This is a genomic window from Streptomyces sp. NPDC043853, from assembly GCF_056436025.1.
In genome coordinates, this window is the sequence record NZ_JBWKDJ010000001.1 from 683,771 (window position 1) to 741,441 (window position 57,671).

Genomic DNA, 57,671 nt, shown 5'->3' on the forward strand with positions numbered 1-57,671 from the left:
GGAGCCGATCGCGCCGAGCGCCCCGTCGACGGTCTCGGTGCGGGTGCCGGCGGCCTCGTCGCCCGCCGCGAGGTCCGTACCGGGGTCCGCGTCGAGGGCGATCACCGTCGCCAGGGCGTCGGCGGAGGAGCCGGGGTTGCCGATGCGCTGCCAGTCGTCGAGGTCCGCCCACACCACCGGGGTGTGGCTGAAGGCGGCGGTGCCGGAGACCGCCCGGACGGTCAGCTCCAGCGGCCCCATCTTCACCCGTCCGCCGGCGCGCAGGCCGCCCAGCTCCTTCGCGGCCTTCTCGGAGAGGACCACCTGGCCCCGGTCGAGGCGGTCGGGGGCGAGTCCGGCGTCCGGTTCCACGCCGAAGACGGACACGGCGGCGGTGCGGGCACCGGAGACGGCGTTGGTGGTGCGGATGCCGACGGGGTGCGCCGACCGCACCCCGGGGCGCCCGCGCCAGTCCAGCCAGGCCTGCTCCGGCACCTGCGAGTCGGTGAACGACACCTTCCGGTCCCCGGCGGGCGCGGCGAAGGCCAGGTGCGTGGCGGGCAGGCCGGTGACGGCGGAGACGTTCTCCCGGGCGAGGCCGGCGGTCAGGCCCGACAGCAGGCCCACGAGCAGTGTGATCAGGGTGACGACGGCGCCCATGAGGGCGAAGCGGCCCTTGGCGAAGCGTAGATCTCTCCATGCGACGAACATGATCCCCACCCTGCTTCCGGGCGTGGCGGCGAGGCATCGCGCCACGGGAGCGATCCTCGTATCGAAGGGCTCATGCCGACATCAAACTTTTGGTTGACCGGGCCCGCCGGGGGCCGCTCTAGGCTGTTCGGGTCATGTCTGTGCTCTCCCCCGCGTCCCCCGCGTCCCCCACCTCCCCCGCCTCCCCCGCCTCCCCCGACCTCCCTCCTCCCGCCCGCGCGCTGACCCCGGTCACCCGGGTGCTGCGGCTGTGCCTGCACGCGCTGCTGCTCGGGCTGCTCGTCCTGGCCTGCGTACGGGCCCTGGCCGACCGGGCGCCCTGGGCGGGCTGGACGGTCGCGGCCGCCGCGCTGGTCGCCGCCGTCTACGCGGCCGGCGTACGGGTCCCGGCCGTGCACCGGTCCCCGCGGGCCGGCGCGGTCTGGCTGGCCGCCCTCGGCGCGGCCTGGCTCGCCCTGCTGTCGGTCTCCCCCGACGGGCTGTGGATCGCCTTCCCGCTGTACTTCCTACAGCTGCACCTGCTGCCGCTGCGCTGGGGCGTGGCCGCGGTCGGAATCACGGCCACCGCGGCCATCGGCGGGTTCCTCGCGCACAGCACGGCGGGTGCCCTCACCCCGGGCGCCTTCCTGGGACCGCTGCTGGGTGGGGCCGTGGCGATCGCGACGGTCCTCGGCTACCAGGCGCTGTACCGGGAGAGCGAGCGGCGGCGCGAGCTGATCGACGAGCTGATCACCACCCGGGCCGAGCTGGCCGCGGCGGAACGCGGCGCCGGGATCATGGCAGAGCGGGAGCGGCTGGCCCGGGAGATCCACGACACCCTCGCCCAGGGGCTGTCGTCCATCCAGCTGCTGCTGCGCGCCGCCGAACGGGCGCTCTCCGAGGGCGCCCCCGACCCCGCGCCCGACCCCGCCCCCACCGGGACGGGCACGGCCATCGCCGCCATCGCCTCAGTCCCCGCCGTCCCCGCCGTGCCCGCCGATCCGGCGGCCGGGCCAGCCGCGGCGCTCGCGCACATCGCGCGGGCCCGTGAGGCCGCCCAGGAGAACCTGGCCGAGGCCCGGCGGTTCGTACGCGCCCTCACCCCGCCCGACCTCGCGCACGGCTCGCTCGCGGCGGCCCTGGAGCGGCTGTGCTCGTCCGCGCCGGGGCTCCGGGCACGGTTCTCGGTGTGCGGCGGCCCCGTACCGCTGCCCACCCCCTACGAGGTGGCCATGCTGCGGATCGCCCAGTCGGCGCTGGCCAACGTGGTGCGGCACGCCGGTGCCGGACGCGCCGAAATCACCCTGACCTTCATGGACTCCTCCGTCACCCTGGACGTCGTCGACGACGGCGGGGGCTTCGAGCCGGACTCGGCGGCCGCTCGCGACGACGGGGGCTTCGGGCTGCCGGCCATGCGCTCCCGCGCCGAGTCGCTGGGCGGCACCTTCACCGTGGAGTCCGCCCCCGGCCAGGGCACCGCCGTGGCCGTCACCCTGCCGCTGCCCGTGGAGGCATCCCGATGACCAAGGGGCCCGACCGGCCGATCCGGCTGCTGCTCGCCGACGACCACCCGGTCGTACGGGCCGGGCTGCGCGCCGTCCTGGACACCGAGCCCGGCTTCGCCGTGGTGGCGGAGGCGGCGACCGCCGAGCGGGCGGTGGAACTGGCCGCGTCGGCGGAGGCGGCCGTGGACGTGGTGCTGATGGACCTGCAGTTCGGGACCGGGATGCACGGCTCGGAGGCGACGGCGGCGATCACCGCACGCCCGGGTGCGCCCCGGGTCCTCGTCCTGACCACGTACGACACCGACGCGGACATCCTGGCGGCGGTGGAGGCGGGCGCCTCGGGCTACCTGCTGAAGGACGCCCCGCCGGAGGAACTGGCGGCGGCCGTGCGGACCGCCGCCGCCGGACAGTCGGCGCTGGCCCCGGCGGTGGCCCTGCGGCTGATGGACCGGATGCGGACGCCCGCGGAGGCCCTCACCAAACGGGAGCTGGAGGTGCTCCAGCTGGTTGCGGACGGCCTGTCGAACCAGCAGATCTCCAAGCGGCTGTTCCTGAGCCAGGCCACGGTGAAGTCCCACCTGGTGCACATCTACGCGAAGCTGGGCGTGGACTCGCGCACGGCGGCGGTGGCCGCGGCCGGCTCCCGGCGCCTGATCCGCACGCCGTAGCGCCGCCCGCCCCGCCGAGGCACGGGCGCCGCTCCGCGGAGGCGTGGGCAGGCGTTCCGTACGGCGCACGCCTGTCCACACGGCGCGGCGTGGAGGCCGCCACACCCACCCGGCCGGGGCAACGGCCGCCGGTCAGGCCACCCAGTACGGGCGGTCCACGGACGGCGGGAGCGGGACCCCGTCGTGGAAGGCGGCGGCGAGGCGGCGGACCGCTTCGTCCAGGCGGTCGGCCGGCAGGGTGTACGGGATGCGCAGGCGGTGCTCGAAGGTGCCGGGGTCCACGCCGAAGCGGGCGCCGCGGCCGATGTGGACGCCCGCGGCGGCAGCGCGTTCGGCGAGGGCCGAGCTGACCGGTTCGCCGAGGTCCACCCAGAGGGACAGGCCGCCCGGCGGCAGGGTCCAGGACCATTCGGGGGTGTGGCGGGCCAAGGCCTCGGCGAGGGCCGCCCGCCGGTCGCGGAGCAGGTCGAGGCGGGCGGGGAGGCCCGCGTCCAGACCCGCCAGCAGCGGCAGGGCGACGAGCTGGTCCAGCACCGAGCCGGTCATGTCGGCGGCGACCCGGACCGAGGTCAGCTCGGCGATCAGCTTGGCCGGGGCGCGGACCCAGCCGACCCGGAGCCCGCCCCAGTGGGTCTTGCTCAGCGAGCCGAAGGTGATCACGTGGTCGGCGCCGCCGCGCGGGGCGAGCGAGGCCAGCGGCGGCGGCGCCGGCACGTCCAGGGCGATGTCGGCGATGGTCTCGTCGACCACCAGCCAGCTGCCGGCGCGGCGGGTCGCGGCGAGCAGCCGCAGCCGCTGCTCCTCGGGCATCAGCGCGCCGGTGGGGTTCTGGAAGTCGGGGATCACGTACGTGAGCCGGGGCGTGGTCTGGCGGAGCGTGGACTCGGCGATCTCCATGTCCCAGCCGGCGTCGGTGACCGCGATGGAGGCGGTGCGCAGCCGGGCGTGCCGGATGGCGTCGAGGGCATTGGCGTAGGTCGGGTTCTCGGTGACCACCCGGTCGCCTGCCCGGCAGAGCAGGGAGACGATCAGGGCGAGGGCCTGCTGCGCGCCCGCGGTGACCAGGATCTGGTCGGGGCGGGTGGACAGGCCGCGGGCGGTGAACCGGTCGGCGACGGCCGCGCGCAGGTCGGGGAGCCCGAACGGGTGGTAGCCGGGCAGTGCGGCGGCCGCCGGCAGCCGGGGCGCGGCCCAGGCCAGCGCCTCGGTGAGGCTGCCCTCGGGGGCGCCCATGGCGGCGATGGCCAGGTCGATGCCCTCTTCGGAGTCGCCGCCGGAGCCGAGCAGCACGTGCCCGCCGACGGGGCGGTGGCCTTCGGGGAGTTCGGTCCAGGTACCGGAGCCGCGCCGGCTGCGGACGTAGCCGCTCTCGCGCAGCAGGTCGTAGGCGGCGGTGATGGTGGCGCGGCTGGCGCCGACCGCCTCGGCGAGCTCGCGTTCCGCGGGCAGCCGGACGTGCAGGGCGATGCGGCCGTCGAGGATCAGGGTGCGGACGGCGTCCGCGAGGGTGCGGTAGCCCGGGCGGGCCCGGACCTCCGGGGGGAGCAGTGCGGCCAGCTGCCGACTGCCGATGGTTCTGTCCGCCGTATGGACCACTCGCCCGTTTGCCATGCCAACCTCCCCCGATTGGCTCTGCCTGCCAGGCCAATCGAGGTCCAGACTCGCTGTATTGGCCCCCGATCGGCAAGGAGTTTCCGGTATGTACGGGATCATCACGGATCGCAACGAACGCGCCCTTCTGCACGCCGCGGAGAACCGTATCGCCGAGCCGCTCCGGATCGGTGCCGCGTTGGCCGCCGTACGGGGCCTGTTCCGGCGGCGGCCACAGTCCGGCCCGGACGGGCGAGAATCGCTGCCATGTCAGCCGAATCAGCCGAATCAGCCGAGTCAGCCGAATCGATCGGTGCAGCCGGGCCGGCCGGCGCGGCCGGGGCCGGCCGCCCTCTGATCGCGGGCCTGCTGCTGGCCGCCGGGGGCGGCCGCCGGCTCGGCGGCCGCCCCAAGGCGCTGCTGCCCTACCGCGGGCGCCCGCTCGTCGAGAACGCCGTCCGGGTGCTGCGCGAGGCGGGCTGCGGCCCGCTGCACGTGGTCCTGGGCGCCTCCGCCGCCGAGGTGCGGGCACGCGCCGACCTCTCCGGCTGCGTGGTGCTGGAGAACCCGGACTGGGCGGAGGGCATGGGGTCCTCGCTGCGGGTCGGACTGGCCTCGCTGGCCGGGACGGGTGCCTCGGCGGCCCTGGTGTCACTGGTGGACCAGCCGGGCATCGGGCCGGCCGCGGTGGCCCGGGTGCGGGCCGCCTACCGGTCCCCCGCGAGCCTGGCCGCGGCGGCGTACGACGGCGAGCGCGGGCACCCGGTGCTGTTCGGCTCGGACCGCTGGCCGGACATCGTCGCGACGGCGACCGGGGACAAGGGTGCGCGTGTCCACCTGACAGCGCACGCCGCGGAGCTCACCCTGGTGGAGTGCGCGGATGTGGCGGAGCCCTACGACATCGACGTGCCGGCGGACCTGGCGCGGCTCGACCAGGTGTGAGCCGCAGCACGTTCCACGGGGCGGCCGCGGCCCCGTGGAACAGGCCGGACCGGTTCCGCCGCAGGTCCGGGGGTGCAGGGTGTGACCGATGTGGCACTGAGCGCCATAGCGGTCACAGTTTCTGTCGACTCAGAGAATCTCGACATCAACAAACCATTGAACTTCCACCATGAGGAAATTACTATCCACTGGTCAGAAGCGCCCTGAACCAAACAGACGGCGCCCGCGACCGTATTTGGAACTCTCCACACTCGACGGCACTCCGTGCCGTCCGCGCGCGAGCATTCCCCGCGGCCGCCAGGCACCGCCGCTGCAAGGAGTGACAGATATGTCCGCACCAGCGCCGTCATCGCTGGCCATCGTCGATGCCGAACCCCTGCCCCGACAGGACGAAGTCCTCACAGAAGCGGCCCTGGCATTCGTGGCCGAGCTCCACAGGCGGTTCGCCCCCCGCCGGGCCGAGCTCCTCGCCCGTCGCGCCGACCGGCGCGCCGAGATCGCCCGCACTTCCACGCTCGACTTCCTCCCGGAGACCGCACAGATCCGCGAGGGCGACTGGAAGGTGGCGCCGGCCCCCGCCGCGCTGAACGACCGCCGCGTGGAGATCACCGGTCCGACCGACCGCAAGATGACCATCAACGCCCTGAACTCGGGCGCCAAGGTCTGGCTCGCCGACTTCGAGGACGCCTCGGCGCCCACCTGGGAGAACGTGGTCCTCGGCCAGGTCAACCTGATCGACGCCTACGAGCGCCGCATCGACTTCACCGACGCGCGCACGGGCAAGGCCTACGCCCTCAAGCCCGCCGAGGAGCTCGCGACCGTCGTGATGCGGCCCCGCGGCTGGCACCTGGAGGAGCGCCACATCCAGTTCGAGGGCGCCCCGGCCTCCGGCTCGCTGGTGGACTTCGGCCTGTACTTCTTCCACAACGCGCAGCGCCTGATCGACCTCGGCAAGGGCCCGTACTTCTACCTCCCGAAGACGGAGTCGCACCTGGAGGCCCGCCTCTGGAACGACATCTTCGTCTTCGCCCAGGACTACGTCGGCATCCCGCAGGGCACCGTCCGCGCCACCGTCCTGATCGAGACCATCACGGCCGCGTACGAGATGGAGGAGATCCTCTACGAGCTGCGCGACCACGCCGCCGGCCTGAACGCGGGCCGCTGGGACTACCTCTTCTCCATCGTCAAGAACTTCCGCGACGGCGGCGAGAAGTTCGTCCTGCCGGACCGCAACGCGGTGACGATGACCGCCCCGTTCATGCGGGCGTACACCGAACTGCTGGTCCGCACCTGCCACAAGCGCGGCGCGCACGCCATCGGCGGCATGGCGGCCTTCATCCCGTCCCGCAAGGACGCCGAGGTGAACCGGATCGCCTTCGCGAAGGTCAAGGCCGACAAGGACCGCGAGGCCGGCGACGGCTTCGACGGCTCCTGGGTCGCCCACCCCGACCTGGTCCCGATCGCCATGGCCTCCTTCGACGCGGTGCTCGGCGAGAAGCCGAACCAGAAGGACCGCCTGCGCGAGGACGTCTCGGTCGCCCCGGGCGAGCTCATCGCCATCGACTCCCTCGACGCGAAGCCGACCTACGAGGGCCTGCGCAACGCGGTCCAGGTCGGTATCCGCTACATCGAGGCCTGGCTGCGCGGCCTCGGCGCCGTCGGCATCTTCGGCCTGATGGAGGACGCGGCCACCGCCGAGATCTCGCGCTCGCAGATCTGGCAGTGGATCAACGCCGGCGTCGTCTTCGAGAACGGCAAGACCGCCACGGCCGAACTGACCCGCGAACTGGCCGCCGAGGAACTGGCCGCCCTGCGCACCGAGGTCGGCGAGGAGGCCTTCGAGGCCGGCAAGTGGCAGCAGGCCCACGACCTCTTCCTCCAGGTCTCCCTGGACGCCGACTACGCCGACTTCCTGACCCTCCCGGCGTACGAACAGCTGGTCGCCCGGTAATCCGCTTCGACTGAATCGCACAGCAGTCGAATCCAAGCCCCCCGCCCCCGGTGCCCACGGCACCGGGGGCGGGGGGCTTTTGCATGCCCTTGTACGGCCTGATCCGCATCGGGCGGACAGCCGGCCCGAACGACCGGTCGGTCGTTACTCACTCGTAACCTGACGCTACCTAGCGGTAACAACTCGGCGCGTGCCACATTCTGGGCCACCACCGGCCGGAGGTACCCCCACTCACCAAGCCACGCAGCGGAGTTGTTCCTGTCTTCGGCGTGGCCGAACGCAGGAGTTCCGCAGTGACCGGATTCCGCAAGGCGAGCAAGGACCGGCCGACCGCCCGCCGGGTGCGACGACTGGCAGGCGCAGCATTGACCCTCCCGCTGGCACTGACCGGCCTGCTGACGGCGGGCGCCGGAACCGCGGTGGCCGGCCCCGGGCAGGGCCCCACCGCCGTGGTGGCCATGGGCGACAGCTACATATCCGGCGAGGCCGGCCGCTGGAAGGGCAACAGCCTCACCAACACCGGGAACCGCAGCGGCACCGACCGCGCCTGGCTCACCGGATCGTCGTACGACCCGGCGAAGGTCTACGGCAGCACCGCCGCCAACGGCTGCCACCGCTCGGACTCGGCCGAGGTGCGCAGCGCCGGGCCGATCGCCGAGGTCGCGGTGAACCTGGCCTGCTCGGGCGCCGTCACCGACAACGTGTTCCGGTCCGTCAGCGGCGGGCTGTCCTTCAAGGGCGAGGCCCCGCAGGCCGACCAGCTGGCCGCGGTGGCCGCGAGCCACGACGTCCGCGTCATCACCCTCTCCATCGGCGGCAACGACCTGGGCTTCGCCGAGATCATCGAGAACTGCGCCTACGACTTCGTCCTGTGGAACTCGTACTGCCACGACGACCAGCAGTACGCCGTCGACCAGAAGATCGACGGGGCGATGGCCAAGGTCGGCAAGTCCGTGGACGAGATCCGGGCGGTGATGCGGGCCGCCGGGTACGCGGACTCCGCCTACCGGATCGTGCTGCAGTCCTACCCCTCGCCGATCCCGCGCGGCGCGGAGAACCGCTATCCGCAGAGCGACTGGAGCCGCTACAACACCGGCGGCTGCCCCTTCTGGAACCGGGACTCCGACTGGGCCCGGGACTCCCTGGTGCCGCAGATGGCGAACCGGCTGAAGGCGGTCGCGACGGCCAAGGGGGTGCAGTTCCTGGACCTGCGGGACATGCTCCAGGGCCGTGAGGTGTGCGCCAAGACGAGCAAGCTGGTGAGCTCCACCGTGCCGGCCTCCGCCGCGACCAGTGAGTGGGCTCGCTGGATCGACAACAACGAGACCCAGGGGCCGGTCCAGGAGTCCATGCACCCCAACCACTACGGCCAGCTGGCCCTGGGCCGCTGCCTGGCCCTGGCCGTCGGGCAGCCCGCCGGGTCCGCCTCGTCCTGCAGGAACACGGCGGGCCAGGACCACACCGGGATGTACCTGACCCCGGCGCCGTAACCCGCGGACGTGCGGCGGCATCAGCACACGGACACAACGATCCGGCCGGGTCCGGTCCGGTTCGCGCCAGTTTCGGCATTCCGGACAACAGTCACCTGACAACCGACATGCGGCAGGGTGAAGATCACTGCGGTGGTCCTCGCCCTGCCGTCCCGGTCGGCGCCGCGTACGCACCGGGCCCACGCCCACGCCCCCGTCCACGTCCACGCCCCCGTCCACGCCCCCGGAGCCCATCCCGTGATCATCTGGAAGCGCCACGGTCTGGTCTTCGGCGCGGGCACCCTGTGCGTCCTGCTGAACAACGGCGGGGTGAGCCTGCTGTGGACCGTCGGAGTGGCCCTGCTCGCCGTGGGTGGCGCGATGCGCTGGTCGCTCACCCGGCGTCAGCGCCCGCGCGGGGAGCGCCCGCCGGTGGCGGTGCGGGTCCCGGTGGAGGGGCGCTGGGTGGCCCTCAACGGGCCGGCGACCAAAGTGCCCAGCCACACCCACAGCCATGCCCAGACGTACGCCATCGACCTCAAGTACGTGCCGGCGGCCGACGGTCCGGTCGCCGGCGGCGTACCGCCGGAACCCCCCTTCCGGAACCTCTGGCCGCTCGGCCGGCGCCCGCAGCGGCACCCCTCGTTCGGCCGTCCGGTCCTGGCCCCCGCGGACGGCGTGGTGGTGGCCACGGCCGGCCGGATGCGGGACCACCTGTCCCGCTGGTCACTGCCGGCCTTCGCGTTCATGTACCTGGAGGGCTTCGTCCGGGGCCTGGGCTGGCCGTGCCACCTGTGGGGCAACTACGTGCTGCTGGACCTGGGCGACGGCGTGGTGGCGGGCTTCGCCCACCTGCGCCGGGGCTCGCTGCGGGTGGGCGTGGGCGACCGCGTACGGGCCGGCCGCCACCTCGCCGACTGCGGCAACTCGGGGAACTCCTCCGAGCCGCACCTGCACTTCCAGCTGATGGACGGCCCCGACCCGGCCACCGCCCGGGGCATCCCGTTCAGCTGGACCTACCGGGACGACGACGGCACCGAACGCGACGGCGTCCCGGCCGACACCACGTACTTCACCCCCGTCCCCCGCTGATACCTCCGGCGGCGCCGCAGCAGCGAAATTCGCTGGGGTGCGGCGGCGCGGGCTGCCATGCTCACCGGCATGGCAGCCCGCAGGATCAAACCCAGCCTCTACATCTCCGTCGACATCGAGGCCGACGGCCCCATCCCCGGCCCCTACTCGATGATCAGCATCGGCGCGGCCGTCGCCGGCCTCCAGGACGCCGACGGCTACACCCCCGCGGACCCGGAGGAACTCACCTTCTACCGTGAACTCCGGCCGATCAGCGAGGACTTCGTTCCCGAGGCGCTCGCCGTCAGCGGCCTGGACCGCGACCGGCTGCGCACCGAGGGCACCGACCCCGAGACCGCCATGCGGGAGTTCACCGCCTGGGTCCGGCAGGTCTCGGACGGCACCGGCCAGCCCGTGATGTGCGGCTACCCGGCCTCGTACGACTGGACCTTCGTGTACTGGTACCTGGTCCGCTTCACCGGCGACAGCCCCTTCGGGCACTCCGGCTGCCTGGACATGAAGACCCTCTACGCCACCAAGGCCGGACTGCCGCTCCGCGCCGTCAACAAGGGCACCATGCCCCGCGACCTGCTCTCCCGCCGCCGCCACACGCACCACGCCCTGGACGACGCGGTCGAACAGGCCGACCTGCTGAACAACCTCATGGCCTGGACACGCCCGGACGCCTAGAAGCGGTCCGCGTGCTCCGTGACCCACTGCTCGAACGTGCGGGCGGGGCGGCCGGTGATCCGCTCCACGGTGTCGACGACGGTCCTCGCGTCCTCGGGGGAAGTGGCGTACCAGCCGACGACGTACTCCGCGTCCGCACGGGACACGCCGGTGGCGGTCAGCCTGTCGAGGGCCTGTTCGTGCGTGATCGGGACGAAGGCGATGTCACGGCCGGTCGCCCGGGAGAGGACCGCGATCCGTTCGCGCGGGGTCAGCGATTGGGGCCCGGTGAGGTTGTAGGCGCGTCCCGCATGGCCCTCGTCGAGCAGCGCGGCGGCCGCCACGGCCGCGATGTCCGCCTCGTGGACGAGCGCGCTGGGATGGTCGTACGGCTCACGCACGATGCCCTCGGCCCGGACCGATTCGGCCCAGGTCAGCGTGTTGGACATGAACTCCTGCGGTTCCAGGCGGGTCCACTCCACCCCCGAGTGCGCCACGGCCTGCTCGACCGGTCCCACGAAGCCGCCCCACAGCACGGTGATGCGGCGCACCCCGGCGTCGACGGCCCGTCGCACCAGTTCGGGCCCGACCTCGGCGAGCCCCGCCGTGACGGTGATGTGCATCCGCGTGACGCCGGCGAGAGCCGCGTCCAGTCCCTCCGGCACCGTGTGCGTGCCGGCCACGAGCTCCACCCCGGCCGGTAACCTCCCCGCCGCCGCGGCCGGATTCCGGGTCAGTGCCCGGACGTGCTCTCCCCGCCGGACCAGCTCCGCCACGACGTGCCGCCCGGTGTTCCCGGTGGCCCCCGTTACCAGTGTCGTCATCGTTGATCTCCTCTCATCCGTACCGACGCTAGAAGTTCAACCGGACTTGAGGTCAAGCACTGCTCTCTCTCCCCCGCGCCCCCCGCAGACGGATACGGCGGTGCGCACGCCACACCCGCAGTGGGTGACGTGCGCACCGCCGTATGGCCTCGATGCCCGGGGCTCCGTACGCCGTGCTCGCTACTCCCCGGTCAGCACTCCGCGCTCAGTGCACGGCGACCGCTTCGGGTGCGGCCGCGTTCTCCCGGCCCCGGTCGCCCAGGTGGTTGAAGGCCAGGTTGAGGAGGATGGCGACCACGCAGCCGGTGCTGATGCCGGAGTCCAGCACGACGAGGAGGTCCTCGGGGAAGGCGTGGTAGAAGTCGGGCGCGGCGATCGGGATCAGGCCGACCCCCACCGAGGCGGCCACGATCAGGGCGTTCTCGCCCTTCTCCAGCGCGGCCGCGGCCAGGGTCTGGATGCCGCTGGCCGCGACCGAGCCGAAGAGGACGATGCCCGCGCCGCCCAGCACCGGCAGCGGGACCAGGGCGATCACCGAGGCGGCCACCGGACACAGGCCGAGCAGGATCAGGATGCCCCCGCCGGCCGCGACCACGAACCGGCTGCGCACCTTGGTCATCGCCACCAGTCCGATGTTCTGGGCGAAGGCGCTGCACATGAAGCCGTTGAAGACGGGGCTGAGCGCGCTGCCGAGCGCGTCGGCGCGCAGGCCTCCCTCGATGGTCCTCTCGTCCGCGGGACGGCCCACGATCCGGCCGAGGGCGAGGATGTCGGCGGTGGACTCGGTCATGCAGACGAGCATCACGATGCACATGGAGATGATCGCCGCGACCTGGAACTGCGGGGCGCCGAAGTGGAAGGGCGTCGGGAAGCCGACCAGATCCGCGTCCCGGATCGCGTCGAAGTTCGTCATGCCCAGCGGGAGGGCGATGAGCGTGCCGGCGACGAGACCGAGCAGGATCGCTATCTGCTGCAGGAATCCGCGCAGGAACCTGCGCATCAGCAGCACGATCGCCAGGGTGAGCGCCGCCATCCCGATGTTCTTCATGGAGCCGTAATCGGCGGCGTGGGCGTTGCCGCCCTGGGACCAGTTGAAGGCCACCGGGAGCAGGGAGACGCCGATCAACAGGATGACCGTGCCGGTGACCACGGGCGGGAAGAAGCGGACGAGTCTGCCGAAGTAGGGGGCGGCGAAGAAGCCGAGGAGGCCGGCGACGATGATCGCGCCGAAGATGACGGGGATGGCGTTGTCGCCCTCGCCCTTCCCGATGGCGATCATCGGGGTCACGCCGGCGAAGGAGACGCCGTTGACGAAGGGGAGCCGCGCTCCGATCCGCCAGAAGCCGAGGGTCTGGAGGAGGGTGGCGAGTCCGGCGGTGAAGAGGGACGCGCCCATCAGGAAGGCCGTCTCCTTGGCGGAGAGCCCGACGGCCGGACCGACGATCATGGGGGGTGCGACGACGCCCGCGTACATGGCGGCGACGTGCTGGAGACCGCTGGTGAACATCTTCAGCGGGGGCAGGGTCTCGTCGACCGGATGCCTCTCCGCCGGTGTCACGGTGGGGACTTGTTTGCGGGACCTGGGTTGTGCGGCCACGGGTGGCTTTCCTCCGGTCGGTTAACACGTCGGCAGGTGACGTGGGTGTCAGGGAGGTGGTGCAGGTACGGCGTGGGGGGTGATTCGGTTGCTTCAGGTGCTTTCAGGCGCTTCGGGTGTTGCTCGGGGTGCTGCGTCGCTCGCTGTTCGGGGCATGCCAAAGGAGCCCTCGGAAGGGAAGGCGGCATGGTCCCCTGTCGGGTTCACCGCCCCCGGTTCATGCCGCATTGGAGAACTACGACATGAACCGGGAGCAGCCGGCCCGGACCCCGCTCGGGTCCGGGACCACCGGCCGGAGGCCGTCCCCCCCGGCCGGATTCTCGATGTCAGCCCTGCGCGGCGATCCGGGCGAGGCGCTGGGCCTCTTCCCGGGTGGACACGGCGATGGCGTCCTCATCCGCGGTGATCAGGCGGTTGTTCTCCACGATCTGCTTGCCGTTGACGAACGAGGCCGTCACCGGAGCCGCCGCGCCGAAGACCAGCGCGGTCACCGGGTCGGCGATCGAGGAGTGCAGGAAGGTGTTCAGGTTCCACAGCACCAGGTCGGCGCACTTGCCGGCCTCCAGCGAACCGATGTTGTCGGCTCGGCCGAGGACCTGCGCGCCGCCGTAGGTGCCCAGGCGCAGGGCCTGGCGGGCGTTGAGCGCGGCCTCGCGGTGCACCGGGTTCAGGCGGTTGATCAGCAGCGCGTTGCGCAGCTCGGTGTGCAGCTCACCGGACTCGTTGGAGGCGGTGCCGTCCACGCCGAGGCCGACCGGGACACCGGCGGCGAGCATGTCCGGGACGCGGGCGATGCCGGCGGCCAGACGGGCGTTGGAGGACGGGCAGTGCGCGACACCGGTCTTCGTACGGGCGAAGGCGGCGATGTCGGAGTCGTTCATGTGGACGCTGTGCGCCATCCACACGTCCTCGCCGAGCCAGCCGGTCGACTCGAAGTAGTCCGTCGGGCCCATGCCGAAGAGCTCGTGGCAGAACTTCTCTTCCTCGACGGTCTCGCTGCCGTGGGTGTGCATCCGCACACCCAGGCGGCGGGCCAGCTCGGCGCCCTGCTTCAGCAGCTCGGTGGAGACCGAGAAGGGGGAGCACGGGGCGACGGCGACCTGGGTCATCGAGTCGAAGGACGCGTCGTGGAACCTCTTGACCGTGGCCTCGGTGTCGGCGAGCGCGCCCTCCAGGGTCTCGACCGCGTGGTCCGGCGGCAGGCCGCCGTCCTTCACGCTGCGGTCCATGGAGCCGCGGGCGAGGGTGAAGCGGACGCCCATCTCGGAGGCGGCGCGGATGATCGCGCCGGAGAGGTCGCCGGCCCCCTTGGGGAAGACGTAGTGGTGGTCCATCGCGGTGGTGACACCGCCGCGGGCCATCGCGGCCAGCGAACCCTGTGCGGCCGAGTAGGCCATCTGCTCGTCGATGCGCGCCCAGGTCGGGTACAGGGCGACGAGCCAGTTGAAGAGGTTGTGGTCGGTGGCGAGGCCACGCGTGATCCACTGGTAGAAGTGGTGGTGCGTGTTGACCAGACCGGGGGTCACGAGGTGCCCGGTGCCGTCGATCCGACGTGCCACGTTCGTGAGGTTCTCGGGGGCGTTGCCCGCACCGATTGCCTCGATCTTGTTGCCGGCGATCACGATGTGACCCGAGGCGTACTCGGTGTCGTGGGCGTCGACGGTCGCGATCGCACAGTTCTCGATGACGATGCGCTCGACGGTGCTGTCAGAAGTTGCCGATGCAGCCATGGGGCTTCCTCGTGCTTTCAGTGGCGGTGCGGGCACGGCAGGGCCCAGGAATTTGAGTACCGGAGCCGGGGGCCTTGACAGCTGACAGTACTGTCGCCCCGTGTGATACGCCGGGTGCCGAATACAGGAAATAGGTGTCTGTGGGGGTACCCCGCCCCGGGGCCACTGCGGAGCCCCGGGACGCGGCGCGACCTATCCTCTTCGGATCCTCTGCGGATTAGAGGTTGGTCAGGTCCACCGGGATGCGCGCGTCGGCGCCGTCACGGAGGATGGTGGCCTCGATCAGACCGTACGGACGGTCGGCGGCGAAGTACACCTCGTTGTCGTTCTTGAGGCCGAACGGCTCAAGGTCGACGAGGAAGTGGTGCTTGTTCGGGAGCGAGAAGCGGACCTCGTCGATCTCCGAACGGTGGTTGATGATGCGCGAACCCATCTGGTACAGGGTCTGCTGCAGCGACAGGGAGTAGGTCTCCGCGAAGGCCTCGAGCATGTGCTTCTTGGTCGCCTCGTAGGACTTCTCCCAGTTCGGCATGCGCTGCTCGTCGTCGGTCCAGTTGAACCGCCAGCGGCCCGACACCTGGGTGGCCAGGATGCGGTCGTACGCCTCCTGCAGGGTCGTGTACTTGTCCTTGACGTAGCCCCAGAACTCCGAGTTGGTGGAGTTCATGACGACCAGGTCCTTGAGGCCGGAGATGACCTCCCAGTTCTGGCCGTCGTACGTCACCTGCGTGACGCGGGTCTCCTGGCCCTTGCGGACGAACGAGTGCTTGACCTCGTCGGCGCCGATGAACTTGGAGTTCGCGTCCGAGGTGGCGATCCGCTCCCAGGAGTACTCCTCGATGCGGATGCGCGCCCGGTGGATCGGCTCCTGGCTGTTGACGAACCAACGCGCCAGGTGGATGCCGAACTGCTCGGCGGACTCGATGCCGTACTCCTTGGCGAACGCGTACACCGTGTTCTTGGTGGTGTCGGTCGGCAGGCAGTTGGCGTTCGAGCCGGACAGGTGGACGTCGGACATGTCGCCGGAGAGGGCGACCGAGACGTTCAGGTCCTTGATGTGGTGGGTGTCGCCGTCCCGCGTGATCTTGACGACGCGGTTCTCAGCTTTGCCGTACTGGTTCTGCCCGAGAATCGTGGTCATGTCTGCTAGCTCCCTCGGTAAACGGAGTAGCCGAACGGGTTGAGCAGCAGCGGTACGTGATAGTGCTCGCCCGGGTTGACCGCAAACGTGATGGTCACCTCGGGGAAGAACGCACCGCTGTCCCTTACGCGGGGGGCGTCCTGCTGCGCCTCGGCTTGCTTCTTGGAAAAGTACGCCTCGGTCTCGAAGTCGAGGCGTACGTGGGTGGTGCCCTCCGGCAGTGCCGGCAGGTCCTTGCAGCGCCCGTCCGCATCGGTGGCGGAGCCGCCCAGGGCCGCCCACTCCGCGTCGAAGCCGCTACGGGCCGACAGGGTGATGGCGACGCCCTCGGCGGGGCGGCCGATGCTGGTGTCCAGGATGTGGGTGGACACCGAGGCAGTGGTCTCAGTGCTCATCTGCTGTTCACTCTCCTTCTGCGAGTCGGGTCAGACGGATCCGGTTGATCTTGACGAGTTCCCCGCGGGCGATCTCCCGCTCGGCCTCGGCAGTGTTCTCGATCCGGACCTTGACCGCGTCCCGCATCTGCTCACCGGTCGCACCGGTGGCGCAGATAAGGAAGACGTGGCCGAACTTCTCCTGGTAGGCGAGGTTCAGCTCGAGCAGTTCAGCCTTGAGCTCCTCGGAGGCCCCGGCCATACCGCGCTGCTCACGCGCGGAGGTCGGGTCGCCCGGCTTCGGCCGGCCGATCGGCGGGTGGCCCGCCATCGCCTCTCCCAGGTCCGCGGCGGTGAGCTCGGCCATGGCGGCGTCGCTCGCGGCGAACAGGGATTCGGTGTTGGCGTACGGGCGCTGGGCGAGCATCTTGCTGCCCCATGCCGAACTGGCGCACACCTCGTGCAGTTCGGCCGTGGCCGCTGCGTCGTCCAAGGTGTTGAACCGGGTGAGACCCGGGGTCGTGCTCGAAGTCACGGGAAGCCTCCGTGGCCGTGTCACTGGCCTTGTTGCATTGACGGGCTGGGAGTAATTAACGCCCTCCGACAACACGGCGTCAACACTTTGTTGAAACTTCCGGTACACAAAAGCCGCCGCCCGGTTGAATCGGGCGGCGGCTCGTCACTCTAGGTGAAAAACGGGTGACTTTCAGGTCATCCGCGGGTGCTCTTGTTGGGGTTTTCCCGGTTCAAGTAGTTGTAGACCGTGAACCGGCTCACACCGAGGGCTCCGGCCACGGTCTCCACCCCGTGCCGCACGGAGAAGGCGCCGCGCGCCTCCAGTATCCGCACGACGTCCTGCTTGGACTTCCGGTCCAGCTGCGCCAGCGGCATCCCGTGCCGGCGCTCCAGCGCCGCCAGGATGTGCTCCAGCGAGTCCGAGAGCTGCGGCAGCCGTACGGCCATCACCTCCTGCCCCTCCCAGGAGAGGACCACGTCGTCGGGCTGCGCCTGGGACGGGTCCATCAGCTCGCCGCCCATCGCGTCGACGAGCGGCTTGACTGCGGCGACGAAGGGGTGGTCGCGGGGCTCGGTCATGCGCCGTCCTCCGGGATCACGCTCACCTGCAGCGAGACCCGGGTGGCCCCGGCCCGCAGCGAGTCGCGCAGTAGTGCGGACACGGCGTCCAGCACCCCGTCCGCCGCACCCTCGGCGGTGTTGCCGAACGGGCCGACGTCGACCGCGTCCAGTTGGGCCTTCTGGATGACCTCACGGGCGGCCACCGCATGGGCGGGCGCCTCCTCCAGGTCGAAGGGCTCGGTCGTGAACTCCACTCTCAATCGCACCCCGTCAAGCTACCCCGACGTACGGAAATGAAGGGAGTCCCCACTTGACAAGTCGGGCGCTCGACTTGCAACCTTCCATCAAGCAGAAAATAACTTCCGCAATACGGAAGGAGCGCATACCCCTCATGGGATACACGGACCAGCGCTTCGATGTGAACCTGTCGATCCTCTACACGGAACTCCCGCTCCTGGAGCGCCCCGCGGCCGCCGCCGCGGCGGGCTTCACCGCGGTCGAGCTGTGGTGGCCCTGGATCGAAACCCCCACCCCGGCACAGGAGGAGCTCGACGCCCTCAAGAAGGCTCTTGAGGACGCCGGCACCCAGCTGGTGGGACTGAACTTCTACGCGGGCCAGCTGCCCGGCCCGGACCGCGGTGCGGTCTCGGTGCCCGGTGAGGAGTCGGACCGCTTCCGCGCCAACATCGACGTCGCGGCCGACTTCGCCGCGTCGGTGGGCTGCAAGGCGCTGAACGCCCTCTACGGCAACCGCGTCGAGGGTGTGGACCCGGCCGTCCAGGACGAGCTCGCCCTGGAGAACCTGGTCATCGCGGCCCGCGCCGCGGACCGCGTCGGCGCGATCCTGCTGATCGAGACGCTGAACAAGCCCGAGTCGCCGCTCTACCCGCTGGTGAGCGCACCCTCCGCGATCGAGATCGTGGACAAGGTGAACGAGGCGACCGGTCTGGGGAACGCCAAGTTCCTGCTCGACCTGTACCACCTGGCGATGAACGATGAGGACCTCTCCGAGGTCATCGAAAAGTACGCCGCCAAGACCGGCCACGTCCAGATCGCGGACAAGCCGGGCCGGGGTGCCCCGGGCACGGGTGAGCTGCCCCTCGAGGACCTCCTCGACCAGCTCAAGAAGGCCGGTTACCAGGGCTTTGTCGGCCTGGAGTACAAGGCCGCCGACGCCGCAGCGTCCTTCGACTGGCTGCCGGCCGAGGCCCGCGCCGCCAAGTAAGAGGACGAAGTCCGGGCGAAGGCCCAGGCACCCGTCGCACTTTTCGTACGAAGCATCAACACGAAGGACCTCATCATGAGCAACCTCCCCAAGATTGCGTGGATCGGCCTCGGCATCATGGGCTCCCCCATGTCCGAGAACCTCCTGAAGGCCGGCTACTCGGTCACCGGCTTCACCCTGGAGCAGGACAAGCTGGAGCGCCTGGCCGCCGCCGGCGGCACCGCGGCCGGCTCGATCGCCGAGGCCGTCAAGGACGCCGACGTGATCATCACGATGGTGCCCGCCTCCCCGCAGGTCGAGGCCATCAACTACGGCCCCGCCGGCATCCTGGAGAACGCCAAGTCCGGCGCGCTCATCATCGACATGTCGTCGATCACCCCGCAGACCTCCGTCGACCTGGCGAAGAACGCCGCCGAGAAGGGCATCCGCGTCATCGACGCCCCGGTGTCCGGCGGCGAGGCCGGCGCCATCGAGGCCGTCCTGTCGATCATGGTGGGTGGCGAGCAGGCCGACTTCGACTCGGCCCTGCCGATCCTCGAGGCCCTCGGCAAGGTCATCGTCCTGTGCGGCCCGCACGGCTCCGGCCAGACGGTGAAGGCCGCCAACCAGCTCATCGTCGCGGTGAACATCCAGGCGTGCGCCGAGGCCGTCGTCTTCCTCGAGAAGTCCGGCGTGAACCTCGAGGCCGCCCTGGACGTCCTCAACGGCGGTCTGGCCGGCTCCACGGTCCTGACCCGCAAGAAGGACAACTTCCTGAACCGCGACTTCAAGCCCGGTTTCCGGATCGACCTGCACCACAAGGACATGGGCATCGTCACCGACGCCGCCCGCAACGTCGGTGCGGCCCTCCCGGTCGGCGCGGTCGTCGCCCAGCTGGTCGCCTCGCTGCGCGCCCAGGGTGACGGCGGCCTGGACCACTCGGCCCTGCTGCGCGCCGTCGAGCGCCTCTCCGGCGCCCAGATCTGAGCCGCGCCCTCCCCGCTCCGTCAGGAGCGCGCTCCTGACCAGGAGCAATGAGTTTCCGGATGGTGCCGGTGCTGACACCTGTCCTGTCGCGCCCAAGCGCCGGCACCGTCCGGATCACCACTCTTCTTCATCTTTCTTCAACAAACTGTTGACGTCGCGTTCGAGCCGAAATTAGGCTCATCCGCATGGCGGAAGACGCTTTCCGTCAGCAGCTCCCGTACGGAAGGTCACCATGTCGAAGCGCGTGCTTACGACCGAGTCCGGCGCCCCGGTCGCCGACAACCAGAACTCCGCCACCGCCGGCGTCGGTGGCCCTCTCCTGATCCAGGACCAGCAGCTCCTCGAGAAGCTCGCCCGCTTCAACCGAGAGCGCATCCCGGAGCGCGTCGTGCACGCCCGTGGTTCCGCCGCGTACGGTTACTTCGAGGTGACCGACGACGTCACGCAGTGGACGTCCGCCAAGTTCCTCTCCGAGGTCGGCAAGAAGACCGAGACCTTCCTGCGCTTCTCCACCGTCGCCGACTCGCTCGGTGGCGCGGACGCCGTCCGCGACCCGCGTGGCTTCGCGCTGAAGTTCTACACCGAGGACGGCAACTACGACCTCGTCGGCAACAACACCCCGGTGTTCTTCATCAAGGACCCGATCAAGTTCCCCGACTTCATCCACTCCCAGAAGCGCGACCCCTTCACGGGCAAGCAGGAGGCGGACAACGTCTGGGACTTCTGGGCGCACGCCCCCGAGGCGACGCACCAGATCACCTGGCTGATGGGTGACCGCGGCATCCCGGCCTCCTACCGCCACATGAACGGCTACGGCTCCCACACCTACCAGTGGACCAACGCCGAGGGCGAGGCCTTCTTCGTCAAGTACCACTTCAAGACGAACCAGGGCATCCGCTCCCTGTCGGGCGAGCAGGCCGCCGAGATCGTCGGCAAGGACGCCAACTCGCACCAGACCGACCTGCTGCAGGCCATCGAGCGCGGTGTGAACCCGAGCTGGACCCTGTACGTCCAGGTCATGCCGGCCGCCGAGGCCGCGGACTACCGCTTCAACCCGTTCGACCTCACCAAGGTGTGGCCGCACGCCGACTACCCGCTGCAGCGCGTGGGCCGCCTGGTCCTCGACCGCAACCCGGAGAACGTCTTCGCCGAGGTCGAGCAGTCCGCCTTCTCCCCGAACAACTTCGTCCCGGGCATCACCGCCTCTCCGGACAAGATGCTCCAGGGCCGCCTGTTCGCCTACGCCGACGCCCAGCGCTACCGCCTCGGTGTGAACCACACCCTGCTGCCGGTGAACGCCCCCAAGGCGACCACCGCGCAGAACTACGGCCGCGACGGCGCCATGGCGCTCCGCAACGGCTCGCGCCACGACAAGAACTACGAGCCCAACTCGTACCAGGGTCCGGCCGAGACCGGTCTGGCGCTCGGTGCCCCGAAGGCCGTCTCCGGCTACACCGGCACCCACGCCGCCCCGGCGCACACCAAGGACGACGACTTCTTCCAGGCCGGTGAGCTCTACCGCCTGATGTCGGAGGCCGAGAAGGAGCGCCTGGTGGCGAACATCGCCGGCGGCCTTTCCCAGGTGTCCCGCGAGGACATCATCGAGAAGAACCTGGCTCACTTCCACGCCGCCGACGCCGACTACGGCAAGCGCGTCGAGGAGGCCGTCCGCGCCCTGCGCGACGCCTGAGCCAGTCCCAAGAACGCGCCGGGGGCCTGACGGGAGGTCAGGCCTCGGGTGCCACCCGCTGCCGCGGACCCGGATGAGGGGTGGTTCACGGCAATGGGAGGACGAGGACCGCGGTGGCGTCGAGCCAGTGCGGTGGTAAAGGCCCAGCGGCCCGTCTCTTGACCTGAGGGAGACGAAGCCAAGGTGTCCTGTCGGCGCCACCGCGGTCCCAGCCGAACATCCTGTCCTTATATATAGGGGCCACGCACAGATGCCCCTGTGTACGAGGACGGGACCACATACCCCGCCCGGCGGAGCGAACGTCCTGTCGCGCCAGCCTCGCCCCGTCGGGCGGTAACACCTCCCAAGCCAGCGCCGAGTCACGGACGGTCCCGTGACTCGGCGCTTTTTTGTCTGCTGCCTGGAAAGCCGCCGTGCACCTGTGCCTACAATGTGCCCGCTCGCCTTCGGAGTCCGCCACACAGCGACCCTCCGGAGGCTTTTTTCATGCCTTCACTCACCCATGGCTCCTCGTCTCCTGACTCCTCGTCTCCTGACTCCTCGTCCCATGGCTCCTCGTACCGATCCCTGCTCCGCAACAGGCAGTTCGCCGGCCTCTACGCGAGCTTCACGCTGACCACGGCCTCCGGCACCCTGTCCGGCTTCGCGCTGGGCACCCTCGTCAGCCGGCAGACCGGCTCCCCGTTCCTGACCGCCGTGAGCATGTACGGCTCCGTCTTCGCGACCGTGCTCGGCGCCCTGACCCTGATGTCGGTGGCGGACGGCGCACGGCCCCGCCGGACACTCCTAGCGCTCCAGGCCCTCTCCCTGGCCGGTGTCACCGCCCAGGCCGTCCCCGGGCTGCCGCTGACCGCCAGATTCGCCCTGCTGCTGCTCCTGGGGTTCTTCCAGTCCCTGGGCACCGGCACCCGGATGGGACTGCTCGCCGAGGCCGTGCCGGCCTCCGCCTACGTCCCGGCCCGGTCGCTGATGAACATCACCTCCGGCGGCACCGCCGTCCTCGGGTTCGCCGTCGGCGCCGTACTGCTGCGGCTGCTGAGCCCGCAGCAGGTCTTCGCCCTCGCCGCGGCCCTGACCGCGGCCGCTCTGACGGTGGTGGCGGCCACCGTACGGGAGCGCACCGCAGGGGAGCGCACCAGCCCGGAGCGCACATCCCCGCCGGCTCGCCGCCCCGGGCTGCGGCAGACCCGGCGGGTCAACGCCGAGCTCTTCGCCCACCCCGCCAGGCGGGCCCTGCTGGTGCAGCTGTGGGTGCCCAACGGCCTGGTGGTCGGCTGCGAGGCCCTCTTCCTCTCCTACGCGCCCGGGCACGCCGGCACCCTCCTGGCCGCGGCGTCGGCAGGGATGCTCCTCGGGGACCTGATGGTGGGGCGGCTGCTGTCCGCCGAGCAGCGGCAGCGCTGCGCCTTCGGCCTGCGGCTGCTCCTCGCCGTCCCCTACCTGCTGTTCGCCCTGCACCCGCCGGCTCCGGTGCTCACGGCGGCCGTGTTCCTCTCCGCCGCGGGGTTCGCCGCCACCCTCCCCCTGCAGGAACGGCTGCTCGCCCTGACCCCCGAGGCCGTACGCGGGCAGCTCCAGGGCGTCGAGTCGGCGGGCCGGATGACCTGGCAGGGGATCGGCGCCGCGGCCGCCGGCGGGCTCGCCCAGTGCACCGGTCCGGGCACGGCGATCACCGTCCTCGCCTCACTGTCCATCGCCGTCACCGTCCTCGCCCGGCGCAGGACGGCGTAGGACGGCGTAGGAGAGCCGGGGAGCCCGGCCCTCTGCCTCCGCTCCACCAGCGCGCCCCTACCTCGGAAACCGGGGCGCCCACACGCGACTGCCCCCGCCCCTCCGAGTGGAGGGACGGGGGCAGTCGGTGGCGCGGTGCCACGGCCACGTCGGCGGCCGGGGCGGTCAGACCTTCAGGATCAGACCTGGAGGGACTTGATGGCGGTCGGGGCGTGGCCCGGCTCGGTCGCGAGCTCTTCGAACTCGGTGACGTCGCTCATGTCGACCGTCTTGCTCATCGCGATGTTGGTGACGCGCTCCAGGATGGCCTCGACGACGACCGGGACCTGGAACTCCTGCGCCAGCTTCTTGGCCTCCTCGAAGGCCTCGCCCAGCTTGTCCGGGTCGGTGACGCGGATCGCCTTGACGCCCAGGCCCTCGGCGACCTTGACGTGGTCGACGCCGTAGACGCCGATCTCCGGGGTGTTGATGTTCTCGAACTCGAGGTTGACCTCGAAGTTGATGCCCAGACCACCCTGCGCCTGACGGATCAGACCCAGGTAGGCGTTGTTCACGAGGACGTGGACGTAGGGGACCTTGTGCTGGGCGGCGACCGCCAGCTCCTCGATCATGAACTGGAAGTCGTAGTCACCGGAGAGGGCGACGACCGGGGTCTCGGGCTGCGCGGTGGCGGCACCGATGGCGGCCGGGATGGTCCAGCCGAGCGGGCCGGCCTGGCCGCAGTTGACCCAGTGGCGCGGCTTGTAGACGTGCAGGAACTGCGCGGCCGCGATCTGGGAGAGACCGATGGTGGTGACGTAGCGGGTCTCCGGGCCGAACGCCTTGTTCATCTCCTCGTAGACGCGCTGCGGCTTCATGGGGATGTTGTCGAAGTGCGTACGGCGCTGCAGGGTGGCCTTGCGCTCCTGCGCCGAGGCGGCCCAGGCGGAGAAGTCCGGGAGCTTGCCCTCGGCCTTCCACTCCTTGGCGACCTCGATGAAGAGCTCCAGGGCGACCTTGGCGTCGGAGGCGATGCCGTAGTCCGGGGCGAAGATCTTGCCGAGCTGGGTGGGCTCGATGTCCACGTGGACGAACTTGCGGCCCTTGGTGTACGCCTCCAGGTTGTACCCCGTGTGGCGGTTGGCCCAGCGGTTGCCGATACCGATGACGGTGTCGGACTCCAGGAAGGTCGCGTTACCGTAGCGGTGGGCGGTCTGCACGCCGACCATGCCGGCGGCCAGCTCGTGGTCGTCCGGGATGGTGCCCCAGCCCATCAGGGTGGAGATGACCGGGATGCCCGTCAGCTCGGCGAACTCGACCAGCAGGTCGGACGCGTCGGCGTTGATGATGCCGCCACCGGCGACGATCAGCGGGCGCTCGGCCTCCAGCAGGAAGCTCAGGGCCTTCTCGGCCTGGGCGCGGGTCGCGGACGGCTTGTAGACCGGCAGCGGCTGGTAGGTCTCGGGGTCGAACTCGATCTCGGTCAGCTGGACGTCGATCGGCAGGTCGATGAGGACCGGGCCGGGACGGCCGGAGCGCATCAGGTGGAAGGCCTGCTGGAACACGCCGGGGACCTGCGCGGCCTCCAGGACCGTGGTGGCGGCCTTGGTGACGGGCTTGGCGATCGAGGCGATGTCGACGGCCTGGAAGTCCTCCTTGTGGAGCTTCGAGACCGGGGCCTGGCCGGTGATGCACAGGATCGGGATCGAGTCCGCAATCGCGGAGTACAGGCCGGTGATCATGTCGGTGCCGGCCGGGCCGGACGTACCGATGCAGACACCGATGTTGCCGGCCTTGGCACGGGTGTAACCCTCGGCCATGTGCGAGGCGCCCTCGACGTGGCGGGCGAGCGTGTGGCTGATGCCACCCACGTTCTTGAGCTCACGGTAGAAGGGGTTGATCGCAGCGCCGGGCACGCCGAACGCCTGGTCGACTCCTTCGAGCTTGAGGATCTCCACGGCCGCGGCAGCGGCGGTCATACGAGGCATCGGTACTCCTGCGGTCAGGCTGTTTTTCCGGGGGTTTCCGTAATCCGGAAGTTTTTTTCTGTTATACGGAACAAGCTAGAGGGCGTCTCCGTATGCGTCAAGGCGCTACGGCACCCCGGAACACACCAAAAGCCGCCATTCGCTCCGTCAGTTGCACAAAATCCGAAGCACGGCCACCCGCGGGGCCACGGGTGGTAGAGCATGGACTTACGCACAGCGACGGTCTGGGCGCCGGGAGGGGTGCGAGAGCGGATGGCGGAAACGGTCCCGGTGCGCTGCCCGGCATGTCTGCGCGAGAACGGCTACACCGCGCCGGTCTTCCCCTGCGCCTGCGGGAGCCCGGTGGTCCCTCCCCTGGACCTCACCCGCGCCGCCCAGCCGCTGACGCACCGCACCTGGGTGGACGCCTGGGTGGCGGTCCGCTGCGGGAACTGCGGACGGGAGAGCGAGTGGCCTGCGCCGGAGGTCGGCTGCGGCGGGTGCGGGACGGTGGCACTGCTGCCGGTCCAGCCGCTGCGCGACGATGCACCCGTACCCGAGACCTCCGCACCCGGAACGGCCGCGGCCCCGGGCGGGACTCCCTCCGGAAGCCCGACCGACAGCTCGTCCGGAAGCCCGGCCGGAAGCCCGTCCGACAGCTCGTCCGACGGCCCGTCCGACAGTCCGTCCGGAGGTCCGTCCGGAGGTCCGTCCGGAACGGCCTTCGGGACCCAGGCCGTTCCGGTGCCGCGGCCCGCGTTCCGGCCGGTCACCATCCGTACCGCCCGCGACGCGGTGGCCACGGCCGCGCTCTACCTGCGCTGGCTCGGCTTCCGAGACGTACGGCAACCGGACGCGCGGCCGCTGCCCTCGGCCGCGGTCGACCTCAGGGCGCCCGGGCTGGTCGCCCAGGTGGACCCGACGACCTCACCGGCCGGGCTGCGGGCGGTGGAGTGCGTCTGGCTGAACGGGCTGACGGCCTCGGCGACCAGCGTGTACTTCGCCCTGGCCGGCTACACCGACGATGCCCGGGCACGCGCGGACGAGCTGGGGATACCGCTGTTCGTCATGGACCTCACCGGGATGCCGCAGCCGGTCAACGACCCGGCGGACGTGCTGTACGCGACGGGGGCCTGAAGCGGAATGCGACCGGGCCCGCGACAAGGGCCTGAGCGGAATGCGACCGGGGCCGGACCGGACCGTCGGAGATGATCGCCTATGGTTCGGGGGAATCCCTCCGGCCGCCCGGCCGCATCCTGCCGAGGAGACGTGTCTTGAGCACCCTGTACGACATCCCGCTGGTCACCCTGGACGACGAGCCGACCACGTTGGCGCCGTACAAGGGCAAGGTGATCCTCCTCGTGAACACCGCCTCGCAGTGCGGGCTCACCCCGCAGTACTCGGGGCTGGCCCGGCTGCAGTTCAAGTACGCCGAGAAGGGCTTCACGGTGATCGGCGTGCCGTGCAACCAGTTCGGCGAGCAGGAGCCGGGCACCGCGGAGGACATCCAGACCTTCTGCGCCGCCGGCTTCGGCGTCACCTTCCCGATGCTGGAGAAGTCCGAGGTCAACGGCGAGAACCGGCACCCGCTGTTCCGGGAACTGGTGAAGACCCCGGACGCCGAGGGCGAGGCCGGTGACATCAAGTGGAACTTCGAGAAGTTCCTGATCTCGCCGGCGGGCGAGATCGTGGGCCGCTTCCGCCCGCGCACCGAGCCGGAGTCCGCCGAGGTCATCGCCGCGATCGAGGCGCACCTTCCGGCCTGAGCCCGCACTCCGATCAGCCCGCCCCGCCCGATCCGCCCCGCCCGTACGGGCCCGTGCGGGTGGCACCGGCACCGGCACGGATCGGGGGGATGAACGGGATCGGCGGGATGGGGGATCGGCGGGAACCGAGGGAACGGCGGGAACGGCGGGAACCGAGGGAACGACCCTCCGGTCAGTTCACCTGCCGTTCCTGTCCGGACCAGTACGGTTCGCGCAGCTTGAACTTCTGGATCTTGCCGGTCGCGGTGCGCGGGATGGACGGGCGGAACTCGACGGTGGTCGGCGCCTTGTAACCGGCCATGCGCTCCTTGCAGTGGGCGATGATCTCGCCCTCGTCGGCCTTCGCGCCCTCGGCGAGCACCACCAGCGCCTTGATCGTCTCGCCCCACTTCTCGTGCGGGACGCCGATGACGGCGACCTCGGCGACCGCCGGATGGCTGAAGATCGTGTCCTCCACCTCGATCGAGGACACGTTCTCCCCACCAGTGATGATCACGTCCTTCTTCCGGTCGGAGATCGTCAGGTGGCCGTCGTCCCCGTCGATCGAACCGCCGTCGCCGGTGTGGAACCAGCCGTCCTCCAGGGCCGCCCCGGTCTCCTCCGGCTTGTCCCAGTACCCCTCGAGCACCACGTTCGAGCGGGCCAGGACCTCGCCCGCGTCCGAGACCCGCAGCTTGACCCCGAGCGCCGGGAGCCCGGCCCGGGAGAGTTTGTGCGCCCGCTCCCCCGCGGGCAGCTCGGCGTCGGCGGGCCGGGTCCGGTTGAAGGTCAGCAGCGGGGAGGTCTCGGTCAGGCCGTAGATCTGGGTGAACTCCCAGCCCAGTTCCTCCCCCACCCGCTGGATCATCCGGCTCGGCGGCGGAGCCCCCGCGCACACGATCCGCACCCGGTCGCGGCCCGGGATCTCCCCCTGCCAGTGCTCGGCCGCGGCCAGCACGGCGTTCCACACCGCGGGCGCGCCGCACATCAGCGTGACCCCGTGCTCGTCCACCCGGCGCAGGATCTCGGCGCCGTCGACCTTGCGCAGCACCACTTGCTTCACACCGAGGCCGGCCATCACGTAGGGCATGCCCCAGCCGTTGCAGTGGAACATCGGCAGGGTGTGCAGGTAGACGTCGCGTTCCCACACCCGGGTGTGCAGGCCGAAGGTCAGCCCGTTGACCCAGATGTTGCGGTGGGTCAGCTGCACGCCCTTCGGGCGGGCCGTGGTCCCCGAGGTGTAGTTGATCGTCGCGGTGGCGTCCTCGTCCGGGCGGGACCAGGGGCGCGGCTCCACCCCGAAGCGCATCAGCCCGGTCTCGGTCTCCTCGCCGAGCACGAACCGGTGGCGGGCGCCGATCCCGGAGAGCGCCGGCTCCAGCTCCGGGTCCACGAGGAGGACCGAGGCGCCGGACTGCCTGACCACGTACTCGACTTCCTGGGGGCTGAGGCGGAAGTTGACGGGCACGCAGATCCGGCCGCTCATCGGCACCGCGAAGAGCAGTTCCAGCAGCCGCGCCGAGTTGTGGCTGACCACGGCCACCCGTTCGCCCTCGCCGACCCCGAGTGCGTCCAGGCCCGCCTGCCAGGCCCGGACCCGCTCGCCCAGCCGGCCGTACGTGGACGGCGGTACCGGCGGCGCCGGCTGGTCGGGTTCGTCGATCACCCCCGGACCCGTCGCGAAGCCGAGCTCGGCCCGGTCGAGGAAGTCGGCAACAGTCATGGGTACCCGCATACGTGTCTCTCCTGAGTCCGGAGCGATGAGAGCGACGGAACAGCCGAAACCATCGTGCCGAACGGGACGCACGCGTCACCAGTGCCGCGTCAGCCGGGTGTTGACGGATCCAGGCCTCGGGCCCACGAGGTCAGCCGGCGACCCCGCCGAACCGGACGGCGGTCCGCCCGGCGGTGGTCATGTCCGCGAGCAGGGCCTCCCCTTCCGCGACGATCGCCTCCCGCTGCTCCTTCCCCACCTGTTCGAACAGCTCGACGGTGAGTTCGGCCCGGCCTTCCCCCGCCGCCGGCTCCTCGTCGAGCCGCCACAGCCCGGCCAGGAACCCGTCGACGAGCAGGGTGCAGTAGGCCTGGTTGCCCTTCCAGCTACGGCCCTTGAGCCCGGCGGGGACGACGCGGGTGCGGTCGGCGTGGGAGAGGAGCAGGTTGTCGAACTCGGGGAGGAAACGCGGCGGGGCCGGGGTGTCCGCGTCGGGCCGCGGCGCGTCGGGCAGGTCGAACAACTCGGTGCCCGCCTCGTCACGGAAGGAGACCAGCTGCGGCCGCAGCCGTTCGAAGGCTTCCTTCAGCCGGGTGAGGCCCGCCCAGGTCTGCATGTCCTTGACGGAGGCGGGCCCGAAGGCGTTGAGGTACCGCAGGACGACATCACCGACGGGTGCCTCCTCGTGACCCTCCCCATGGCCCGCCCCATGGCCCGCACCGTGACCCGCCTCCGCCAGCCACTGCTCCAGGGACGCCAGCCGGACCTGGCCGCTCCGCCCCCACAGCCCCCGCGGGGTGACCTGCACCAGCGGCAGCCGGCACCGGGCGGCGACGGACAGGGCCGGCGGATCGGCGTCGGGCCAGTGCGCGGCCAGCTCGGTACGGATCTCGGCCATGGTGCGCGGCCGCTCCTCGACCAGCTCCCGGGCGAGCGCGGTGAGCCGGTCGAGGTCGACGCCGACGAGCCCCTTCCGGAAGTGGTTGACCTCGCGGTCGCGGGCCGGCTGGACCAGGGCGCGCAGGGCCGACGCGTCCTCGGCGGTGTGCGTATGGATGGTGGAGCGCATGGTGACCATGCGCACCACCTGCCGGGACTCCATCAGCGCGGAGAGCCGCGCGGGCCGGAATCCGTCGAGCCGGGCGTACAGCTGGTAGTACGGCGGCTTCACGTTCTGCGCCTGGAGCCCGACGAGGTGTGCCACCGCGTCGCGGGCGGACATCCCCGAGCGCCGGAGGAGCAGCTGCCGGGCGAGGGTGGCGCGGTTCAGCGCACGGGGACCGAGTACCGGATTCGTCCTGGAGGCCATGCCCGCAACGCTATCGACCATTGCGGTCAAGAGCTGTCCGCAATCCCAGAAACCACCCACACCCGATACACCCCACAAACACCCATACACCCCTTTTACCCCTCCTTGTATCCTGCCCGGGTACCGACTGCCCGCGGCACCGGGCAGGCACAGGACCACGAGGGAGCCGGACCGTACCGGATCGAACCGGATCGAACCGGGTGGGAAAGGAGCCGACCTGCGATGTCGGAGCGCCGAGAGAACCGCCCCGCGACGCCGAACGGAAAGCGGACCGCGTGGCGCCGCCCCGCCCCACCGGCGGAAGCGCCGCCCCGGCCCGCCCCTCCCCCGGCCGACCACGAGAGCGTGATCGACTCCGCCCTCTACCGCGAAGGCCGACGCATCGCGTCCCCCGCCACCCTCGCCGAAACCTTCCGCCTGCTCCGCGAAACCCCCGGCGGCATGGCCTGGATCGGCCTGCACCGCCCCACCGAACCCGAACTCCACTCACTCGCCGCCGAGTTCGACCTCCACCCCCTGGCCATCGAGGACGCCCTGGAGGCCCACCAGCGCCCCAAGCTGGAACGTTACGGCGCCACCCTGTTCGTCGTCCTGCGCGCCGCCCGCTACCTGGACGCCCCGGAGGAGGTCGAATTCGGCGAACTCCACGTCTTCCTCGGCCCCGACTTCCTCATCACGGTCCGCCACGGCGCCGCCCCGGACCTCTCCGCGGTCCGCCGCCGCATGGAGGACTCCCCGGACCTCCTCTCCCTGGGCCCGGAAGCCGCCCTGTACGCCATCCTCGACGCGGTGGTCGACGGCTACGCCCCGGTCGTCGCGGGCGTCCAGAACGACATCGACGAGATCGAGACCGAGGTCTTCCGCGGAGACCCCGAGGTGTCCCGCCGCATCTACGAACTCTCCCGCGAAATGGTCGAGTTCCAGCGGGCCACCCGCCCCCTGGTGAGCATGCTCCACAGCCTGATGGCCGGCTTCGCCAAATACGGCACGGACGAGGAACTCCAGCGCTACCTCCGCGACGTGGCCGACCACGTCACGCACATCAGCGAACGCGTGGACGGCTTCCGCCAGGCCCTCACCGAAATCCTCACGGTCAACGCCACCCTGGTCTCCCAGCAACAGAACGCCGAAATGCGCGCCCTGGCCGAAGCCGGCTTCGAACAGAACGAGGAGATCAAGAAGATCTCCTCGTGGGCGGCCATTCTCTTTGCACCCACGTTGGTGGGAACCATCTACGGCATGAACTTCGAGACCATGCCGGAACTGAAGTGGGCAGCCGGCTACCCCTTCGCGATCCTGCTGATGGCAGTGGTCTGCACGAGCCTGTACGTCATCTTCAAGAAGCGCGACTGGCTGTAGACCGCACACCAACACCGTTGATCAACTTAGCTCTTGCGAATGCCCGAAAGTCGCCCTCAGGATCCCCTGGGGAGAATCCGCAGCCCGCCCACGCCGGGCGCTCCCCCCGCACCTTGGGGCGGGCCCTCCCGCACCGCCGACCACCTTCTACTGCACGCGGTTGCGGAGGGTAACGACAACGGGTGGCACAGCAGATGCCATGCCACCCGTTGTCGCGACCAGGTCTGTCCCGTCTCCCCCGACGACTACAAACCGGCAGTCGTCCGACAACCCTGCCCGTAGGGCGTCGATGTCCGCCCCCCTGTCTAGCCTGTCTCCGTGAAGCCCACCGATGACCGCCAGTTCCCCGCCGCGCTCGCCACTGCGATGGCCGTTCCATTCGACTACGCCGACGGGCAGACCGGGGTCGACTTCGAGCCCTTCCCCGCCTTCCTGTCCGCTGCCGAGACCACCGACTGGTTCCAGGCATGGACCGGGAACAGCGAACTGGACGGCAGCGACTTCCGCGTGTTCGGACAGGACGGCTCGGGTGGGTACGCGGCGTTCTGGCTGATCCGCCCAAGCCGGCCCCTGGCCGAGCAGCCCATCGTCTTCCTCGGGTCCGAGGGAGAGACCGGTGTCGTCGCGCGCGATCTGGGCGACTTCCTGTGGCTACTGGCGGGCGGTTTCGGCCCCTGGGAAGCCGCCACCTCGTACGAGCCCGACTGGACCCCGCGTCCCCACCAGGGACTGACGGCCATCGCTGAACAATTCGCACCGCACCAGCGTCGGTCAGCAGCTGCCGTGATCGAACTGGCCGCCCAGGAGTTCCCCGACTTCGACGACGTCATCATGGAGCTCTGCCGCTGAACCCAGCGCCCGCACCACCGCCACACGCATGGCAGGGACCGCACGACGAGACGTCACTTGGAGGAGGATTTCATCGCCGACTCGCCGACTCTGCGCCGCCGTGTCGTCTACGGAAACACGGCCACTCACTCGAACGAACCGACCCGACCCGACGCGGCCAAGCTCCGCTGTAGCCTCTGGCCATGAAGCATGGGGAAGGGGAGGACTCGCTGCTTCTGGACGCCAGCACGATGCTTGGCGCCGGACGGGACGCGGAGGAGGTCTTCACCGAACTGGCCGTGCGCACCGGCGATTGGGGTGCCTGCGCGTTGGCTGTGTGTCTGGCTCTGGGCGTACCCCAGACGGATGCCGAAGCCCGAATCCGCGAGGTACACCCCCTGCTCGAGGAATTCGCGGCGGGAGAAGAAGACTTCGCCGCCTCGCTCCTCGTCTGCGGCCAGGTATTCGTTGTCGACCGGGTGCTGGACGATCGCGGTGAGCGGATCCGCGAACTGTTGTGGGTCGCCGCTGGCGCCCGCTGGGGCTATCCCGGCAGCCTGCTCGCCTGGTTGCGTGGCGGGGAGCTCACGAAGCTCTTCCTGTTCTTCGCAAAGACCCAGTTCCGGGGCAGGCGGGGCTCGCCCACCAACTTCTGGGCAGCCATGGTCGCAGCAGGGGAACTACTGGCGGGCGAGGACGGCCCGGACCAGGCAGACGTGACCGTGGGACTGGAACGGTGCCGCGCGCAGGCGGCCGCCCTCCGCACAGGCTCTCAGATGCCACGGTGAGACCGGACAAGGCCTTCAGGTACGTACTCCGGCATGCCGAGCAGGGCATCGATGGCCGTGCGACCCCTGCCTCCGGCCTCGGGCATGAAGTGGGCGTAGTGGTCGAGGGTGATGGTCGGGCTGGAGTGGCCGAGCCACCGGGCGAGGGTGACCACGGACTCATCGCCCGTATCCGCACCATCAAGCCCGAGGCCTTCGCCTCCGAGTCCCTGGCGGCCGTGTCCCTGACAGCCGAGCGGACTTTCTTCGGCCTGCTCACCCAAGCCGACGACAAGGGCCGCATCCGCGACCAGGCCGCCGTCATCGCCGGACAGCTGTGGTCGCTGCGCCGCGAGCACGGTCCGGTGGAGGTCGAGGACGACCTGACGCAGCTCGACGCTGCCGACCTGATCTGCCGATACGAGGGCGAGGACGGAAGGCAGTACCTGCACATCGTCGCCTTCGGCCGCCACCAGAAGATCAACCGCCCCAGCGCCAGCAGGATCTCGGACTGCCCGTACCACGACCTCGGCCTTCCCCGTGAGACCTCACTGCCTATGCGCGGAGCAGTCGCTGAAGCTTCCGTGAAAGGTCCGGGAGAAGACACGGAGCCCACCATGAGTCGAGAATCTGCAGGTCAGAGGCGATTCAGTGAGTCGTCACCGCGTGCTCAGGGAGGGCTCGTAGAGGCTGCGGTGAGCCCTCAGCGTCCGGATCTAGGACCTAGGAACAGGGAACTAGGAACTACCCCGTTGGGGGGCGCGAGCGCCCCCGCGCCCCAGACCGTCTCGGCGAAGGACCTCGTCACCGAGTACGCCGCGGCCTGCGAACACCGTCCGCCGACGAGCGTGCTCGGGCAACTCGGACGGGAAGCCGCGAAGCTCCTCGCCGAGGGCATCGACCCCGCCCACGTACGAGCCGGTCTGGACCGCCACCGGACCAAGGGCCTTCACCCGAAGACCCTGGCCAGTGTCGTGCACGAGGTCATGAACGCGGGGGCGCCCACGACCGCCGTCACCCACCGTCCCTGGACCAATCCCACCGACGTCGCCGCTGCCTATGGGGGTGCGCTCTGACCACCACCACCCTGCCCCAGCCCTCCGGCCAGGCCGTCCGGGCCGTGGCGGGCATCCTGGCCCGCCGGGGCATGGCCCCCGTCATCGGCTCGGAGGAACCGGAGCCCACGCCCGAGCCTGTCAGCGCACTGGAACTGGCCGACGCCAGGATCCCCCCGCGATACCGGCACGCCCGCGCCAATCACCCCCAAGTCATCGCCTGGGTAAACGAGATCGCGTGTGCCGGGCGCCCCGGTCCGAGCGGTACGCGGGGCATAGCAGAGGGCCCGTCGCTCCTCATCGCTGGTCCCACGGGCACCGGCAAGACCCACCAGGCCTACGGGGCCGTCCGCGCCCTGCTCGCTGCCGGCGTCCGCCTGCGCTGGGAGGCAGTCACAGCCGCCGACCTATACGCCCGCCTGAGGCCACGCCCAGGGCTCGACGCGGAACGTGAACTGCACACCTTGGCCCGCTGCCCGCTGTTGCTCCTGGACGACCTCGGCGCCGCCAAGGGCAGCGAGTGGACGGAGGAGCTGACCTACCGGCTGATCAACCACCGGTACGAGTACCTGCGCCCCACCCTGCTCACGACCAACCTTCCCATCCCCCAGCTCCGCACCGCCCTCGGCGACCGCGTCGCTTCCCGCCTCTCCGAGATGACCCACCGGGTCGTCCTCGACGGCGCCGACCGCCGCCGCACCTCCCCCACCGTTTGAGCGCGCCCACCCTTTGGAGCACCACCCGCTTGACCACTACCTCCCACCGCACGCAGACGGCCGAGCGGTACGCCCTGGCCTTCGCAGGCTGCGTCATCGTCGCGCTCACTGCAGCAGGATTCTGGCTCTCCTACGCCCATCTCGCCGAAGTCGCGGGGCAGCACGGCCTCAGCGCCTCCCCAGCCCGCCAGTGGGCGTGGCCCGCCACGCTCGATGCCTTCATCGTCGCCGGCGAAGTGCTCATGCTCCGCGCCAGCCTCCGCCGGGAAACCGACGCGTGGGCGATCGCCCTCACCGCTGCCGGATCACTGGGCTCCATCGCCCTCAACGTCGCCGGCGTCAGCAGCACCAACGGCGTCCCGGCCCCGGCCCTCGACTACGTCGTCGCAGCCGTGCCTCCAGCAGCCGCGCTCTTCGCCTTCGGCGTCCTCATGCGGCAGATCCACCGCCACGTCGCCGACGACGAGTCCCGCCACAGTCGCCGCCCGGCAGGGGAATCCTCAGCGCATCCCGCGGACCCAGACCGTCCCCGCGCGCACCCCGCCACAGCGCAGCTCCCAGACCCAGAAGGGTCCGTGGACCCTCACAGCCCTCCACGCGAGGGTGGCCACCCCGCTCCGGCTGACGCCCTGCAGGACGCATCAGGCGATGTGGCGGAAGAGACCGATCAAGTGGCGGAAGCCCACGTCCCGCCGAAGGGGCGCACCGGTCGCAAGCCCGCCGCCACCGACGATGAACTCCGCGCCATCGCCCGCACCGCCCCGCTCGGACGCGATGGACGCGCATCAAGCCGCCACATCGAGACGGCTGTCCGCACCCGCGGCCTCTCCATTGGCAGGGCCCGCCGGGACAAGATCACCCGGCAGGTCCAGGCCGAACTCGACGGCGGCAGAGCGAACGCCGCGTAAGCCCCCCGTCCGAAGTCACGCTGCTCACCCGCGCGTCCGTCGCGCGGCGAGCTGGCGTTCGTACGCCCCATCCCCACAGCACCGAAGCCGTTCCAGCCAGACCAACAGGAGGCACGCTCTTGCACGACGACCCCACAACCACGAGACCCAACAACCACCAGCACGCGGCCCCTACTCAAGCCTGAGACGGAGCAAGTTATCCTTTTGGACACTCCACCATCGGCGGAGTGTCCAAAGGGCTCACCGCCCCGGGGGGACGGAGCATCGTCCGGCGCCGGGGGACGCCTGACGAGGAGGCTGCGACTGCGGGACGGACGCAGCCGGGGAATGAGCAACAGCCTGCGCACGAAGCCACGTACACCTCCGCTGCCCCTCCAGCGCCCCGCACACGACGCCGTCACCACAAGCACCCCCAGCGCTCCAAAGTGTGCAGCGTGCCTGCGGGCAGCGAACAGCTCGCTGACGGTCTCGCGGCGCCCGGCGATGGCTGCGGCGCTGTTGCCCGGGTCGTGGGCTGCGCTGAGGGCCGCTCGGGCGAAGAAGCCAGCGACGGTGCAACCGACGGCCTTGGCTGCGGTCATGACGAGCGCGTGCTCGTCCTCGACGCCGTCCTGGAGCGCTGACGCGGACCGACCGCGCGCATTGGGACAACACGCCAGACGGTGGATCTTGAGGACCGCGGTGGGGCAGGTCCTAACTGTCTTCGAGGAGCCGGTCGGTGGCTTCCTGGACTCGGGCTGTCGCCCGGCGGACCGAGTCGAGTACGGCGTTGATTTGGGATGTTCCTGCACCGGCTCGAACAGGCGGTACGGGATGTACTCAGAGATGTCGGCGTGGGCCACCCACGCGAGTTGGGCCAGCTCGTCGGTGTCCACGACATGCGCGTGGCCGCCGGCTACCTCACAGGCGGTGTACGACATCGAGCGGCCGGTGTCAGGGTGGACCCGCTCCCCGAGCAGCTTCAGCGCCTTCACGGTGAGGCCGGTTTCCTCCAGGGTCTCGCGTACGGCGGCCTCCTCCCGGGCTTCGCCCGGCTCGACCGCACCGGCGGGGAACTGCCAGGAGAGCCGCCCTTCGCTGACCCGGCGCCGCACGATCAGCACGCGGCCTTCGTGCACCACGACGGCCGCTGCGATGGCCGGTCGACCCTCAGCGTTCTGCTGCTCCACGTTGCTCCTCCAGGTCGGGTGGGCCGACCGCCCCGAGGGGCGATGCCGGCACGGTCACTGCGGCTCGGCCCCGGCACGGAGGAGTGGCGCGAGCAGATCGACCGCTTCCTTCCAGGGGAAGCAGTCCGCCCCGCCGCCGGACTTCGGACGGTGGGGCTCGTAGCTGCCGATCAGCACGCCCATCTCCCGGAGCTCGTCGATGCTGCGCTGGTAGGCACGGTGGGCGGCGAGCGCGGTGTTCACGTAGGGCAGCAGGACCGTGGGGACGCCCATGCCGGGGGCTTCGCAGAGGATGCCGAGGGCCAGGTTGTCGGCGAAGCCCGCTGCCCACTTGTTGACCGTGTTGAACGTGGCCGGCGCGACCGCGATGGCATCGGCCCGCGGGTACGTCCGCGCCTCGCCGGGCGAGCGCCAGGCAGACCGCACCGGGTACCCGGTCTGCTCCTCGATCGCCCGGACGTCGAGGAACTCCAGACCCTGCGGGGTGGCGATGACCCCGACCTCCCAGCCCCGTTCCTGCGCCGCGGTGATGAGTCTGCCGACGTCGCCGGCGATACCGGCGGCGCACACGATGACGTACAGGAAGGGCTTGGGCTGCGGCTCGGTCACGCGGGTACTCCCAGTCGGCGGCTGAAATGGTGGAGCTCCGGCCGCGTACGACGTCGGTCCCGCGCGGCCATGTCGGCGACCAGCTCGCGGACGGCGTACGTCCTGCGCGGCGCAGGGCGCGGCGATCCGCCGGGCCTGGTAGCCGTCGGCGAGGTGGCCCCCGCTGTGCGTACGGGCGGGCGGGTTCCACCCACAGGGCGGCTCGGCTTTCGGGTACCGGGATGTGGCGCAGTGCGACCGGGCGACCGGAGCCGCACAGGACCACCCCGTTCAACCACATCTTCCGCTTCCTCTTTCCCTCTGGGCAGCAGATGGTCCGCGAGCAGGCCACTGTCTTGAGGCGGCCACCGCTCAGCGAGCAGGCTGTTCCCGCAAATGGGACAAGACCTCTGCGACCGACAAGTCGTAGTGGTCCTTGTCTCCCGCCCAGCGGGCCATGACCGCGACCGCCGCATCGGCCATATCCGCAGGCAACCCAGCGGCGCGGAGCGTTTCGGCGATGTCCTCCATCTCCGGGGCCCAGCGCCAGGCGCGTGCGGCCACGCTGGGCAGGTATCCAGGGTCGGAGAGGATGTTGGACGCCATCGTCTGCGCCTCGGCCGTGAGCTCGTCGCCGACGCCATGAGCGTCGGCCAGCGCGTGGGCCACGCCGGCGAGGGTTCGGGCGGCTTTCTGGTAGCTGGCGAACGCCATCTTCAGCGCGGAGGCGGAGCCGACGCTGCCGCTCGCGCGGCGGACGTGCAATGCGGTGTCCTTGAACACGGGCTGCACCGTGTCCACGGCCTGGGCTTCGCCAGCGAGGTAGAGGCGAGCAGCCCGCTGGCCGCCGGGCGGCGGGCCGAAGATCGCACCGTCCAGGACCATGGCGCCCGGCCTGATCTCCTCCGCGATTCGCTGCATTCGCTGGGGGTTGATCGCGTTGGCGTCCACGTACACCCCTGCGAAGGCGTGGCCGGCGACCGTGGTCGCCACGTCTTCGGCGGCTTGCGGAGGACAGATCGACAGGACGATCTCACTCCGTTCTAGCGCCTCGTCGAGCGAGTCACACGCCGTGGCGCCGACTTCCTTCGCGCGTCGGTGGGTCGTGTCACTGCGGCCTTCCGGCACCCACAGCACCTCGTGGCCTGCCTTGACGGCCTGGGCGGCGACGGCCGCACCCATGGCGCCGGGATGCAAGAGGGTCAAGGTCGTCACTGGTTGCCTCCTGGCGGGAGCTGAGCGGGCATGCGTTCCTGATGAGCAATGATCACCTCACGAAGGCCGATCGCGGCAGGTGATCCGGCCCCGGGGTGCAGCGCGAGCTGACGGCTGAAGTGGCCGATCCGGCGGTCGACGCTCTCGGTGCGGCGCCGGGCGCTGACCCCGAGGACGGCGTGGATCTGGGTCGCCGCCCCGTCGATGTCTCCTCGGCCCAGCCGAGCCATGGCCAGGTCCATGCGGGCCAGGGACATCTCGCCGAGTCTCTGCTGCTCCGGCAGCGCAGACTGGAACATCTGCACAGCTTCGTCGGCGCGAGCCTCGGCATCGCTGAGGTGTTGGGTGCCTGCCAGCCAGAGGTGCGTGCTGCTGGAGTAGAACAGTTGCTTCTCGACGGGGAAGGCCATCATCCCGCCTGGCAGTTCGTCCCCCTCGGCGAGACGGTCTCGCAGGTGGTCGGCCGCTCTGAGGGCCGCCAGCGCATCGCTGCCCCTGTTGAGCTGGCCATAGGCGCGTGCCTTGATGCTCTCCAGCCGGATCTGCGCCGTGCCCGACTCCGGGGTGAACGCGCTTCCGGAGTCAGCAAGGCGTACGGCGTCTACGGGGCGGCCGTCCCAGTACGCGATCAGTGCCTGGAGTCCGCGCACCCAGGAGCGCAGTCCGTTGTGCCCCGCGAGTTCACCGAACAAGAAGGCGGTACGGGCTTGTGTCTCGGCCGCATCGTAGCGGCCCAGGTCGAAACTGGCGTTCGCCAGAACGCCGCACAGGACGCCAGCGCCCACATAGAGGTCGGAGGTGTACCGCGGTGGCTGACGTCCTTCGAGAAGTTCGAAGGCGCGGTCTCGGAGGGCACGGACCTCGCGGAACAGGGGCCCGACGGGCCGGTTGGGGTACGTCATGACGAGGCGGCGGATGTCAGCTTCCAGCTGCTCCAGCGTGTGCGGTCCCACGTTGCTGCTCTCTGCTCTGGCCGCGAACTGCGCCGACTCATTCGCCGCCGCCATGACCACGTCTTCAAGGCCGTACTCGGATGGATCCACTGCGTCGCGGTCGTCAGCCGCTGGGTGGTGTGGCGAGGGTCCCGGCTTGGACTCCACAGGCCCGAGGAGTCGGGTGGCCGGGATGCCCGGAAACATGAACTCCAGGACGCGGCGAGCGACGGTCTGCGGGGTCCGGACCTCGCCATGCGCGTATCGGAAGAACTGCCGCTTCTCGATCGTCGCGGTCGAGATCGAGGGCGGTCCCTCCAACTCCGCTAATTGCTTGGCCGCCTGCTCGTAGCGCCGCTTGAAGACCTGGTAGTCCTGCCAGCCCCGCTGGTTGATCAGGGTCTGGAAGAGGGTCGGTCCTGATGGCTCCACAGCCGCTCCCTCACGCCGGGGGTCCTTGTCCGACATCCACGCTAGACATCAACAGCCGCCGATCGAAGATCTGTTGTCCAGAAAATCCAGGGGGACGGCGAATAGACATCGGTTAGGCACGAAAGGGCCGCGTTCGGCGTCGTTCAGGGCCTCGTTCAGGCGGGAGCCACCGTGAACACTTCGTCTTCGCCCCGGCAAGACAGCGCCCTGCGAGGCCGAGTCTCCGCCGTGGTTACGCAAGTCAGGTAGTCCAGGAGGCCCACTCATGGCAGCGCACCACCAGCTCGCGTTCACCGTCGCCCGAACGGCAGCCGCCGCCCAGCAGGCACGACACCGCGTCGTGGCTGGCATTCACTCCTGGGGCATACGGCTCGACGGGGAGGCCCTAGACGGAATCGAGCTGGCGGCTGGTGAGCTGATCACCAACGCTGTGCGCCACACCGCGTCGGGTCCGGTCACCGTCAGCGTTTGTCAGGAGGGGCCGGTGCTTGTGATCGAGGTGCACGACGCGGCGAAGGTGCTGCCGCACCCGGAACCCTTGAGCGGGAGCGCCGAGTCTGGGCGCGGTCTGTATCTCGTATCCGTGCTCGCCGACCGCCACGGTGCCGATCTGACGGCGACGGGCAAGCGCTGCTGGGCGGAGTTCGATCTGCCCCGCAGCGTGGGCGATCGACCGGCGGATCAGGACAGCCGTCATGATCGGCGTCTGCCCCACGACCATGCCGCCGACGTGGCTGATCGGGCGGTGACGAGGGTTCGTACACCGGCAGCTGGAGCGCCATCGCACATCCGAGCGAGGGCCAGGCGCCGGACTGTAGCCCCGGCAGCAGGGCGGGCCTTTGCGGGCCAGTCCATCGACTGAATGACGCTGATTTGACCGCAAGTTGGGGGCCTAGACTCGTGGGCTTCCCCGGGACACCGACTTTCGCGGTCGACCACGAGACAAGCAGTCCCCGGCCCTCTACGGGGCCGGCCCACGAATCAGCTCCTGTACCAAGTGGAGGTTTTCGCATGCCCGAGAAGGTCACGAAGGAAAAGGTCCTCGTCTACGTCGTGCGCGACGGACGGCTGCTGGTGTTCCGCCACACCGACTACTCCTACGAGGAGGTCGGCATCCAGGTCCCCGCGGGCAGCATCCGCCCCGGTGAGACCCCAGAGGCCGCTGCTCTGCGCGAGGCCCGCGAGGAGACCGGCCTGTCGGACTTCAAGATCGTCCGCAAGCTCGGCGAGGCCGAGTACGACATCAGCCCGTACCGGTTCGAGATCCAGCACCGGCACGTCTTCCACCTGGAGCTGACCGAGCCGACCCCGGAGCGGTGGATGAGCCAGGAGGACCACGACGGCGAGCAGGAGCCGACTCACTTCGAGTGCTTCTGGATCCCACTGGAGGCCGCGCACATTCTCCAGTCCGGCCAGGGCGCCCTGCTGGGGCGTTTGTCCGACTAGCCAGTCATCCGGTCACGGCAGCATAGGAGGGGGCAGCCGATGAACCTCAGCACAGAACAGCGCCACACGATCGACGGGCTCTACCGGAGCCTGGACGCCGATGACACCGGCACCGCGGTGTCGGTCATCGTCAAGACGCGCGGCGAGACGTGCGACATCGACTGCCTCTACTGCTACGAGAAGCGCAAGGAGGCCCCTGGGGGTGCCAGGGTCAGCGCCGACCAGATCAGGCGCCTGGCCGACATCTTCAAGGGCCGCAAGCTCGCCGTCGAACTCCACGGCGGCGAGCCCCTGACGGCGGGGCGGGAGCACATCGGCGAGATCCTCGCGGAGCTGGCCAGCATGCCGCAGGTCGTCCGCGTCAGCCTGCAAACCAACGGCGTCCTCCTCGACGCCGACTGGCTGGACATGTTCGACGCCCTCTGGCCGGACCTCCGGATCGGTATCTCCCTCGACGGTGACGCCCAGGGCAACGCCTGGCGTGTCGGCTACGACGGCAAGCCCGTGTATCCGCGCGTCGCCGCCTCCTTGAACCTGCTCGCGGAGCGGGGCCGGAGCGTCGGTGTGATCGCCGCGGTCACCCCGGCGGTGCTGGACCGCGCCGAAGAGGTGCTGGACCACCTCGCCGGCTTCGGTTCGGTCAACGCGATCAGTTTCGTCCCCTGCTTCGACTCCACGATCCGCCGCTCCACGGCCCTGCCGAGCAGGCGCAAGTCGGCCAGCCGGGTGCTTCAGCAGGCTGCTGTGAACGCAGCCGATGGCCCGGCCTGGGCGATCCATCCCGACGAGTACGCCCAGTTCGCCCTTGCCGCCGCCTCTCACTGGATCACGGCCGGACACTTCGCCCGCATCAAGCTCGAACCAGCCGTCTCCACGATCCGGCGATTACGGGGTCTGACGACAGGCTTCTGCCACTTCTCCGACCTCAAGTGCGATCACGTCTTCACCCTCTACCCCGATGGCCGCCTCGGGAGCTGCGACGAACTTCCCTGGCCCCAGGCCCGCCTCACCCAGCTGGAGTCCACGGCCGACGAGCACGAGGTGGTCCGCGCCCAGCAGGACTCCCTCCTCCTGGATCAGGGCAAGGCCCTGATGGACAAGTGCACGACCTGCGACTACCGCACCACCTGCGGCGGAGGGTGCATCGCCACCCGCTGGCGCCAGGACCCAGCCGATGATCACGACGCGTACTGCGACTACCGCATGCGGATGATCGACGGCGTCGCCGCGCTACTGGCCCAGCCGGCGCATCCCGTCGGTGCTTGGTGCCAGACCCTGCGGTGGCGCCCACGCACCCCGAACAGCATGCGCGACGTAAACGCCTTCCTGGCCCGCTGGGACAAGCCCGACCTCGCCTGCGGTGAAGTGCGGCTCCGAACCAGTGAGCACGGCAACATCAACACCGTGGGCCTCGCCGGCATCCACGAGGCCGACGACCTGACCCCTGCCCACCCGATGTGGCGGGCGGCCATCGAACCCGGCGTCTGGTCCTTGGTCGACACGGTCACCCGGGCCTGGGGGCTCGTCACGTACGACAGCTGCCAGGGCCACCAGTACACCGGCGCGGACCTGGTTCCCACCGGGTTGCGCATCGGGCTCCTCCCCCGCGACCGCCAGGAGTACGCCCGTACTGCCGCGGCCCTGTGTCGGGCCGCCACCTTCGCGAGCGCCCTCCTCCCCGAAGGCGTCGAGGTCAACGTCGGCCGCTCAGAGCTCACCTGCGAGAACACGGGCACCACCACCCCGGTCCTCGACCTGAGCCTGGACCCCGGGGCCGGTCAGGGGTGGGACGGATACTTCGCCCGCCTGAACGAGGCCGCCGCTGTGTTGGCCGCAGCCCTCGACGCCGAACGCCCCAAGGCCGAATCCGCGTGCGCCTGCCCGCTGCCGGTGTTGCCGCAAGCCCCCGAGGGAGTGCTGCGGTGAAGCCCGGCGACACGGTCACCATCCACCAGCTCCTGGGACGCATCTCCTACTTCCACACCCTGTTCATCGAACCTGTTCTCGTCTCCAGCGAGCAGCCCGGAGCGGGCGAGCCTTGCTGCAACCACAAGGTCACTGCGGGATTCGGGCAGCCAGAGGTCGGTGCCGTGCTGGCCAGCACCGCTTGGGCGGTCCTCGACGAAATCGCAACCACCGTCGGCGAGCATCTCCTCCTCTGCCCAGACTCCGATCACCGGTGCTGCGCGGTCTGCCGCGTCGCAGCCTCAGGCGCCGCCATCGCCCAGGCATGGACGATCACCGAGCACCGGGCGTACGGCCTGCCGCTGCCCGCGGACCCCCTCGTGCGGGCCTGCCGCACCACGGCCGCAACTCGTCTCGCGCTCGTCTTCACCAAGCAGCACGGGGCCTCGTGTGGCGGCCTGGTCCAGGCCGAGGCACTTGACGCTGGCCTATTGCCCGACAGCAGCGACTTGCCGTTGACCGGAGAGCTCCTCGCGCTGTGGCAGGACCCGCTGGCCGCCACCCGCAGCCCGGTCGTCAGCTGGCTCAACCACTGCACGGACCTGAACGACATCCACCGCGTGCTCCAGCAAGGGGGAACCACGAAGTGATCCACATTGCCGAGACCGTCGGCGTCGGAAGCATCGAGAACTTCCTCAGCGATGCCGAGCGGACCCACCTCGCCGACCTGATGAACGACGTCCTGACCAGCGGCGGCACTAGCCGCTTCGGTGACGAGCGCCGTACCTCCATCCACGAAATCCCCGGTCACAGCGCCGAAGAGGCCATGGCCGTCTACGAGCCGGCCGGACGCGTCGAAATCCCCTCGATCCCCGAAGCCGCCGAGAAGCTCCTGAGTGACGCCTTCGAACGCGCTCGTCCGGCGCTCTCCCGCGTCATGCCCTCGATCACCCTGTGCCGCCCGTGGACGTACGTCGAGTACGGCGTGGGCCAGCACATCACCAGCCACCTCGACGGCATCGCCCCCGACCCGCTCGCCTGGCCCCGCCAGATCGCCGGCATCAGCGTCGTGATCACCCAGGCCGACGCCGGAGGCGATTTCTACGTCGAGACCGCCTCCAGCAACCGGCTCTGGAACGGCAAGGCCCCCGATGCCGCCTCGAACGGCTACGCGGAGGGCATGTGGCTGGCCCACGACGGAGCCGACAACTCCGCGACCTGGTTCCAGCAGATGCCGCGCACCCGCTGGAGCGTCGCGCCAGCCCCCGGAGCAGCCCTGCTGTACGGCTCCCAGCTCGCGCACGGAACCCTCCCGGTCACCGCCGGCCGGGTCTCCAAGTTCATCAGCTGGCTCATCGCCAAACCCACCACGGCGGGGTGAGCGCGTGCTCCTGGCCTTGGAAGGCATAGCCGGCGCCGGAAAGAGCACCCTCCGCGACCGGCTCTTGGCCACCGCCCACGCCGAGGACATCCCCCTCAGCCACATCGGCCAGTTCTCCTGGCTCTCCCACCCGGCCACTCGCACGCTGATCCGGCTGCGCGCCGGGCTCGTCGGCGACGAACAGGAGGCCATCGAGGCCGCCACCACGGATCTGACCCTGCACTCCCGCTTCAACATCGCCGTCGCCCTCACCGAGGGCCCGGTCCTCGCCGACCGGCTCACCCTCTCCACCGCCTGCCTGCTCGCCCTGCTCCACCAGCAGCCCGTCGACGCGTACGTCGAGCGCCTCGCCGAGCAAACCCAGGCCCGTCCGCAGCTGACCGTTCTGCTGACCACCGAGCCCCACATCTGCCACGAGCGCATCACTCAACGTGCGACAGAGCGTCGCTTCACCGAACAGCCCGAGGCCGCCGCACGGCTGGCCGACCTCTACAACGAGGCCGCCGATACCTGGACGAAGGCCACCGGTCTGCCCGTGCTGAAGCACCCCTGCACGACCCACACCGACCTCGAAGCCCTGGTGAACGCCTGCATGGAGGACCTCCGCTCGGCCGACGGTCCCACGCCCCGAACAAGGAAGCGAGCCGATGAACCTGCACCCGATGCATCCCGCAGCCTGGGTCCTCGATCAGCTCCGCACGGACGGCTGGCACATCAGTAATCTCCTCGCGTTCACGCGGGCCAGCACCTTGGTCAGAGCGAGCCGCCCCGGCCAGGAGGACGTCGTGCTGAAGGCGGGCTTCGGCAGCAACCATGTCCTGGCCGAGCTCGACCCCAGTGAGAAGCCCGCCGCGTACGGCTTCTACTGGTACGCGCAGATGACCGAAACCGAACGCGCCCTCACCCGTGAAGACTTTCGCCACGAGGCGGAGCTGACCGCCACCGCTGGAGGAACCGATCACATCGTCCCTCTGCTGGAACAGGGCAGCTCGGAGCGGTTCGACTGGTACACCATGCCTCACTGCGACGCCGGAAACTTCCGGGCCTTCATGACCTCGTCGAAGGACACCGGCAAGGGCCTCAGCATCCTCGCCGACGTCGCCGACGGCTTGGACAACCTGCACCAGCGCGGAATCGTCCACCGCGACGTCTACCAGGAGAACATCCTCATCGACCAGGACCGGGGCCTGATCACTGACCTCGGAGCCGCCCGCCGCCTGTCCACCCCACGCGGGCCTGAACACCGCGGCCCCGAGGTCCACTGGCCGCCGGAGTACCTCACCGGCTACCACGAGGCCACCCCGGCAGCCGACGTGTTCAGCCTCGCCGTCCTCGTCTACCGCTACCTGTGTGCGGACATCCCCCGCCTGGTCGGCCACACGAAGCTGCCCGTCATCCCGGAGCCTCTGCGCGGCGTCGTGACCGCCGCGCTGTCCGACGTCGTGGGCGATCGGCCCGCCATGAACGACCTGCGCATCGCGCTCCGCACCGCTGCCGACCTGTACCAGCGCTGACAACGCGAGGGAGCCCTCATGCCCAGGGCGAGATCTCCGCCCCTTAACCAGCACCACAGCACAGCAAGCGGAACGAGCCGAAGCCAACGAGACCGAAAGGCGGAACACCTCATGAACCAGGACCGCATCGCCGACTTCCTCGCCAACGTCGAGGACCTGCGCGGCGAGGACGAGACCGTCCGTACCACCGCCCACACCTCCAGCGTCTCGGCCGAGGGCTGGCCGGCGGCCGAGGCGGAGACCACCACCGCCTGAACACCCGTAGCCGCTCGGTGCTCTGAGCGCCGCCGGTGAACACCCCCGGGGCCGGGCCGTCAGTACCTGCGGCCCGGCCCCGGGCCCACCACCGAACAGGAGAGCCGCCTCATGCACACCCTCGCCGACCTCTTCGACCTCCCGCTGATCGACCGCCTGCACCACGAGCGCACGCAGCGAATCCACGCGGTCATCCGCCCCGACGTCCAGGCGCCTCAGTCCAGTACCAGTACGGTGGCCGACTACTGCCTGGCCCACCACGCCCTCGAAGGAGCCGAAGCCGCCGCCCGCGCCGGCGATGCATCGACCTTCGACTGGTACGTCGCCCACCCCGACGTGGGTGCCACCACGGGCTCCGTCCCCACCGTGGTCGGCGCCCGCGTGGTCGTCGCGCCCACACTCGCCGACCTGCCCCGATCCCCGATCTCCGAGACCCCTTACTACGTCCTGGGCCCTGGTACTGAACCCGCCCAGCCCCACCTGTGCGACCTCGCTGCCGACGCGTACGCCAGCGCCGCACGAGCGGGCTTCGGTGACCTGCTCGCCGCGCACGCCGTCGTCCTATGCCTGCTGCGGACGAAGAACCTCGGCGAGACCCTCGACAGCTGGACCATCAGCCGCCTGCCCGGCACCGTCTTCATGGACCACGTCGACAACCCGATCGTCCTGGCCCGCGACCTCGTCCACGAGGCCGGGCACAACTGGCTGAACGACGCCCTCGCGGCAACGGGATGCAAGATCAGCGACGCCGCGCACTTCCACTCCCCGTGGAAACAAACGATGCGGCCGGCGTTCGGCTTCATCCACGCCTGCTGGGCGTTCCCGCTCACCATGCTGTTCACCGCCCACGCGCTGAACAGCACCACGGGAGACCTGCACCGGTTCCTGACCGCCTACCTCGGCCAGCAGCGAAGCCTTCTCGCTGGCACCGCGCCCGATCACGCCCGCGCTCTGGAGCTGATCAGCAACGACGGTCTCCGCCACCGCCTCGCTGTCGCCCACCAACAGGCCCTCGACCTGTGAACGCGGCCCGCGAAGAGGAGCCCGGCCTGTCTCTGCTGTTCCACCGGTCAGGCGAAGAGCCCACTCTTCTACACACCGGTCTGGCCAGCCTCGAACACAGACTGCCTATCGGACCGGACACCACCTTCAACGTCGGCTCGGTCGCGAAGCAGATCACCGCCCACCTGATCCTGCTCGCCGCGCATGACGATCTCCTGCGCCTGGACCAGCAGGCCGCGGACCTGCTGCCCCGACTCAAGATCAGCGATGTCACGGTCGCAGACCTGGTCACCCACCGATCGGGCATACGCGACGCCGAGTCCCTGCTCTCCCTCGCCGGCTTCCGGGACCTCGACCACTACACGGCCGACGACCTGCGAACCCTCGCCTACCGCCAGCACCAGCGCGCAGTCCCCGACAGCCGCTTCCTCTACAGCAACACCAACTACCTCCTCTTGGCCGAGATCCTCGAAACGGTCCACAGCACCACGCTGCCCGACCTCGCCCAGCACCGCGTTTTCGGCCCGCTCGGGATGCACTCCACACGCTTCAAGAGCGATCCCCGCCAGGTCATCCCCGGAGCCACATCCGCCTACCAGGCCACCCAACACGGGTGGCAGCACACGGAAACGCCGGTCGCCCTGCCCGGACCCGGCACCCTATGGACCACCGTCGGCGACCTCAAGCGATGGCTCACGTACCTCCACCAGCACTGGCATCACCCCCACCAACTCCCCTGGCAGGAGGCTGTCGCCTACGAGCCCAGCGACCACGAGCCCTACCTCTACGGCCCCGGCCTCTACGCCGATCCTCGCCCCGGCCGCGCCGCCGTCTTCCACTACGGCCACGAGCAGGGCTTCTCCTCCGCAGCCCACCTGGATGCGTCAGGGCTGCACGTGGTCTGCCTGTCCAACAACGCTGGCCTCTCGGCCGACCACGTCACCGCTGCCCTACTCCGTGCCCTCCACCGGCAGCCGACGCTGGCCCCGACGGAGGCCCTCGCCCGCGCAGCAGTCCTCACCCGAACCCCGAACGGTGCCGTACGAAACCAGCCCACGCCCGACGACCGCGGCCAGCAGACAGATCTCGGCACCTTCACCTGCGACCAGGCTCCTGGGAGCCTGCGCCTCACCCGCAGCGCCGACGCTCTGCACGTGTGGCGCCGAGGAACGTGCGAACGGCTGATCCCCACGGACTCAGGCAGCTACGCCGGCAACGGGTACACCCTCACCGTGCCCACCAGTACGGACCAGGTGGACCGCTTCACCCTCGACCTCGAACGCGCGCCCGGACTCACGTACATCCGGCAGTAGCCATCGCCCCGGGGCACCAATCTGACTTCCGCTCCCACAACAGGTCGAGACGCAAACCGAACTGGAGACTCCCGATGCTCAACCACCTGGTGATTCCCGGGATCGCGGCGTATGCCCACGAAGGCCTGCCCACGGCTGCCCAAACCGATGACTCGAACGCGTGGGTCGACGGTGTCTGCTGGCTGTACTGCGGCCAAACCTGGACACGCGTCTTATGGATAGGGCCAGCGAGCGTCGCGGGAATGCAGGCACCGATGTTCGCGTGTAGTCCATGCATCGCCGAACTCCACGAGCGCGTATGGCAGTCTATCCGCCTCCGAGACGCACCTCACCGGAGCAGCACCCATACGCGAAGTGAGGTGGACGCGCATCCCCGCACCCGCGGAGGCCGCCACCGAGCGCGCAGCAGTTCACTGCGTGCGTGAACCAAAGCACCAGCCCGAACGGCGATGGCGGATGATGATGGTCGAGCGATAGCCGACCCGGGGAGTGCCGTGAACCTGCTGCCGGGCGAGGGCTCGTCCAGCGTCAGCCCGACCTCCGCCCACCACTCGCGACTCGTCAACATCCACACCACCTACAGCCCCGAGAAGGAAGCCCTGGCAGCACTGGCCATCGAGATCCAACGTATGGCTGCATGATGCGACCTGCGCTGGAGGACAGCCGCCGCCGTCCAGGCTCGGCCGGACTACCGGCGGGCTCTTCCGAGGTCAATGCCCTCCCGGCTGCTGCTGGATCCTTCAACTGACCCGAAGCCGAGTCACCGCCTCGGCGGCATGGAGCTTCTTTTCACTCATGTTCGCCAGGGACGAGACAGCTACGATTTCCCGATGGACCGCCTGATCGACCGAGCGGCGGTGCCTTGGTCGCGCCGTACGGGAGGAACCCTTGACGCAGCACCACCTCCGCTTCGCCCCGCAGATCCTCGCCCGGCTCGGTGAAGAGCTGGTGCCACACGCAGACTTGGGAATCATGGAGCTCGTCCGCAACGCCTACGACGCGGACGCCGCTCTCTGCCAACTGCAGATAAGCGAGGCCGAGCAGCCCGGCGGCACGCTCATCATCTCGGACGATGGCGACGGAATGACCGCGGAGCAGCTCGCCAATGGATTTCTCCTCATCGGAAAATCCGGAAAATCATCGAACACTCACACCCCCAAATACCGACGCAAGGTCGGAGAGAAGGGGCTGGGGAGAATTGCTGCCCTGCGCCTTGGCACGCAAGCCAGAATACGTACGCGCTCCGTAGATGATCCCGATTTCGAGCACACCCTGACAATCGACTGGGATCGAATCGACCGATCCGAGGCGGTGGAAGATGTTCCGCTAGCAATCGTGAGTCAACGGTGCGAGGGAGAAACCGGTACGACCGTCGAGATTAGTGGTCTTCGTCAGGGAATCACCGAGCAGGACGCTGGCCGCCTGGCACGATCGGTGCTTATGCTTACGGGTCCTTTTACCTTCGCGGATGGCTCGGCGTTTCGAGTGACCTGCGACTCGCCGGAGTTTGAGAACCTGTCAAAGGTGATCACAGCAGATCTGCTCCAGTGGGCCGAGTTTCGTCTTGTAGCCGAGTTGGACGAGCAAGGCAAAGCATCAGCCACCCTCCTCAACTGGCGCGGTGAAATCATCAAGTCGGCGGGCCATGACGACGTGGGCAGGATGCGCCAAGGCCGCGGCAACCGCGACGCTCCAATGAGGTTTTCTGCGCCGCCAGCCAAGTTCGAGATGTGGATGTTCAATCTGAATCCCGGCGCCTCCAAGGAGGTTCGACTCGCGCAGCAGCCCACAGCCGAAATCAAGGCGTGGCTCAGAGAGGTGGGCGGAGTTCACCTCTACCACAGGCAGTTGCGCGTACAACCCTACGGAGACACGGGTAACGACTGGCTGATCATCAACTTGCGGCGTGTCGCAAGCCCCGAGGTTCGTCCGTCCACGAACAACTCCGTGGGCCGGATTCAGGTGGAGGACTCAGACGACCTCCTCCAACCCAAGACTGACCGCAGCGGCTTCGTGGACAACCTTCCATTCCTGGAACTGCAAGAGTTCGCCAAACGCTCACTGGACTGGTCGGCGGAACAGCGACTCGAACTTCGAGAACAGCGCCGTATTGGCGCGGCACCGAAGGCACGCGACCGGGTCAAGGAAGCCGAGAAACAGTTCCGGAACCTCTTGGAGGCCATGAACCCGAAGGATCCCGATGCGCCAACTCTGGACGGAGTCGCCGATTCCGCAGTACTGGAGTCCTTCACTGCTGGGGCTTCCGAAGTCTTCGACTCACAGCGACAGGAAATCGAAGCGCTCCGCGAAGATCTACTCCTTTACCGGACCTTGGCCACAGTCGGCACCAGCACTGCAGTGTTCGCGCACGAGGCGATGAAGCCGGCAGCTCGCATCATCAACGAGGTCAAAACGGTCAGCCGCCGAGTCAAGCAGCACGTCTCGGAAGACGAGTACAAGGAGAGGTTCCACTCTTCGATCGAGAACTCGATTGACAGCGCCAAGACCCTGGAGACCTTCGCCCGCCTTCCATTGACCCTTCTCACAAAGAAGAAGCGGCAAATCACCGATGTCGAGTTCGACAGGGAGTGCCCGGCGATCATCCGACTCTTTTCCCGCTACCTCGACGAGCGGGGAATCCAGGTCGAATTCGATCTGGACGCGGAGGGGGCGATCGTCCGCAGCACGATCGCCGACATTGAGTCGATCCTGTCCAACCTGATCGTGAACGCCGCGCATGCCTTCACACGTACGGATGCCATCCGGCCCGAGCGCACGATCCGCGTCCGCACACGATTGGTCGCAGAAGAAGACTCGACTCGACTTTGCCTATGCGTCGATGACTCGGGCCCTGGGATCAAGGACATCTCGCTGAGCGCAATCTGGCTACCGGGCAAGACGACACGCGACAATGGGACCGGGCTCGGTCTCACGATCGTCCGCGACATCGTGGCCGATCTGCGAGGCACCCAAGAGGCCCGTGAGCACGGTGAGTTGGGTGGCGCAGGTATCATCGTCTGGCTTCCGGTCCATACCGCCGGGGGCCAAGGGGCATGAGCTGGGGGGACGAGTGAGCGTACGTCCGCTGACAGAGGGATCGTCGGTCGTGGTCATCGACGACGACGCCATGGACGCGAGCAGCATTACGCATCCGCTTCAGGACGCGGGCTTCCTCACGGAGATGATCACTGAGTTCGCGCCGAGCCAAGATGCCGATGCATTTCTCGCTTCTCTCGGCGATCGCTACGACGCCGTGGTGTGCGACCACATCCTCGGCGGCCGTAGCAACGCCCGCTTCACGGGCGCGGAGCTGGTGTGCAAGGCCAACCGGAGAGCGGGTAGGCCTTTGCCCGCTGTCCTCATCAGCAGCCACGTCAACACTGATCAGAACGGAGCGATCTTACGCTGGCGGGAGGGCATCCCGAGCGTTGTCGACAAGAGTGACGCCTCCGACGCGGTGGTGGACGCGCTCCGATACACGCTAGACGAGCTGGCGGGGAACCTCGCGCGGGAACGACGCGCCTTCGCAACTCCGATCGAAGTCCTCGACGTGCGGTCCGAGGGGGAGGAACCCCAGGCGAAGGTGGTCGTGGTCGGCTGGAAGATCGACTCTTCCGTCTGGATGCCGTTGCGCCCGATCGAGGCAGCCACGGGTCTCCGGCCGGAAGAGCTGCCTGGCCGTTGGCTTGAGGCTGAGGTGAACTGCTACGCAAAGGAGGCCTCTGACCTCTTCTATCGCAACATCATCCTCGCTCCCGATCTGCCGCAGGGGTGGCTGACTGCATGAACACCCCGAACACGCCCACCGAACTGCCGCCCAGCGCGCAGCCAGAACGCGACTTAGCTGTCACTATCCTGGACGTCGGGCACGGAAACTCCGCGGTGGTGCGAGATGGTTCGACCTGCGCCGTAATCGACGCGGCCCCTGGCGACATCGTCCAGCGCGAACTGGATCGTGTCGAATGCAGGCACATCGAGCACCTGATCATCTCGCACTCCGACCAGGACCACGCTGGCGGCGGCCCGCAGATCCTGCTCGATCCGCTGCGCACGGTGGGAACCGCCTGGTTCAACCCGGATGCGAGGAAGAGCAGCCGAATCTGGGAGCGGTTAATCCGGGCCGTTCACACTCGTCACAGGCGCGGTGGCTTCGGGGGGCACCAGATGCTGCACACGGAAACGCCTCAAACGCTGTTTTGCGGCCGCGCGAGGCTCGAAGTCTGCCACCCCAGCTTCCTGATGGCCGGCACAGGCCCAACGGACACCTCCCCGACCTTCGGCAAATTGGACACCAATACTGTGTCCATCGTGGTCCGGGTACATCTCGAGGAAGAGCCAGCCGTCCTCCTCGCGGCCGACATGGATGCGGTGGCACTCAAACACATTCGGGAGAATGGCCATCAGCTGTCGGCACCAGTTCTCGTCTTCCCCCACCACGGAGGACTCCCAGGCAAGGCCGATCCGCAGTCCTTCGCCAAAGAGCTGACGGAGCTGGTGGCCCCTCGGCTGATCATCTTCTCCATCCGCGGTGGTCTCCGCCCTGCCAATCCGCATCGGGAGATTATGGCGGGCGTGCGACTGGCGGCACCGGACGCCCACATTGCATGCACGCAGCTATCCGTGCACTGCCATGAGGAGAAGCAGCTCGTAACCGATCGGCACCTGGCAGTGCTCCCAGCTGCAGGCCGCAAATCCGGCAGGGCCTGCGCGGGCAGCGTGACCGTGGCACTCATCGAGGCAGGTCTGCACTTCGACCCGCCTCTGGAGAGCCATAGGTCGTTCGTCGACGGAGGTTCCGTGGCCAACCCGCTCTGCCGACTCCCCATCCCCGGCCCGCGCAAGGCTGCCGACAACGTTCAGCCTGAAGGAAGTGGCTGATGGGCCTTGGCGGGACGGAATTTGGTGATCTGTTCCCAACGCCTCTGAGCCTGCTGCACAATGACACCTCTGCCAATTCGCGTCTTTGATCCAGAACGTAATCCCTTCCGGATCAGCAGGAGGGGGACACGTGAGTATTGCTGCCTACTCAACCTACGCACGACAGCTTGAGTCCTTGGTGACCGACGTGGCCTTGGGTCGTTGGCGCCGTGTGGCGGACGACGTCCAACATGCCCTCAATGGCCAGGCGTCGGCACAACTGCGACGCATCGTCTCGCGAGCTGACCGCCGTACCACGGGATCATTCTTCACGACCGGCGGGGTCCGGCAGTCGTATGAAGAACTGCTGGCGCGCGGCACGGCCCCCGGACGGTCATCAATGATCTGGGACCCCACCTGCGGTGCCGGCGACCTGCTTATTGCCGGCACTTCACAGTTCCCGCTAGGGGCGACACCGGCGGAGACGCTCACCCTGTGGAACCGCCGAGCCAGGGGCCACGACCTTCACGATTCCTTTGTGGCAGTGGCGCGCATGCGGCTGGTCCTGGCTGTACTGGAACGTCACCGGGCTGTCGGATCCGACGCCGCACTCGTGGAACGCCGGTGGCGCACCGCCTTCCCGCGGGTGCAGGTCGGCGACGGTCTACAGGCGCTGCGTGCAGCGGCCGAAGGCCGTGGCTTCGGAGGTCGACTGCTCCTGAATCCCCCCTACGGCATGGATGCGGCGCTCCCCGGATGTACATGGTCGACGGGCAGGACGTCCTTGGCGGCAACGTTCACCGCTCAAGCGTCGGCCGCAATGGCTCCGGGCGGGAGGCTCTTCGCCGTCCTACCCGACGTATTGCGCAGCGGAAGCCGATACCAGTCCTGGCGCGTTCAGTTGGCCGAGCATCTGAAGATGGAGGAGATCCGCCCGCACGGCCTCTTCGACAACCACACCGACGTAGACGTTTTCCTGCTCTCCGCCGTACGGACAAGGGGCGGCCACTCTGGCGCGGTCGCCTGGTGGCCGCCGTCCGCTGTCAGCACGGATAGCGTCATAGGTGACCATTTCCGCGTTGGCGTCGGCCCCGTCGTCGACAACCGAGACCCTCACGACGGGCCGGAGGTTCCCTATCTCACAGCGAAGGAACTGCCGGGCCAAGGTGAGACTGGGCTGCCACTGCGCAGGCGCCTCTTCGGTGGGCGCTTGATTGAACCCCCTTTCGTGGTCATACGCCGTACGTCCCGGCCAGGGCAAGGGGCCAAAGGAGGCGCTCGCGGAACAGGCGTTCTCATTCAAGGTGATCGGCCAGTAGCAGTGGACAACCACCTGATCGTGGCCGAGCCTCTGAGGGGTGGCGTGGCAAGCTGCCGAGAGCTGCTAGAAGTGCTGGATGGGCCCAAGGTCGTCCACTGGCTCGACGAACGTATTCGCTGTCGCCACCTGACCGTCACTGTTGTCCGGTCACTCCCTTGGGGCTGACCTGCGCGTAGGGCAGGGGGAGACAGACAACCGCACAAGTGGCTGGCCGCGCGCACTGGCGAATGGGATACCTATATGTTGGCCATTTGTCTGTCCCTTGGAGTGTCCCGGGCAGACTCCGAAGCCCGAATCCGTGACGCTCATCCCCTGTTCGCGGAGTTCGTGATGGGAGAGGAGGACCTCGTCGCCATACTTCTCGCTCTTGGGCACGTGTTCGTCGTGGCCCGGGTACTGGACGCTCACGGTGAGCAGATCCGCGACCTTTTGTGGACCGCGGCCAGCGCCCGTGAGGGTCCCACGCACCTGCCGTTCGCACCCCGGGCCGGGCCGCTGAGCAGACCTGGTTGCACGGCGTCCACGGAGAGCTGACCACCGAGGTGTAGGACCGGCAATTGCGCCTTCTCTGACAGTCCGCCACAGGCTGCGCGGTCGGGCTTGACGGCTCCTTGACGGCTCCATGATGTCCATGGTGATTCGGCAGCACGACATCGACTCGCTGCCCGACCAGACCCCGGGCCACATCCAGCGGGCACCCCACACTGACAGTGCTGTAAGCCGCATGGAACCACGGGGGGTTGTCAGCACCTAATGCCAAGATGCTGACAGGCAATCGAGTGAAGGGAAACGACGTTGCTTCCAGAAGCAATGACCGCGTTGGCTGCTGCGGCAGGCGCCGGCGTTGTACAGGCGGCCGGTACTGACGCCTGGGAGACAGTACGGAATCGGCTGATCAATCTGTTCGGGCAGGGCAACGGCCATCGTGAGATCGAGATGAGTGACCGTCTCGATCGGACCGTGTCGGCCCTCCAGAACGCTGACGAGGCCGAGGTGCAGGGGCAAGAGTCCATGTGGCGTGATCGAATCACCGCGCTGCTCGAGTCCTTGCCCGAGCCAGAGCGCGAGCAGGCTCTGACCGAACTGCATGCACTGTTGGAGCATGTTGATGCGCACGAGGTCAGCGCCTTGGTCATCGTCGGGCCGGGTGGCGTGGCAGCGGGCCGGGATGTTTCAGTCCGGGCCGATCAGAATTCCGTCGCCGCTGCAGTGATCAACGGAGGAGTGAACCTCCCGGGCCCTCCGCGGCCGGACCGGTAGCGGGGCACTCCGGTTCGGCGACGAAGGTCGGGTTTGCGACAGCAGCGACTCATTCGACCAATACTGTGTCAGCCCTGGCCCAGCACGGCGGCATCGCCGTCGGCTACGCCTCCTCCGTCACAATCAGCGGTGACGTATCGCTCCCCGACCTCGGGACGCAGCTGCGTGCCTATCTTGCCGCTGCTGCTCGGGCAGCACGCGAGCACCCGTATCCGGGTGTGATTCCCGGCGTGATTCCGCCGGAATTGACAGCAGTGTACGTACGGCAGCAAGCCCGACCGTTCACTGCTTCACTGGGTAAGCGTCGTGCTCCGGCTGCACAAGCTGCCAGACAATCTGTGTCTGTACCGGCCAAGACGCTGCTGAAGGGAGACGACCACCGCATCGTGGTCGCGGGTCCTGGTGGCGGGAAGACCAGCCTGCTCCGTCGCCTTCTCGTGGCCGTCGCAGAGGAGCGTCCGGCCAGCGGGGACCAGGGGCGACACCGCAGCAAGGCCCGGGGACGTCGGCGTAATTCCAGGAAGAACCGCAGGTACCCCGTGCTGGTGCCAGCCGCCGCCCTGGCCCGCGAAATGCCGCTGGCCGAGGCGCTCGCAACGCACCTCAACGCCGAACTTCCAGATTTCGGTTTGTCGGTAGCCCTGAGCCCAGAGCTATTTGCGATGCCTCCGGCTCCGCGCGCCCACTGGGACGTGTTCGTCGACGGGCTCGATGAAATCCAAGAACCTGAGGCTCGCAAGCGCGTTCTAGGGAAGCTCCGGAACGCCACACCCGGCCCGAGCGGGGACAGTCTGTACCGCTTCATCGTCACGACCCGGCCACTGGTCAAGAGCGAGCTTGCCCAGCTGGGCAGCGAAGTACACAGTTTCGAACTCCAGCCTTTCGAAAGTAAGGACCTACCAAGATTTACTCGCGAGTGGTTCCGCGCTCTCGGCGTGCGCAACCCCGGACAGGCCTCCAAGCTTTTTCTCTCCGGACTGGAGAGTTCCGGTCTTGCAGAGCTCGCCCGAGTGCCTCTGATGGCAACCATGCTCTGCCAACTGCATGCGGCCGGCGAAGGCTGGGACGAAACTCTTTGCCGCGGCGAGATCTATCGCCGCTTCGTCGCTCTATTACACAAGCGGCAACACAGCAAGGGACCAGGCGGCATTAGGGAACAGACAGGCATGGCACTTGCCCGCTGGGGTGTGGAGGCGATGAACCAGGCCGAGCAGGTACTCGACCACCTTCCCGTACTCATCGGCCGACTGGCCACAGCCACATTCGCTGGGGGTACCGACGCCTCTGTGCTTGACCAAATCGCTGGACAGCCGGAGGCCATGCGACCACAGGCTGTTCCCGAAGCTGAGTGGCGGGACTTCCTTACTGAGACGTTGCGGCGGAGCGGGCTACTGACCGAACGGGCTGGCGACTTCGTATTCCTTCACCAGACCCTGTTGGAGTACCTGGCAGCGCAGCACGACCCCGACCCAGAAGCCACGCTCCTCCGTCACCTCGCCAAGCCGTGGGGCAGGCTCGGACCGCTATCGATCGCAGCGGAACTGGGCCAGGCATGGCTGGACGGGAAGCCAGCCCGCCCTTGGCACTGGGGGCGCAAGGTGTGGAACGATTTGATCAACAAGCCGTCCTATGTCGGCTTCCTGATCGACCTGGTCGTATCCAGTGGGGCACCTACCGCAGCAGCCGAATTCCGGCGCATGGCAGACCGGGGCGGTGTCCTAGCCTGGCGGTCCATCGTGGACCAGGCCCAGATGGGTACGGACCTTCCGAAGGTCATCGTCGAGGCGGCAACCCAAGGCCTGAAGGCATTCGTGAGCGATCCGAGGGCTGACGACAGCGGTCGGA

General features: G+C 69.2%; 53 protein-coding genes and 2 pseudogenes (2 of these 55 running past the window's edge). 37 read left to right on the forward strand and 18 right to left on the reverse strand.

The features are described from left to right. A protein-coding gene (locus AC067U_RS02960; RefSeq protein ID WP_478827819.1) for an ABC transporter permease crosses the window boundary here: on the reverse strand, window positions 1-690 show its 5' portion. 393 nt of this gene lie to the left of the window's left edge; only the first 690 of its 1,083 coding nucleotides appear in the window; it begins with the start codon at window positions 688-690; its stop codon lies off the left edge, out of view. Between the two features lie 134 nt (window positions 691-824). Between AC067U_RS02960 and AC067U_RS02965 the strand changes: the two genes are divergently transcribed. Together AC067U_RS02965 and AC067U_RS02970 are read left to right on the forward strand one after the other, a co-directional pair. After that, window positions 825-2,192, forward strand: coding sequence for a sensor histidine kinase (locus AC067U_RS02965; protein WP_478827820.1), 1,368 nt, complete (start codon window positions 825-827; stop codon window positions 2,190-2,192). Next, window positions 2,189-2,842 carry a response regulator gene (locus AC067U_RS02970; RefSeq protein ID WP_478827821.1) on the forward strand — a complete coding sequence of 218 codons (654 nt, stop codon included), beginning with the start codon at window positions 2,189-2,191 and terminating at the stop codon, window positions 2,840-2,842. The genes AC067U_RS02965 and AC067U_RS02970 overlap by 4 nt, the downstream gene beginning before the upstream one ends. 132 nt (window positions 2,843-2,974) lie before the next feature. On the opposite strand, the gene yczR is transcribed toward AC067U_RS02970, so the two are convergent. After that, complete coding sequence (yczR, locus tag AC067U_RS02975; protein WP_478827822.1) at window positions 2,975-4,453, reverse strand: MocR-like transcription factor YczR; 1,479 nt, start codon at window positions 4,451-4,453, stop codon at window positions 2,975-2,977. A gap of 246 nt (window positions 4,454-4,699) precedes the next feature. Between yczR and AC067U_RS02980 the strand changes: the two genes are divergently transcribed. The 5 genes from AC067U_RS02980 to AC067U_RS03000 all read left to right on the forward strand — a co-directional run bounded on the left by AC067U_RS02980 (window position 4,700) and on the right by AC067U_RS03000 (window position 10,555). After that, window positions 4,700-5,374, forward strand: a complete 675-nt coding sequence (locus tag AC067U_RS02980) for a nucleotidyltransferase family protein (RefSeq protein ID WP_478827823.1) — start codon at window positions 4,700-4,702, stop codon at window positions 5,372-5,374. Window positions 5,375-5,702: 328 nt separating this feature from the next. After that, window positions 5,703-7,325: a malate synthase A gene (gene aceB, locus AC067U_RS02985; protein WP_478827824.1), complete on the forward strand. Its 1,623-nt coding sequence runs from the start codon at window positions 5,703-5,705 to the stop codon at window positions 7,323-7,325. 293 nt (window positions 7,326-7,618) lie between these two features. Beyond that, window positions 7,619-8,815, forward strand: coding sequence for a GDSL-type esterase/lipase family protein (locus AC067U_RS02990; protein ID WP_478827825.1), 1,197 nt, complete (start codon window positions 7,619-7,621; stop codon window positions 8,813-8,815). 117 nt (window positions 8,816-8,932) lie between these two features. Beyond that, window positions 8,933-9,886 carry a M23 family metallopeptidase gene (locus tag AC067U_RS02995; RefSeq protein ID WP_478827826.1) on the forward strand — a complete coding sequence of 318 codons (954 nt, stop codon included), beginning with the start codon at window positions 8,933-8,935 and terminating at the stop codon, window positions 9,884-9,886. A gap of 69 nt (window positions 9,887-9,955) precedes the next feature. Beyond that, window positions 9,956-10,555, forward strand: coding sequence for a 3'-5' exonuclease (locus AC067U_RS03000; RefSeq protein WP_478827827.1), 600 nt, complete (start codon window positions 9,956-9,958; stop codon window positions 10,553-10,555). On the opposite strand, the gene AC067U_RS03005 is transcribed toward AC067U_RS03000, so the two are convergent. The 8 genes from AC067U_RS03005 to AC067U_RS03040 all read right to left on the reverse strand — a co-directional run bounded on the left by AC067U_RS03005 (window position 10,552) and on the right by AC067U_RS03040 (window position 17,543). Beyond that, window positions 10,552-11,358, reverse strand: coding sequence for an NmrA family NAD(P)-binding protein (locus tag AC067U_RS03005; protein WP_478827828.1), 807 nt, complete (start codon window positions 11,356-11,358; stop codon window positions 10,552-10,554). The two genes, AC067U_RS03000 and AC067U_RS03005, sit on opposite strands and share 4 nt — an antisense overlap. Before the next feature lie 205 nt (window positions 11,359-11,563). Next, complete coding sequence (locus tag AC067U_RS03010) at window positions 11,564-12,955, reverse strand: nucleobase:cation symporter-2 family protein (RefSeq protein WP_478827829.1); 1,392 nt, start codon at window positions 12,953-12,955, stop codon at window positions 11,564-11,566. Between the two features lie 326 nt (window positions 12,956-13,281). Further along, on the reverse strand, window positions 13,282-14,685 hold the full coding sequence (locus AC067U_RS03015) for an 8-oxoguanine deaminase (RefSeq protein WP_478827830.1): 1,404 nt from the start codon (window positions 14,683-14,685) through the stop codon (window positions 13,282-13,284). A gap of 217 nt (window positions 14,686-14,902) precedes the next feature. Next, window positions 14,903-15,826 carry a factor-independent urate hydroxylase gene (gene pucL, locus AC067U_RS03020; protein WP_478827831.1) on the reverse strand — a complete coding sequence of 308 codons (924 nt, stop codon included), beginning with the start codon at window positions 15,824-15,826 and terminating at the stop codon, window positions 14,903-14,905. A 5-nt stretch (window positions 15,827-15,831) separates the two neighbouring features. Then, window positions 15,832-16,221: a hydroxyisourate hydrolase gene (gene uraH, locus AC067U_RS03025; RefSeq protein WP_393579865.1), complete on the reverse strand. Its 390-nt coding sequence runs from the start codon at window positions 16,219-16,221 to the stop codon at window positions 15,832-15,834. Window positions 16,222-16,228: 7 nt separating this feature from the next. After that, on the reverse strand, window positions 16,229-16,735 hold the full coding sequence (gene uraD / locus AC067U_RS03030; protein ID WP_478827832.1) for a 2-oxo-4-hydroxy-4-carboxy-5-ureidoimidazoline decarboxylase: 507 nt from the start codon (window positions 16,733-16,735) through the stop codon (window positions 16,229-16,231). Window positions 16,736-16,911: 176 nt separating this feature from the next. After that, on the reverse strand, window positions 16,912-17,295 hold the full coding sequence (locus AC067U_RS03035) for a helix-turn-helix domain-containing protein (protein ID WP_478827833.1): 384 nt from the start codon (window positions 17,293-17,295) through the stop codon (window positions 16,912-16,914). Then, window positions 17,292-17,543, reverse strand: coding sequence for a YkoF family thiamine-binding protein (locus tag AC067U_RS03040; protein ID WP_478827834.1), 252 nt, complete (start codon window positions 17,541-17,543; stop codon window positions 17,292-17,294). Before AC067U_RS03040 ends, AC067U_RS03035 begins: the two co-directional genes overlap by 4 nt. A gap of 125 nt (window positions 17,544-17,668) precedes the next feature. On the opposite strand from AC067U_RS03040, the gene AC067U_RS03045 reads away from it, so the two are divergent. The 4 genes from AC067U_RS03045 to AC067U_RS03060 all read left to right on the forward strand — a co-directional run bounded on the left by AC067U_RS03045 (window position 17,669) and on the right by AC067U_RS03060 (window position 22,889). After that, entirely contained in the window at window positions 17,669-18,502 is an 834-nt protein-coding gene (locus tag AC067U_RS03045) for a TIM barrel protein (protein ID WP_478827835.1), read from the forward strand. 75 nt (window positions 18,503-18,577) lie between these two features. Further along, window positions 18,578-19,468, forward strand: coding sequence for a 2-hydroxy-3-oxopropionate reductase (locus AC067U_RS03050; RefSeq protein ID WP_478827836.1), 891 nt, complete (start codon window positions 18,578-18,580; stop codon window positions 19,466-19,468). A gap of 232 nt (window positions 19,469-19,700) precedes the next feature. Beyond that, on the forward strand, window positions 19,701-21,158 hold the full coding sequence (locus AC067U_RS03055) for a catalase (protein WP_393579857.1): 1,458 nt from the start codon (window positions 19,701-19,703) through the stop codon (window positions 21,156-21,158). A gap of 486 nt (window positions 21,159-21,644) precedes the next feature. Beyond that, entirely contained in the window at window positions 21,645-22,889 is a 1,245-nt protein-coding gene (locus AC067U_RS03060) for an MFS transporter (RefSeq protein WP_478827837.1), read from the forward strand. 179 nt (window positions 22,890-23,068) lie between these two features. On the opposite strand, the gene gcl is transcribed toward AC067U_RS03060, so the two are convergent. Then, complete coding sequence (gcl, locus tag AC067U_RS03065; protein ID WP_478827838.1) at window positions 23,069-24,856, reverse strand: glyoxylate carboligase; 1,788 nt, start codon at window positions 24,854-24,856, stop codon at window positions 23,069-23,071. Between the two features lie 252 nt (window positions 24,857-25,108). Between gcl and AC067U_RS03070 the strand changes: the two genes are divergently transcribed. Then, window positions 25,109-25,972, forward strand: coding sequence for a hypothetical protein (locus tag AC067U_RS03070; protein WP_478827839.1), 864 nt, complete (start codon window positions 25,109-25,111; stop codon window positions 25,970-25,972). Window positions 25,973-26,109: 137 nt separating this feature from the next. Continuing rightward, a complete protein-coding gene (locus tag AC067U_RS03075) occupies window positions 26,110-26,601 on the forward strand; it encodes a glutathione peroxidase (RefSeq protein ID WP_478827840.1) in 492 nt (163 codons plus the stop codon). Between the two features lie 172 nt (window positions 26,602-26,773). Here the strand turns inward: AC067U_RS03075 and AC067U_RS03080 are convergent, their stop codons facing one another. Further along, window positions 26,774-28,315, reverse strand: a complete 1,542-nt coding sequence (locus tag AC067U_RS03080; RefSeq protein ID WP_478827841.1) for an AMP-binding protein — start codon at window positions 28,313-28,315, stop codon at window positions 26,774-26,776. Window positions 28,316-28,445: 130 nt separating this feature from the next. Beyond that, window positions 28,446-29,603: a winged helix DNA-binding domain-containing protein gene (locus AC067U_RS03085; RefSeq protein WP_478827842.1), complete on the reverse strand. Its 1,158-nt coding sequence runs from the start codon at window positions 29,601-29,603 to the stop codon at window positions 28,446-28,448. A gap of 222 nt (window positions 29,604-29,825) precedes the next feature. Between AC067U_RS03085 and AC067U_RS03090 the strand changes: the two genes are divergently transcribed. The 7 genes from AC067U_RS03090 to AC067U_RS03120 all read left to right on the forward strand — a co-directional run bounded on the left by AC067U_RS03090 (window position 29,826) and on the right by AC067U_RS03120 (window position 35,859). After that, window positions 29,826-30,962 carry a magnesium and cobalt transport protein CorA gene (locus tag AC067U_RS03090; protein WP_478827843.1) on the forward strand — a complete coding sequence of 379 codons (1,137 nt, stop codon included), beginning with the start codon at window positions 29,826-29,828 and terminating at the stop codon, window positions 30,960-30,962. Window positions 30,963-31,280: 318 nt separating this feature from the next. Then, the gene (locus AC067U_RS03095) at window positions 31,281-31,811 is read left to right on the forward strand and encodes an SMI1/KNR4 family protein (protein ID WP_478827844.1); all 531 of its coding nucleotides are present in this window, start codon (window positions 31,281-31,283) and stop codon (window positions 31,809-31,811) included. A gap of 182 nt (window positions 31,812-31,993) precedes the next feature. Beyond that, window positions 31,994-32,578, forward strand: a complete 585-nt coding sequence (locus AC067U_RS03100) for a hypothetical protein (protein WP_478827845.1) — start codon at window positions 31,994-31,996, stop codon at window positions 32,576-32,578. A gap of 161 nt (window positions 32,579-32,739) precedes the next feature. Continuing rightward, a complete protein-coding gene (locus AC067U_RS03105) occupies window positions 32,740-33,633 on the forward strand; it encodes a hypothetical protein (protein WP_478828273.1) in 894 nt (297 codons plus the stop codon). A 71-nt stretch (window positions 33,634-33,704) separates the two neighbouring features. After that, on the forward strand, window positions 33,705-34,328 hold the full coding sequence (locus AC067U_RS03110; RefSeq protein ID WP_478828274.1) for an ATP-binding protein: 624 nt from the start codon (window positions 33,705-33,707) through the stop codon (window positions 34,326-34,328). A gap of 29 nt (window positions 34,329-34,357) precedes the next feature. After that, window positions 34,358-35,236, forward strand: a complete 879-nt coding sequence (locus tag AC067U_RS03115; protein WP_478827846.1) for a DUF2637 domain-containing protein — start codon at window positions 34,358-34,360, stop codon at window positions 35,234-35,236. A 434-nt stretch (window positions 35,237-35,670) separates the two neighbouring features. Next, complete coding sequence (locus AC067U_RS03120; protein ID WP_478828300.1) at window positions 35,671-35,859, forward strand: hypothetical protein; 189 nt, start codon at window positions 35,671-35,673, stop codon at window positions 35,857-35,859. A 156-nt stretch (window positions 35,860-36,015) separates the two neighbouring features. Here the strand turns inward: AC067U_RS03120 and AC067U_RS03125 are convergent. From AC067U_RS03125 to AC067U_RS03145, 5 genes and pseudogenes are all read right to left on the reverse strand, one after another. Then, a pseudogene (locus AC067U_RS03125) lies at window positions 36,016-36,405 on the reverse strand (NUDIX hydrolase); the annotation flags it as partial. A gap of 54 nt (window positions 36,406-36,459) precedes the next feature. Then, a complete protein-coding gene (locus AC067U_RS03130) occupies window positions 36,460-37,014 on the reverse strand; it encodes a flavoprotein (RefSeq protein WP_478827847.1) in 555 nt (184 codons plus the stop codon). Next, window positions 37,011-37,258 (reverse strand): annotated as a pseudogene (locus tag AC067U_RS03135) (helix-turn-helix domain-containing protein); the annotation flags it as partial. The gene AC067U_RS03130 and the pseudogene AC067U_RS03135, both read right to left, overlap by 4 nt. Window positions 37,259-37,365: 107 nt before the next feature. Next, on the reverse strand, window positions 37,366-38,208 hold the full coding sequence (locus tag AC067U_RS03140; protein ID WP_478827848.1) for an NAD(P)-dependent oxidoreductase: 843 nt from the start codon (window positions 38,206-38,208) through the stop codon (window positions 37,366-37,368). Next, window positions 38,205-39,608: a hypothetical protein gene (locus AC067U_RS03145; RefSeq protein ID WP_478827849.1), complete on the reverse strand. Its 1,404-nt coding sequence runs from the start codon at window positions 39,606-39,608 to the stop codon at window positions 38,205-38,207. The genes AC067U_RS03140 and AC067U_RS03145 overlap by 4 nt, the downstream gene beginning before the upstream one ends. Window positions 39,609-39,837: 229 nt before the next feature. Between AC067U_RS03145 and AC067U_RS03150 the strand changes: the two genes are divergently transcribed. The 17 genes from AC067U_RS03150 to AC067U_RS03230 all read left to right on the forward strand — a co-directional run. Continuing rightward, window positions 39,838-40,434 (forward strand): ATP-binding protein, encoded by a 597-nt coding sequence (locus tag AC067U_RS03150; protein ID WP_478827850.1) that lies wholly within the window; start codon window positions 39,838-39,840, stop codon window positions 40,432-40,434. A 149-nt stretch (window positions 40,435-40,583) separates the two neighbouring features. Then, window positions 40,584-41,018, forward strand: a complete 435-nt coding sequence (locus AC067U_RS03155) for an NUDIX hydrolase (RefSeq protein ID WP_030845654.1) — start codon at window positions 40,584-40,586, stop codon at window positions 41,016-41,018. A gap of 39 nt (window positions 41,019-41,057) precedes the next feature. Further along, window positions 41,058-42,944, forward strand: a complete 1,887-nt coding sequence (locus tag AC067U_RS03160) for a radical SAM protein (RefSeq protein WP_478827851.1) — start codon at window positions 41,058-41,060, stop codon at window positions 42,942-42,944. Next, window positions 42,941-43,573 (forward strand): hypothetical protein, encoded by a 633-nt coding sequence (locus AC067U_RS03165; protein WP_478827852.1) that lies wholly within the window; start codon window positions 42,941-42,943, stop codon window positions 43,571-43,573. The genes AC067U_RS03160 and AC067U_RS03165 overlap by 4 nt, the downstream gene beginning before the upstream one ends. Beyond that, window positions 43,570-44,304: a hypothetical protein gene (locus tag AC067U_RS03170; protein ID WP_478827853.1), complete on the forward strand. Its 735-nt coding sequence runs from the start codon at window positions 43,570-43,572 to the stop codon at window positions 44,302-44,304. The genes AC067U_RS03165 and AC067U_RS03170 overlap by 4 nt, the downstream gene beginning before the upstream one ends. 4 nt (window positions 44,305-44,308) lie before the next feature. Further along, the gene (locus AC067U_RS03175) at window positions 44,309-45,025 is read left to right on the forward strand and encodes a nucleoside/nucleotide kinase family protein (protein WP_478827854.1); all 717 of its coding nucleotides are present in this window, start codon (window positions 44,309-44,311) and stop codon (window positions 45,023-45,025) included. Beyond that, window positions 44,952-45,818 carry a protein kinase domain-containing protein gene (locus AC067U_RS03180; RefSeq protein ID WP_478827855.1) on the forward strand — a complete coding sequence of 289 codons (867 nt, stop codon included), beginning with the start codon at window positions 44,952-44,954 and terminating at the stop codon, window positions 45,816-45,818. Before AC067U_RS03175 ends, AC067U_RS03180 begins: the two co-directional genes overlap by 74 nt. A gap of 111 nt (window positions 45,819-45,929) precedes the next feature. After that, window positions 45,930-46,073: a hypothetical protein gene (locus tag AC067U_RS03185; RefSeq protein WP_167347301.1), complete on the forward strand. Its 144-nt coding sequence runs from the start codon at window positions 45,930-45,932 to the stop codon at window positions 46,071-46,073. Between the two features lie 111 nt (window positions 46,074-46,184). Beyond that, the gene (locus AC067U_RS03190; protein ID WP_478827856.1) at window positions 46,185-47,096 is read left to right on the forward strand and encodes an aKG-HExxH-type peptide beta-hydroxylase; all 912 of its coding nucleotides are present in this window, start codon (window positions 46,185-46,187) and stop codon (window positions 47,094-47,096) included. After that, on the forward strand, window positions 47,093-48,388 hold the full coding sequence (locus AC067U_RS03195) for a serine hydrolase domain-containing protein (protein WP_478827857.1): 1,296 nt from the start codon (window positions 47,093-47,095) through the stop codon (window positions 48,386-48,388). Before AC067U_RS03190 ends, AC067U_RS03195 begins: the two co-directional genes overlap by 4 nt. 494 nt (window positions 48,389-48,882) lie before the next feature. After that, window positions 48,883-49,029, forward strand: a complete 147-nt coding sequence (locus tag AC067U_RS03200; RefSeq protein ID WP_478827858.1) for a hypothetical protein — start codon at window positions 48,883-48,885, stop codon at window positions 49,027-49,029. A 247-nt stretch (window positions 49,030-49,276) separates the two neighbouring features. Then, a complete protein-coding gene (locus AC067U_RS03205; protein WP_478827859.1) occupies window positions 49,277-51,445 on the forward strand; it encodes an ATP-binding protein in 2,169 nt (722 codons plus the stop codon). 49 nt (window positions 51,446-51,494) lie between these two features. Then, a complete protein-coding gene (locus tag AC067U_RS03210) occupies window positions 51,495-52,175 on the forward strand; it encodes a response regulator (RefSeq protein ID WP_478827860.1) in 681 nt (226 codons plus the stop codon). Continuing rightward, a complete protein-coding gene (locus AC067U_RS03215; RefSeq protein WP_478827861.1) occupies window positions 52,172-53,266 on the forward strand; it encodes a ComEC/Rec2 family competence protein in 1,095 nt (364 codons plus the stop codon). Before AC067U_RS03210 ends, AC067U_RS03215 begins: the two co-directional genes overlap by 4 nt. Window positions 53,267-53,396: 130 nt before the next feature. Next, window positions 53,397-54,731: a DNA methyltransferase family protein gene (locus tag AC067U_RS03220; protein WP_478827862.1), complete on the forward strand. Its 1,335-nt coding sequence runs from the start codon at window positions 53,397-53,399 to the stop codon at window positions 54,729-54,731. Window positions 54,732-55,376: 645 nt separating this feature from the next. Continuing rightward, window positions 55,377-55,826 (forward strand): hypothetical protein, encoded by a 450-nt coding sequence (locus AC067U_RS03225; RefSeq protein ID WP_478827863.1) that lies wholly within the window; start codon window positions 55,377-55,379, stop codon window positions 55,824-55,826. A 386-nt stretch (window positions 55,827-56,212) separates the two neighbouring features. Beyond that, on the forward strand, window positions 56,213-57,671 hold the 5' portion of the coding sequence (locus tag AC067U_RS03230) for an NACHT domain-containing protein (RefSeq protein ID WP_478828275.1). 521 nt of this gene lie beyond the right edge of the window; the window shows 1,459 of its 1,980 coding nt (coding positions 1-1,459); it begins with the start codon at window positions 56,213-56,215; its stop codon lies beyond the right edge, outside the window.

What these genes read in the sequence shown, in the direction of transcription:
- AC067U_RS02965 (WP_478827820.1), top strand. Translation starts at nt 825, where the DNA reads ATGTCTGTGCTCTCCCCCGCGTCCCCCGCGTCCCCCACCTCCCCCGCC.
- AC067U_RS02970 (WP_478827821.1), top strand. Translation starts at nt 2,189, where the DNA reads ATGACCAAGGGGCCCGACCGGCCGATCCGGCTGCTGCTCGCCGACGAC.
- yczR (WP_478827822.1), bottom strand. Translation starts at nt 4,453, where the DNA reads ATGGCAAACGGGCGAGTGGTCCATACGGCGGACAGAACCATCGGCAGT.
- AC067U_RS02980 (WP_478827823.1), top strand. Translation starts at nt 4,700, where the DNA reads ATGTCAGCCGAATCAGCCGAATCAGCCGAGTCAGCCGAATCGATCGGT.
- aceB (WP_478827824.1), top strand. Translation starts at nt 5,703, where the DNA reads ATGTCCGCACCAGCGCCGTCATCGCTGGCCATCGTCGATGCCGAACCC.
- AC067U_RS03000 (WP_478827827.1), top strand. Translation starts at nt 9,956, where the DNA reads ATGGCAGCCCGCAGGATCAAACCCAGCCTCTACATCTCCGTCGACATC.
- AC067U_RS03005 (WP_478827828.1), bottom strand. Translation starts at nt 11,358, where the DNA reads ATGACGACACTGGTAACGGGGGCCACCGGGAACACCGGGCGGCACGTC.
- AC067U_RS03015 (WP_478827830.1), bottom strand. Translation starts at nt 14,685, where the DNA reads ATGGCTGCATCGGCAACTTCTGACAGCACCGTCGAGCGCATCGTCATC.
- pucL (WP_478827831.1), bottom strand. Translation starts at nt 15,826, where the DNA reads ATGACCACGATTCTCGGGCAGAACCAGTACGGCAAAGCTGAGAACCGC.
- uraH (WP_393579865.1), bottom strand. Translation starts at nt 16,221, where the DNA reads ATGAGCACTGAGACCACTGCCTCGGTGTCCACCCACATCCTGGACACC.
- AC067U_RS03035 (WP_478827833.1), bottom strand. Translation starts at nt 17,295, where the DNA reads ATGACCGAGCCCCGCGACCACCCCTTCGTCGCCGCAGTCAAGCCGCTC.
- AC067U_RS03045 (WP_478827835.1), top strand. Translation starts at nt 17,669, where the DNA reads ATGGGATACACGGACCAGCGCTTCGATGTGAACCTGTCGATCCTCTAC.
- AC067U_RS03050 (WP_478827836.1), top strand. Translation starts at nt 18,578, where the DNA reads ATGAGCAACCTCCCCAAGATTGCGTGGATCGGCCTCGGCATCATGGGC.
- AC067U_RS03055 (WP_393579857.1), top strand. Translation starts at nt 19,701, where the DNA reads ATGTCGAAGCGCGTGCTTACGACCGAGTCCGGCGCCCCGGTCGCCGAC.
- AC067U_RS03060 (WP_478827837.1), top strand. Translation starts at nt 21,645, where the DNA reads ATGCCTTCACTCACCCATGGCTCCTCGTCTCCTGACTCCTCGTCTCCT.
- gcl (WP_478827838.1), bottom strand. Translation starts at nt 24,856, where the DNA reads ATGCCTCGTATGACCGCCGCTGCCGCGGCCGTGGAGATCCTCAAGCTC.
- AC067U_RS03070 (WP_478827839.1), top strand. Translation starts at nt 25,109, where the DNA reads ATGGCGGAAACGGTCCCGGTGCGCTGCCCGGCATGTCTGCGCGAGAAC.
- AC067U_RS03080 (WP_478827841.1), bottom strand. Translation starts at nt 28,315, where the DNA reads ATGCGGGTACCCATGACTGTTGCCGACTTCCTCGACCGGGCCGAGCTC.
- AC067U_RS03085 (WP_478827842.1), bottom strand. Translation starts at nt 29,603, where the DNA reads ATGGCCTCCAGGACGAATCCGGTACTCGGTCCCCGTGCGCTGAACCGC.
- AC067U_RS03090 (WP_478827843.1), top strand. Translation starts at nt 29,826, where the DNA reads ATGTCGGAGCGCCGAGAGAACCGCCCCGCGACGCCGAACGGAAAGCGG.
- AC067U_RS03100 (WP_478827845.1), top strand. Translation starts at nt 31,994, where the DNA reads ATGAAGCATGGGGAAGGGGAGGACTCGCTGCTTCTGGACGCCAGCACG.
- AC067U_RS03110 (WP_478828274.1), top strand. Translation starts at nt 33,705, where the DNA reads ATGGCCCCCGTCATCGGCTCGGAGGAACCGGAGCCCACGCCCGAGCCT.
- AC067U_RS03145 (WP_478827849.1), bottom strand. Translation starts at nt 39,608, where the DNA reads ATGTCGGACAAGGACCCCCGGCGTGAGGGAGCGGCTGTGGAGCCATCA.
- AC067U_RS03150 (WP_478827850.1), top strand. Translation starts at nt 39,838, where the DNA reads ATGGCAGCGCACCACCAGCTCGCGTTCACCGTCGCCCGAACGGCAGCC.
- AC067U_RS03155 (WP_030845654.1), top strand. Translation starts at nt 40,584, where the DNA reads ATGCCCGAGAAGGTCACGAAGGAAAAGGTCCTCGTCTACGTCGTGCGC.
- AC067U_RS03160 (WP_478827851.1), top strand. Translation starts at nt 41,058, where the DNA reads ATGAACCTCAGCACAGAACAGCGCCACACGATCGACGGGCTCTACCGG.
- AC067U_RS03180 (WP_478827855.1), top strand. Translation starts at nt 44,952, where the DNA reads ATGAACCTGCACCCGATGCATCCCGCAGCCTGGGTCCTCGATCAGCTC.
- AC067U_RS03185 (WP_167347301.1), top strand. Translation starts at nt 45,930, where the DNA reads ATGAACCAGGACCGCATCGCCGACTTCCTCGCCAACGTCGAGGACCTG.
- AC067U_RS03190 (WP_478827856.1), top strand. Translation starts at nt 46,185, where the DNA reads ATGCACACCCTCGCCGACCTCTTCGACCTCCCGCTGATCGACCGCCTG.
- AC067U_RS03215 (WP_478827861.1), top strand. Translation starts at nt 52,172, where the DNA reads ATGAACACCCCGAACACGCCCACCGAACTGCCGCCCAGCGCGCAGCCA.
- AC067U_RS03225 (WP_478827863.1), top strand. Translation starts at nt 55,377, where the DNA reads ATGACCGCGTTGGCTGCTGCGGCAGGCGCCGGCGTTGTACAGGCGGCC.